Source organism: Streptomyces sp. NPDC058579 (assembly GCF_042718575.1).
Classification (GTDB): domain Bacteria; phylum Actinomycetota; class Actinomycetes; order Streptomycetales; family Streptomycetaceae; genus Streptomyces.
Map to the genome: position 1 here is coordinate 1 of NZ_JBHXPI010000053.1, position 43,565 is coordinate 43,565.

Here is a 43,565-nt window from a genome sequence, read left to right on the forward strand (position 1 = left end):
TTTACCCTTGACTAAAACGGTTCTGCAACACAAAATTCCCCCTGGCCCCCGCTAATCGACCCCCGCGCACTAACCGCCCCGGGGCCCCCGCGTGCTTACGCGTGGGCCCGGTGCCGTGACGACGATGAGCGGAGGCTACTTCTCCTGCTGCTTGCGCCAGCGGATGCCCGCTTCCAGGAAGCCGTCGATCTCGCCGTCCAGGACCGCCTGCGGGTTGCCGACCTCGAAGTCCGTGCGGAGGTCCTTGACCATCTGGTACGGGTGCAGGACGTACGAGCGCATCTGGTTGCCCCAGGAGCTGCCGCTGTCCTTGAGGGCGTCCATCCTGGCGCGCTCCTCCTGGCGCTGGCGCTCCAGGAGCTTGGCCTGGAGGACGTTCATGGCGCTCGCCTTGTTCTGGATCTGGGAGCGCTCGTTCTGGCAGGAGACCACGATGCCGGTCGGGATGTGCGTGATGCGCACCGCCGAGTCCGTCGTGTTGACGCCCTGGCCGCCCGGGCCCGACGCGCGGTAGACGTCCACGCGCAGCTCGGACTCGTCGATCTCGACGTGGTCCGAGGACTCGACGACCGGGAGGATCTCGACGCCCGCGAACGAGGTCTGGCGGCGGCCCTGGTTGTCGAAGGGGGAGATGCGCACCAGGCGGTGCGTGCCCTGCTCGACCGAGAGCGTGCCGTACGCGTACGGGGTCTTGACCACGAACGTGGTCGACTTGATGCCGGCCTCTTCCGCGTACGAGGTCTCGTAGACCTCCGTGCCGTAGCCGTGCCGCTCGGCCCAGCGCAGGTACATGCGCTGGAGCTGCTCCGCGAAGTCGGCGGCGTCGACGCCGCCCGCCTCGGCGCGGATGTTGACCAGTGCCTCACGCTCGTCGTACTCGCCGGAGAGGAGCGTACGGACTTCCATCTCGTCCAGCGCCTTGCGGACGGAGACCAGCTCCGTCTCCGCCTCGGCGCGGGTGTCCGAGTCGTCCATCTCCTCGGCGAGCTCGAAGAGCACCGCGAGGTCGTCGATCCGGCCGCGCAGGGCCTCGGTCTTGCGGACCTCGGCCAGGAGGTGCGAAAGCTTGCTGGTGATCTTCTGCGCCGCCTCCGGGTCGTCCCACAGGGACGGGGCCGCGGCCTGCTCTTCGAGCACGGCGATGTCGGCCCTCAGCTTTTCGAGGTCCAGGACGGCCTCGATCGACCCCATGGTCGAGGAGAGGGACTTCAGCTCTTCTGATACATCGACGACTGCCACGCGTCCAGCGTAACGGCTCCCCGCAAATGCCCGGCCCTTGCGATCAAGGCTGCGTCGACGTCTTGGAGTCCTGCGGGGGTACGTCCGACTCCTCCGCGGTCGCCAGGTAGCCGCCCACCCCCACCGCGCCCGCGACCAGGAGCGCCGCGATGGAGAGGGTGATCCGGCGCTTGCGGACCGTCTCCGCCTTGTGGCGGGCCGAGCCCGGGCGCCGGGCGCCCGACGAGCGCGGGGCGCGGGCCGTGCCCAGGGGGCCGCCCGCCAGCTCGTCGGGGGCGGGGACGCGCATGGAGGTGTGGGTGTCCCGGTTGGAGTCGGGGGACGCGCCCGGGACCAGGGGCACGGCGGCACGGCGCGGGGCGGCCGCTCCGCCGGCCGTGCCCGCCGGACCCGCGCCCGCAGCCCCGCCCGTCGGGTACGGGTCGTCCTCACGCAGGTCCCGCTCCTGCTGCTCCGCGTCGTCGGGCTCGTCCACGTCCAGCGGCGGCAGCCCCTTGAGCAGCGGCAGGCACTCCCGCAGCCGGCTGCCCAGCTCCGAGGCGCGCAGCCGGGACGCCGGGGCCTTGGCCAGGCACTGGACGATCAGCTGCCACAGCTCCTCGGGGATGCCCGGCAGCGGGACGACCGTCTCCGTGACGTGGCGGCGCAGCACCGCGCCCGGGTGGCCGCCGCCGAAGGGCGTGAAGCCGGCCAGGAGCTCGTACAGGACGGTCGCGAGGGCGTAGATGTCGACGGCGGCGCGCGGCGGCAGGCCCTCGACGATCTCCGGGGCGAGGTAGTCCGGCGTGCCGATGATCCGCGTGGCCTTGGTGCGGCCGGGCGTGTCGATGAGCTTGGCGACGCCGAAGTCGGTGAGGAGCGCCGGGTGGGCGCCGCCGGGGCCGAGCGGGCCCTCCATGTCGAGCAGGATGTTCTCGGGCTTGACGTCCCGGTGGACGACGCCGGCCTTGTGCGCGGCGGCGAGGCCGTCCGCGACGTCGGCGATGATCGCGACGGCCGCCTCGGGGGCGAGCCTGCGCTCGCGGTCGAGCCGGGTGCGCAGGTCCGTGCCGCGGACCAGGTCCATCACGAGCGCCAGGTCGTTGCCGTCGACGACGAGGTCGCGGACGGCGACCACCCGGGGGTGGTCGAGCCCGAGCAGGGCGGTGCGTTCCTGGACGAAGCGGCCGACGAGCTCCTGGTCCGAGGCCAGGTCCTCGCGCAGCAGCTTGATGGCGACGGGGCCCTCCGGGCCCTCTCCGAGCCACACCGTGCCGGCGCTGCCCCGACCGAGGATCTGGTGGGCCGTGTAGCGGCTGCCGATATTGCGTGCCAAGACTGCTCCCTCAGCGGCTGGCGGACGCGTCAAAGTTACGCGTCCGCAGCCGCTGGTCGTCACTTCCGAAGCGAAATCACCCCTCGGAAGTCGATAAATCGGCAGACTTACTGCCCCGTACCGCCGGTAGTAGTACCGCTGGTGCTGCCGCTCCCGGAGTCCGCGAGGCCGGAGACCCAGTCGGTGAAGGACGAGATTCCGTCGCCGATGGCCTGCCAGTAGCTCTTGCCCTCGGCGATCCAGCTCTGGAGCGGGGTCAGCTCCCAGATGAGCCAGCCCGCGACCACGAACATCAGGATCGAGAACAGACAGCCCTTCAGGCAGCCGAGGCCGGGGATCCGCATCGGGTTCGCGCCGCGCCGGCGCGGCGGACGCGGAGCCGGCGGCTGCGGAGCCTGCGGGGCGGGGTGCTGCGGCGGGTTGTACGCCTGCTGCTGGGGCGGGTGGTACGCCTGCTGCGGCGCGGGCGCGTACTGCTGCTGCGGAGGCTGCTGCTGGTACCGGGGCTGCTGCTGGGGCTGCTGGTACGGCTGCGGAGCCTGCCGCTGCTGGTGTTGCTGAGGCTGGTGCTGCGGCGGCTGCGGCTGGCGCTGCGGACGGCGGCGCAGCGGGTCCTCGCTCGGGTCCAGGTACTGGACCTGCGTCTGCTCGTTGCGGTCGCGGGCGGCGGCCAGCTGGCTCTGCCAGGGGTGCGGCTGCTCCTCGTTCGCCGCGACCTGCGGCGGCTGCGACGGTACGGGCGGCATGACCGCCGTCGGGTCGGCGCCGCCCATCGGACCGCCGCCCGGGCCGCTCGTCTGCATGACGCTGGTCGGGGCTGCGGGGTCGTACTGCCCGGCGTTGCTGGGCAGCACCTGGGTCGGGTCGGCGGCACCCGGCATCCCCGGGACCGGCGCGGGCGCCGGGTCGGGGGCGAGGAGCGCGCCGACGCCGTCGGCGGCCTCGATCTGCGCGGGCGTGGAGTGCACGCCGATCCCGGCGGCGACCGTACGCAGGCCACGGGCCAGGTTCTCGGCGCTCGGCCGGCGGTCGGGGTTCTTGCTCAGGCAGCGCTCTATGACCGTCCACAGCGGGGCGGGCACGGTCGAGGGGCGCCGCGGCTCCTCGCTCAGGTGCCGGTGCAGGACTTCGAGAGCGGTGCCGCCGGCGAACGGGGGACGGCCGGTGACCAGCTCGTAGAGCAGGATGCCCGCGCCGTAGATGTCGACGGCGGAGGTCTGCGGGCGGCCCTCGGCGGACTCGGGCGCGACGTACGCGGGCGTGCCGACGAACTCGTGCGTCCGGGTCAGGCCCGGGGAGTCGGCGAGGCGCGCGATGCCGAAGTCGGTCAGCATCGGGTGCATCTGGCCGTGCTGCTCGGCGAGCAGCACGTTGGCGGGCTTGAGGTCGCGGTGGACGACGCCGTCGGCGTGGCTGGCGGCCAGCGCGTCGGCGATCTGCGCGGTCAGGAGCGCGGCGGCGACCGGGGTGAGCGGGCCGTTCTCGCGGATGTACCGGTGCAGGTCGGGACCCTCGACGAGGTCCATGACCAGGGCGAGGACATCGCCCTCGACGACCAGGTCGCGGGTGCGCACGATGTTCGGGTGGGTGAGCCGGAGCAGCACGGACCGCTCGCGCAGGAAGCGCATCACGATGTCCGCGTCGTTGGCGAGCTCCTCCTTGAGGACCTTGATCGCCACGGTCTCGCCGGGCTGGCCCTGCACGGCCGCCTCGGCCCCTGCCACCTCACGCTGGCGGGCTCGCCAGACGGTGCCCGTGGCGCCGCGTCCGAGCGGCTCCTCGAGCAGGTACTTGCTGCCGATTGGCCGCACGTCACGCGCTCCCTGCTGATCGTGGTCCTGGGGTTCCCGGGTTCCTGTCCTGAGTTGTGACCCGTCCGGGTGTCCGACCCACTTTAGTGCCGCCGAACGGGTCAAGGGTCGACCCCTGGACGGCTGATTCCGGCATCCGACTTGTCCGAAAACAAGACGCGTGGGAGGTGCCGGTGGTTGCCGCGGACGTCCGAAGGCGTACTCAACCAGGCACTTTTAGGTCTACAGCCGACCATTCAAGATCACTTGGAGGCGACCCGCGGGCGGGTTGTCAGTGGCAGGTGCGAGGATGCACACAGCACGTCGCGTAACGGGTCGGGAGCCCCTCGCGCCGTGCCGACCTGTACCGGGCGACGCGTCCGTGCCGGGTGGGGGGAGGTACCGGGTGGTTCCCCTGCCGGGCACACGCGCAGAAGGGACCGCTGACGGCGATGCAGATCCGGTTGACCGTCCTCGCGCCGAACGCCGGGCACGGCGCCGGGCGCGCGTGCGACGTGCTCGTCACAGCCCCGGCGGGTACGGCCCTGGCCGCCGTGGCCTCCAATCTCGCCGCGGCCGTCTCCGGCCCGGACACCTCCCTGTCGGGCTCCACCGTGCTGTACGCGGGCCGGGAGCGGCTCGACGCGCGCCGGTGCTCGCTCGGAGAGCCCCCGCTGATCGACGGCGCGATCCTCACGCTCCACGTGCCCGGCGAGGACGACCTCCCGGCCGAGGACGCCTCGGCCCGGCTCCACGTGGTCGCGGGGCCCGACGCGGGGGGCGTGCACCTGCTGCACCGCGGACCGATCAGAATCGGCCGTTCCCTGGACGCGGACGTCCCGCTCGACGACCCGGACGTCTCCCGGGTCCACTGCACGGTGACGGTCGGGGACGACGGCCGGGTCACGGTCGCGGACCTCGGCTCCACGAACGGCACGACGCTGGACGGCGCGGAGGTCGGCGACCGCCCGGTCCGGCTCGCCCCGGGCGCGCTCCTGCGCCTCGGCGAGTCCGCCCTCCGCCTGACGGGCCCGGAGGACGGCGGTACGGCCTCCCTGCCCACGGCCCCGGACGGCGAGGGCCACCTGCGCGTGGAGCTCGCGACGCCGGGTGCCGGGTCGGGTACGGGTGCCCGTACGGCCCCCGGCGACGGCGTCGACGACGGCTCCGCCACCGGCTCGCCGCCGCACGCACGCGTGGCCGACTCCCTGGGCACGGGCGAGGACGGCGAGGGCGCGGGCGAGGGGCACAGCAGGATCCGGCAGACCGAGCGCGAGGCCCCGTCACCCCGCGGCAGGCGCGGGATAGGAGCATGGGCCCGCCGCTTCACCGGCGCCAGGGAGGACGTCCAGGCCCCGGGCGCGGGCGGTTCCGGTACGGACATGGACACCCACACCCGGCAGCCCGGCGGCGACCTGCTCGCCGGACCCGCCGCGCCGACCGCCGAGACCTGGCCGGACCCGGCGGCCGTCCTGCTCACGGCGCTCGGCCCCGGCCCCAGGCTCTGGGAGCGCGCGGCGGACCACCCCGAGGCGCTCGCCGTCCGGCTCGGCACGACCGACCGGGCCGAGCTGTCCGGGGTGCCCGTCACCGTCGGGCTGCGCGAGGCGGGCTCGCTCGGGCTCGCGGGCCCCGGCGCCCGCCTTGCCGGCCTGGCGCGCTCCGTGGTCGCGCAGCTCGCGGCCCTGCACTCCCCCGCCGACCTGGAGATCGTGCTGATCAGCGCGGACCGCGCCCGTCCCGTGGAGGAGCGGCGGAAGGCCTGGGGCTGGCTCGGCTGGCTCCCGCACCTGCGACCGGCGCACGGCCAGGACTGCCGTCTCCTCCTCGCGTACGACCGCGATCAGGCCCAGTCCCGTACGGCGGAGCTGACCCGGCGGCTCGACGACGGACCGCTCGGTCCCGGCTGGCCGAGCGCCGACCGCGCGACGGTCGCCGAGGCGGCGGCGCGGTACGAAGGGCCGGTGACGGTCGTGATCGTGGACGGCGACCCCGGTTCGGCGGCGCTGCGCGAGACCACCGCGCGGCTCGCGGGCGCGGGTGCGGCCGCCGGGATCCACCTGATCTGTCTGGCCGAGGCGCCGACCGCGTCGCCGGTCTCCCCGGTCGCCGCGACGTACGAGAGCGCCTGCGCGGCCTCGCTGGCGTTCCGCGAGTGCGGGGCGGTCGCCCTGCTGAGCGGTGACGTGGCGACGGCGCTGCGCCTGCTGCGTACGGCGGGGGGCCGGGCCGCGGGCCACGGGACCGTGGGCGTGGTGGACGCGGTGTCGGTGGCCTGGGCGGAGCGCTTCGGACGGGCGCTGGCCCCGTTGCGCACGGACGCCCCGGCCGCGCGGGGGCGGACGGCCGCGACGGCGCTGCCCGGGTCCGCGCGGCTCCTCGACGAGCTGGGGCTCGCCCGGGCGACGCCCGCCTCGCTGCTCGCGCGCTGGGCGGCGGCCGGGGACGGCACGGCCGTCCTGGGCGCCGGGCCGCGCGGGCCGGTCTCCGTCGACCTGACGGAGGAGGGGCCCCATCTGCTGATCGAGGGGCCCGCGGGCAGCGGGCGGACGGAGCTGTTGCGCTCGATCGCGGCGTCCCTGGCGGCCGGCGGCCGCCCGGACCGGCTGGGGCTGCTGCTTGTGGACGGCGCGGGCGGTGAGCGCGGCGAGGGGCTCGCGGCGTGCACGGAGCTGCCGCACGTCACCGAGCACCTGGTGGCATCCGACCCGGTCCGGATGCGGGAGTTCGCCCAGGCGCTGGGCGCGGAGCTGAAGCGCCGGGCGGAGATCCTGGGCGACGGGCACTTCGCGGACCGCCAGGCGGCGCGCATGATCGGCCAGCGCACGGCGAGCGCGGCGGAGTCCCTGCCCGCGGGCACCGCCCGCATCCCGGACGCCCGCAAGGGCGACCCGGCCGACCGCCCGATCGGCCGCACCCTCCGCACGGGCGAGGGCCCGGTCGGCGACCGCCCGGGCACCACGAACACCCCGACCGACGCCCACACCCCACGCCCGGGCTCCGACGACCTCACATACCGCCCGAGCAGCAGGACGCCCCACCCCGGCGCGGACGACCTCACGTACCTCCCCAGCGACCGGACGTCACACCCCGGCGCAGGTGCCGAAGACCTCCCGTACGACCCGAGCGACCGCACCCCCCGCCCGGGCGCGGACGACCTCACGTACCGCCCGAGCGACCGCATCCCCCGCCCCGGCGCGGACGACCTCACGTACCTCCCCAGCGGCCGGACCCACCGCCCCGGGGCCGAGGACCTCGCCGACCGCCAGAGCGGCCGGACGCCCCGCCCGGGCGCCGAAGACCTCACGTACCTCCCCAGCGACCGGACGCCACACCCCGGCGCGGGCGCCGAAGACCTCGCGTACCGCCCGAGCGGTCGCACACCCCACCCCGGCGCCGACTCCCTCGCGGACCGCCCGAGCGACCGCACCCCCCGCCCGGGAACCGACGCGCTCACGTACCTGCCCAGTGGCCACACGCCCCGCCCCGGGGCGGACGAGCTCGTGGCACCGGGGTCCGGGCGCGTGCCCCGGCCCGGTGGGGAGCCGGGCCCGCGTCGGGTGTGGGCCGGTGACGAGGCCGCCGCGCTCCCCCGGCTCGTCGTGCTGGTCGACGACTTCGACGCGCTCGTCGCGCCCGCGCTCGGTTCGCCCGGGCGGCCCGCCGCCGGGTCGGTCGTACGGGCCCTGGAAGCCGTCGCGCGCGGCGGGGCGCGTCTCGGGGTGCACCTGGTCGCGACCTCGGCGCGCCCCGACCGTACGGCGGACACGGAGCTGGCCCACGGCGCCCGGCTGCGGATCGTGCTTGACGCGGCCCCCGCCGCGCCCGGTCCCGACGACCCCGCGCCCGGCCGGGGCCGGCTCGGTCACCCGGACGGCCGGGTCACCCCGTTCCAGGCCGGACGGGTCACCGGCCGCATCCCGCGCACGGCCACGCTCCGGCCGACGGTCGTCCCGCTGGAGTGGGAGCGGATGGGCGACCCGCCCACCCGCAGACCCGTCCGCGAGCTGGGCAACGGCCCGACGGACCTGGCACTCCTCGCCAGCGCGCTCGACCGCGCCGCCCGCTCCCTCGACGCGACCCCGATCTCCCCGCTCACCCCCGCGACCCGCACCTGACAGCACCCGACGGGACCTGACAGGACCTGACAGGACGTCACGAGCCCATCACGATCCCCCACTTGCCACGGAAGGCGGTATTGCGGGCCCCGAGCCCCCGGCGTAGACCTGAGCGCAGGGGACACGCACCGCGCACAGGAGAGACGGGGCAGAAATGCGTACAACTCTTCGTACACGCAGGGCCGCACAGACCGTCGCCACGGTCACCGCGCTCACCCTCGGACTCGCCCTCGCAGGCTGCGGCAGCGAGGGCAAGGACAAGGGCACGAAGGAACCCGGCCCGCCGGCGACCTCCGCGAGCACCCTCACCCTGCCCTCCCTCAAGGGCGAGAAGATCGAGGTCGCGGCCGTCTGGACCGGCCCCGAGCAGGAGAACTTCACCAAGGTCCTGAAGGAGTTCGAGAAGCGCACCGGCGCCACCGTCACCTTCGTGCCCGCCCAGGACCCGATCGTGAACTTCCTCGGTACGAAGATCGCGGGCGGCTCCCCGCCCGACATCGCGATGCTCCCGCAGGTCGGCGCGATCCAGCAGGCCGCCGCCCAGAAGTGGCTCAAGCCGGTCGGCCCGGAGGCCGAGGCGCAGCTCGTCAAGAACTACTCCCAGGGCTGGCGGGACCTCGGCGCGGTCGACGGCAAGCAGTACGGCGTGTACTTCAAGGCCGCCAACAAGTCCCTGATCTGGTACAACAACGCGGCCTTCGAGAACGCGGGCGCCACCGAGCCGAAGACCTGGAAGGAGTTCCTGGCGACCGCCGAGACGATCTCCGCCTCCGGCGTCACCCCGGTCTCCGTCGGCGGGGCGGACGGCTGGACGCTCACCGACTGGTTCGAGAACATCTACCTCTCCCAGGCGGGCCCGGAGAAGTACGACCAGCTGGCCAAGCACCAGATCAAGTGGACGGACGCGTCCGTCACCAAGGCCCTCACCACCCTCGCCGAGCTGTTCGGCAAGCCGGAGCTGATCGCGGGCGGCGCCGACGGCGCGCTGCAGACGGAGTTCCCCGTCTCGGTCACCCAGACCTTCACCGGAGGCGACCAGCCCAAGGGCGCGATGGTCTTCGAGGGCGACTTCTCGGCCGTCAACATCGCGCAGACCAGCGCGAAGATCGGTACGGACGCGAAGGTGTTCCCGTTCCCGGCGGTGGGCGCGGCCTCCCCGGTCGTCACGGGCGGCGACGCGGCGGTGGCCCTGAAGGACACCAAGGGCGCCCAGGCCCTGCTGACCTTCCTCGCCTCCCCGGACGCGGCCGCGATCTGGGCGGGCGCGGGCGGCTTCCTCTCCCCCAACAAGAACCTGAACCTGACCGCGTACCCGAACGACGTCCAGCGCGAGATCGCCAAGGCGCTCCTGGAGGCCGGGGACGACTTCCGCTTCGACATGTCGGACCAGATGCCGCAGTCCTTCGGCGGCACCCCCGGCAAGGGCGAGTGGAAGGCGCTGCAGGACTTCCTGAAGAACCCGAAGGACATCACGGGGACGCAGGAACGGCTCGAAGCGGACGCCGCCAAGGCCTACAAGAGCTGACGCGCCGTGCCCTCCGCCTCGCCCCCGCGCACAGCCCCTAAGGCCGCCCGGCGGGTCAAAGCCCCCCGGCGGGTCACCGGCACGCGCAGGACGGTCGCGGTGGGGTTCCTCCTCCCCGCCCTGGTCCTGCTCGGCGCGCTCGTCGTCTACCCCATCGGGTACTCCGTCCACCGCTCGTTCTTCGACAAGGCCGGGGACTCCTTCGCGGGCCTCGACAACTACGTCGCCCTCTTCACCGACGACACGATCCTCACCGCCGTACGCAACAACGCCATCTGGGCGGTCGTCGCGCCGACCGTCGCGACCGCCCTCGGCCTGATCTTCGCGGTGCTCACCGAGCGGGTGCGCTGGGGCACGGCGTTCAAGCTGCTCGTCTTCATGCCCATGGCGATCTCGATGCTGGCGGCGGGCATCATCTTCCGGCTCGTGTACGAGCAGGACCCGGACCGCGGTGTGGCCAACGCCGTCTGGGTCGGCGTCCACGACACCTTCGCCGAGGCCTCCGTCTTCCCCCGGGCGCGCCCGTTGCCCGTCCATCCGCTGGAAGCGGCCGGCGGCGGCGCGTACGTCACCAAGAGCCCGGTCCGCGCGGGCGAGCCGGCGCGGCTCCCGCTGATCGGCGTCCCGCCCGCGCAGATACCGGAGGACGCCCGCCCGGCGCACGAGCCGGAAGCCGCCCAGGACGGCGGGATCACCGGCATCGCCTGGCTGGACTTCACCAAGGGCGGCGGCGGGAAGCCGAACGCCGTCGACCCGAAGGAGGTCGGCCTCAAGGGGCTGCGGATCGAGGCGGTCAAGGACGGGACGGTGGTGGCCACGACGCGGGCGGCGGCCGACGGTACGTTCAGCCTCCCGGCCTCCGCCGACGGCGCCCTGCTTCGACTGCCCGCGAGCAACTTCCGCGCGCAGTACAACGGGGTGGAGTGGCTGGGCCCCTCGCTCGTGACCCCGGCGATCATCGGCAGTTACGTGTGGATGTGGGCCGGGTTCGCGATGGTCCTGATCGCGGCCGGACTGGCCGGGATGCCCCGGGAACTCCTTGAGGCCGCCCGGGTGGACGGGGCGAACGAGTGGCAGGTCTTCCGCCGGATCACCGTGCCGCTCCTCGCGCCGGTCCTCGCCGTCGTCCTGGTGACCCTGATGATCAACGTCCTGAAGATCTTCGACCTGGTCTTCATCATCGCCCCGGGCTCGGCCCAGGACGACGCGAACGTGCTCGCGCTCCAGCTGTACCGCTCGTCGTTCGGGACGGACGCCGATCTCGGCGTGGGCTCGGCCATCGCCGTACTGCTGCTCCTGCTGGTGATCCCGGTGATGGCGTTCAACATCCGCCGGATGCGAAGGGAGGCCCGCAGGTGACAACCCCCACCACCAGGCCGGCCGCACCACGCGCCGCGCGCGAGGAGACGACCGCACGGCGGCCGTCCGCCGGGCTCGGCTCGCGGCTGGCCTCCCGGGCCGCCGGCGGCGCGATGCGGGTCTTCCTCCTCCTCATCGGCCTCTTCTGGCTGCTGCCGACGGTCGGCCTGCTGCTCTCCTCCCTCCGCAGCCCCACCGACATCAGCGAGAGCGGCTGGTGGCAGGTCTTCACCTCCCCCGCCCAGCTGACCGTCGAGAACTACTCGGCGCTGCTCTCCAACGAGACCATCACCGGCTCTCTCCTCAACACCGTCCTCATCACCGTCCCGGCCACGCTCCTGGTCCTGGTCATCGGCTCCTTCGCCGGGTACGCCTTCGCCTGGCTGGACTTCCCGGGCCGCGACTGGTGGTTCCTGGTGGTCGTGGGGCTGCTGGTGGTCCCGGTGCAGGTCGCGCTCATCCCGGTCTCGAAGCTGTTCGGGACGATCGGCATCTTCGAGACGACCCTCGGGGTCGTGCTCTTCCACACCGCCTTCGGACTGCCCTTCGCGATCTTCCTGCTACGGAACTTCTTCGCGGAGATCCCGAAGGAGCTGCTTGAGGCCGCCCGTCTGGACGGGGCCGGCGAGATCCGGCTCTTCACCCGGGTCGTCCTGCCGCTCGGCGGTCCTGCGATCGCCTCGCTCGGGATCTTCCAGTTCCTGTGGGTCTGGAACGACATGCTGGTCGCGCTGATCTTCGCGGACTCCGAGTCGCCGCCGATCACGGTGGCGCTGCAGCAGCAGGTCCGGCAGTTCGGGAACAACATCGACGTGCTCGCGCCCGGCGCGTTCCTGTCGATGCTGATCCCGCTGGCGGTCTTCTTCGCCTTCCAGCGCCAGTTCGTCTCGGGGGTGATGGCGGGCGCGGTGAAGTGAGGGGCGGTCCGCCGGTACGTCTACGCCTTGAGCGCCGCCACCGCCGAGCGCGCGAGCTCGTCGACGTACCCCTTCGGCAGCTCGCCGCGCACCACCACGAGCCGCCAGTAGAGCGGCCCCACGATCAGGTCGAGGGCCCGGTCCGGGTCCGCGCCCTCCGGCAGCTCCCCGCGCGCCACGGCCTCGCGGACGATCTGCGCCACCACGCCCTGCTGGCTGTCGAGCAGCGCGGCCTTGATCGCCTCGGCGATCTCGGGCTGCCGCGCGGCCTCCACCAGCAGGTCCGGGATGACCTGGGAGGCCACCGGGTGGCGCAGGGCGTGGGAGCCGACGACGAGGAGCGCGCGGACGTCCCCGTACAGCGAACCGGTCGCCGGGGCCGGCAGCCCCTGCGCCGCGAAGGCGCCGAGCAGGTCGAGGACGAGCGAGAGCTTGGACTTCCAGCGGCGGTAGACGGCGGTCTTGCCGACCCCCGCGCGGCGCGCGATGCCCTCGATGGACATCCGGGCGAAGCCGACGGCGGCCAGCTCGTCGAAGACGGCGGCGCGGATGGCCTCGGTCACGTCCTCCCGGAGCACGGCGGCTCCCGCGGGGGCGCGGCGGGGGGTTCCGGGAGGTGTCGTCATGAGCGGGATCCTAGCCAACAGCCACGCCGACGTCACGACGAAACGGTTGCGTTGCGACGTAACTCCGTCCTACTCTCGCCGTAGCGACGATACGGACCCGTTCCATCGTTGAGGACGCTCCACATCCATGCCCCACGCCCCACGCCACCCTCGTCGAAAGCGACCTCGTGACCACCGAGACGCTCACGAAACCCACGCCCGCCACCGGGACGACAGCCCCCACCACCACCGCCCCGGCGGACCTCCGCGCGCTGGCCCTGCGCCACGGCCTGTCGGTCAGCGGCGCCCGCCCGAGCCTCCCGGCGTACGTCCGGCAGCTCTGGTCCCGCCGCGCGTTCATCACCGCCTTCGCGACCGCCCGGCTCACGGCCCAGTACAGCAACGCGAAGCTCGGACAGCTCTGGCAGCTGATGACCCCGCTGCTCAACGCGGCGGTCTACTACCTGATCTTCGGCATCCTGATGAACGTCCAGGACGGCATTCCGGACTACGTCCCGTTCCTGATCACGGGCGTCTTCGTCTGGACCTTCACCTCCCAGTCGATCATGGCCGGAACCCGTGCCATCAGCGGCAACCTCGGCCTCGTCCGCGCCCTGCACTTCCCCCGCGCGAGCCTCCCGATCGCCCTCGCGCTGCAGCAGCTCCAGCAGCTGGTGCTCTCGCTCGCCGCGCTGATCGGCATCCTGTTCTGCTTCGGCGAGTTCCCCCGCTGGAGCTGGCTCCTCGCCGTCCCCGCGCTCCTCCTGCAGGCGTTCTTCAACACGGGCGTGGCGCTCGCGATGGCCCGACCGGCCGCCCGTACTCCGGACATCGCCCAGCTGATGCCCTTCCTGCTGCGCACCTGGATGTACGTCTCCGGTGTCATGTGGTCCCTCGACCACCTGGCGCGCAGCGGGCGGCTCCCGGAGCTGGTGGTCACGGCCCTGCAGGGCAATCCGGCGAGCGTCTACATCGACCTGATGCGCTTCGCCCTGATCGAGAGCTTCACCGCCGGCCAACTGCCGTCCCACGTCTGGGCGCTCGCCGCCGGGTGGGCGCTGGTGGCCTTCGCGGGCGGGTTCATCTACTTCTGGAAGGCAGAGGAGACGTACGGCCGTGGCTGAACAGACCCTGGCAGCACCCACCCGGACCAACACCCCGGAACGCGAACCCACCGTCGTCGCCGCCGACGTCCACATCACGTACACCGTCAACGGCGCCCGTACCGGCAAGGGCAGCGCCACCGCCGCGCTCAACCGGATCTTCGCGCGCCGCGCCACGCCCGGCGCGCGCAAGGTCCACGCGGTCAAGGGCGTCAGCTTCGCCGCGTACCGGGGTGAGGCGATCGGCCTGATCGGTTCGAACGGTTCGGGGAAGTCCACCCTCCTCAAGGCCGTCGCCGGCCTGCTCCCCGTCAACCAGGGCAGCATCTACACCCGCGGCCAGCCCTCCCTGCTCGGCGTGAACGCGGCGCTGATGAACGACCTGACCGGCGAGCGGAACGTGATCCTCGGCGGGCTCGCGATGGGCATGACGCGCGGCGAGGTCGAGGAGCGCTACGACGACATCGTGGATTTCTCCGGGATCAACGAGAAGGGCGACTTCATCTCGCTGCCCATGCGGACGTACTCCTCCGGCATGGGCGCCCGCCTCCGCTTCTCCATCGCGGCGGCCAAGAGCCACGACGTCCTGCTGATCGACGAGGCGCTGTCCACGGGCGACGCGCGGTTCCGCCGCCGCAGCCAGGAACGGATCGACGAGCTGCGGGCCGAGGCCGGCACCGTCTTCCTCGTCTCCCACTCCAATTCGACCATCACCGAGACCTGCGACCGGGCGCTGTGGCTGGAGGCGGGCACGCTGCGGATGGACGGTCCGGCGAAGGAAGTGGTGGCGGCGTACGAGGCGTTCACCAAGAAGGGCTGACAAAACCCAGTAAATCCACCCAGACCGCAATAGAGTGCGGTCTCGATGACGACGCATCGCGACCGCGCCCCGCAGCCCCCGCCCCCGTCCTCGCCTGACGACGACGGACTCGGGCGGCGGGCCTCCGACACATCGACCTGCGCCCCCGCGCCCCCCGCCCTCACCGGCTCGCCCTTCGAGTCGGACACCTTCACCGCCGCGACCTTCGTCAACGTCGGCCGCGGCCCCGCCCTCGCCCTGACCGTCGTCTGGGTCCTCACCCGCGCGAGCATGCTCCTGCTCCTGCTGCGCGACAGCCTGGGCATCGGCGGGGTCGGCCGCGAGGTGTACGTCCTCTACCAGATCTGGTACCGCCAGTTCGCCCAGGGCACCTTCCCCGTGGACGACGTCACCTGGCAGTACCCGCCCGGCGCCGGCCTGGTCATCATGTCCCCCGGCGTCCTCCCCTGGCTCACGTACTTCGAGGCCTTCGTCGCCCTCACCCTCCTCGCCGACGCCGCCGTCGCCCTGGCACTCGCCCGCGCCGACAGCAGCCGCGCCACGCACGGCACCTGGGTCTGGGTCGCCGGGCTCCCCCTCCTCCTGCACATCCCCCTCGCCCGGTACGACGTCCAGGTCACCGCCCTCGCCGTGCTCGCCCTGCTCGCGGTGGCGTCCCGCTCGACCGCAGGACACCGGATCGGCGGGGCCCTCGCCGGGCTCGGCGCGCTGGTCAAGGTGTGGCCGATTCTGACCCTGCTCGGCACGCCCCGGGGACGTACCAGCCGCGACGCCTGGATCGCGGCCGCGACCACCGTCGTCGCGCTCCTCGCAGTCCTGGCGCTCTGCTTCTCCGACTCGCTCGCCTTCCTGCGCCAGCAAGGCAGCCGGGGCATCCAGATCGAGTCGCTCGGCGGCACCGCGCTCTCGCTCGCGCGGGCGGCCGACATCTGGCCGGGCGGCGTCGAGTACCGCTACGGCGCCTTCGAGTACGTCGGCCCGTACGTCTCCAGCATCGGCCGGTTCGCGCTGCTCCTGACCGCCCTCGCCTTCGTCTGGCTGCTGATCTGGCGGCTGCGGGCGCGCACCTGGACCGAGGCGACCCCGCTGGACGCGGCACTCGCGGCGGTCCTGCTCTTCACGGTCACCAGCCGGGTGATCAGCCCGCAGTACATGATCTGGCTGCTCGGCCTCGCCGCCGTCTGCCTGACCTCGCGCCGGACCGTGATGCGGCCGGTGGCACTGCTGCTCCTGCCGGCGGCCGGGCTCAGCTCACTGGCGTACCCGGTCCTCTACGAGGAGGTGGTGGCCGGCTCCTGGGAGGGCGTGACGGTCATGGTGTTCCGCAACGCGCTACTGCTCGCGGCGGCGCTGCTGGCGGCGCGCCGCTTGTGGACGTCGACGACCCGGAAGTGACGTCAGGACTCACAGTCCGGCCTCCACAACGGAAGGGGCCCCGCCGGAAATCCGACGGGGCCCCTTCCGTATGTCACTGACTAGCCGTGCGACCGCAGCAGCTGCCGCATCGTCCGCATAGCCACCGAGAGGTTCGCCAGGTCGAAGGTCTCCGAGCCCTGGATCTCCTCCAGCGTGGTGCGCGCGCGGCCGAGGATCGCCGCGTTCTTGTGCTCCCAGGCCCCGAACCGCTCCTCCGGCGTCGAGGTCCCGTTGCCCGCTGACAGCACGTCCGCCGTGAGGGCGGAGTGCGCGGCGAAGAGGTCCTCGCGGATGGAGGCGCGGGCCATCGACTGCCACCGGTCGTTGCGCGGCAGTTCGATGATGCGGTCCATGAGCTGGGTGATCCGCAGCCGGTCGGCCAGGTCGTAGTAGACCTCGGCGACCGCCATCGGGTCCTTGGCCGTACGGTCCGCGATCGCGACGATGTCGAGCGTCGGGAAGGCGGAGGAGAAGCCGGCGACCCGCAGGGCGAGCTCCTCCGGCACGCCGAGCCCGGTCAGCTCGTCCAGGATCGACTTGTACCAGTCCAGGTCCGCGCCGCGCAGCAGCTCCGGCAGCTTGGCCCAGACGCTCTCGACCCGCTCGGAGAAGAACTCGATGGTCTCGGCGAGCTGGAGCGGCTGCGGGCGGTTGCCGAGCAGCCAGCGCGTACCGCGCTCGACCAGCCGACGGGAGTGCAGCCGCATCCGGGTCTGGACGTCGGCCGGGACCTGGTTGTCGAGCGCCTCGACGGCGTCCCAGACCTCGCCGAGCCGGAAGATGACCCGGGCGGCGGTCTGCGCGCGGACGATCTCCTCGATCGACGCGCCGGTCTCCTCACGGAGGCGGTGCAGGAAGGTCGAGCCACCGGTGTTGACGGTGTCGTTGACCAGGACCGTGGTGACGATCTCGCGGCGCAGCGGGTGGCTGTCGACCGCGTCGGCGAACTGGTCGCGCAGGTGCGTCGGGAAGTACGCGTGGAGCAGCCCGCGCAGGTACGGGTCGTCCGGCAGCTCGGTGTGGATCAGCTCGTCGGCCACCGTGATCTTGGTGTACGCGAGGAGCACGGCGAGCTCCGGCTGGCTCAGGCCCTTGCCGTTGTTGAGCAGCTCGCGGATCTGCCGGTCGTTGGGCAGGAACTCGAGCGAGCGGTCCAGGGCCCCGTCGCGGCCGAGCCGGCGCATGAAGCGCTGGTGGGCGTGGAGCAGGGACGGCGACTGGGTGACGGCGTTGGCCAGGGCGGTGTTCTGCGCGTAGTTGTTGCGCAGGACGAGCGCGCCGACCTCGTCGGTCATCATGGCGAGGATCTGGTTGCGCTGCTTGACGGTCATGTCGCCCTCGGCGACGAGCCCGTTGAGCAGGATCTTGATGTTGACCTCGTGGTCGGAGGTGTCCACGCCTGCGCTGTTGTCGATGGCGTCGGTGTTGATCTTGCCGCCCTCGCCCTCGGGGCCGCCCTTGCGGGCGAACTCGATGCGGCCGAGCTGGGTCAGACCGAGGTTGCCGCCCTCGCCGACGACCTTGACGCGCAGCTCCTCGCCGTTGACGCGGATGGCGTCGTTGGCCTTGTCGCCGACGTCCGGGTTCGACTCGGTGGACGCCTTGACGTACGTACCGATGCCGCCGTTCCACAGCAGGTCGACGGGCGAGTGGAGGATCGCCTGCATCAGCTCGGCCGGGGTCATCTTGCTGACGCCGGCCTCGATGCCGAGGGCCGCGCGCATCTGCGCGTTGACCGGGATCGACTTGGCGGTACGGGGGTGGATGCCGCCGCCCGCCGAGAGCAGCTCGGTGTTGTAGTCGGCCCAGGAGCTGCGGGGCAGCTCGAAGAGACGGCGCCGCTCGGCGTACGAGACGGCCGCGTCCGGGTTGGGGTCGATGAAGATGTGGCGGTGGTCGAAGGCCGCGACGAGCCTGATGTGCTCGCTCAGGAGCATGCCGTTGCCGAAGACGTCACCGGACATGTCGCCGACGCCGACGACGGTGAAGTCCTGGGTCTGGGTGTCGTGGCCGAGCTCGCGGAAGTGCCGCTTGACGGACTCCCAGGCGCCGCGGGCGGTGATGCCCATGCCCTTGTGGTCGTAACCGGCGGAGCCGCCGGAGGCGAAGGCGTCGCCGAGCCAGAAGCCGTAGGAGACGGCGACCTCGTTGGCGATGTCGGAGAAGGTCGCGGTGCCCTTGTCGGCGGCGACGACGAGGTAGGTGTCGTCCTCGTCGTGGCGGACCACGTCGGCCGGCGGGACGACCTCGCCCGCGACCAGGTTGTCGGTGATGTCGAGCAGCGCCGAGATGAAGGTCTTGTAGCTGGCGATGCCCTCGGCCAGCCAGGCGTCGCGGTCCACGGACGGGTCCGGGAGCTGCTTGGCGACGAAGCCGCCCTTGGCGCCGACGGGCACGATGACGGTGTTCTTCACCATCTGCGCCTTGACCAGGCCGAGGATCTCGGTACGGAAGTCCTCACGCCGGTCGGACCAGCGCAGGCCGCCTCGGGCGACCTTGCCGAAGCGCAGGTGGACGCCCTCGACGCGCGGCGAGTACACCCAGATCTCGAACGCCGGGCGGGGCGCCGGGAGGTCGGGGATGGCCTGCGGGTCGAACTTCATCGAGACGTAGGCGTGCGGGACGCCGTCCGCGGTGTTCTGGAAGAAGTTGGTCCGCAGCGTCGCCTTGATGACGGTGAGGAAGGAGCGCAGGATGCGGTCCTCGTCCAGGCTGGCGACCTGGTCGAGGGCGGCGTCCAGCTCTTCGAGGAGCGCGTCGATCAGCTCGACGCCGGCCCGCTGGCGCTCGGGGGCCATCCGGGCCTCGAAGAGGGAGACGAGCAGCCGGGTGGTGTGGACGTTGCTACGGAGGGTGTCCTCCATGTAGTCCTGGCTGAACGTCGCACCGGCCTGGCGCAGGTACTTGGCGTAGGCGCGCAGCACCATGGCCTGCCGCCAGGTCAGCCCGGCGGAGAGCACCAGCGAGTTGAAGCCGTCGTTCTCGGCCTCGCCGGTCCAGGTCGCGGCGAACGCCTCCTGGAACCGCTCGCGGGCGTCGTCGGAGAACGACTGGCCGTTGGCGGTGGGGGCGGGCATCCGCATGCCGAAGTCGTAGACCCAGGCGTGCGTACGGTCCGAGCAGCGCAGCTCGTACGGACGCTCGTCGATGACCTCGACGCCGAGCCGGTTCAGCACCGGGAGCACGGCGGAGAGGGAGATCTGGTCACCGGACTTGTAGATCTTGAAGCGGCGCTCGCCGGGGCCGGCACCGACCGGCTCGTACAGCGAGAGCGCGAACTCCTTGCCGCTGCGGCTCAGCTGCTCCAGGTGGACCAGGTCGGCGACGGCGGCGCGCGGCGAGTGGTCGGCCTTGTAGCCCTCTTGGAAGGCGTTGCCGTACTTGCGCAGCAGCTCGGCGGCGCGCTCCTCGCCGAACTCGGCGTTGAGCGCCTCGGCGAAGCCGTCGGCCCAGGAGCGGGCGGCTTCGACGAGCCGGGCCTCGAGGCGGTCCTTGTCGGCTTCGGTGAGGTGGGTCAGCTCGGTGCCGGGGGCGACGCGGACGACGAAGTGGAGCCGGGTGAGCACGGACTCGGTGCTCATCAGCGTGAAGTCGACGCTCGTCCCGTCCAGCTCCTCCTTGAGGATGTCGGTGAGCCGCTCGCGGACGGTGGTGTTGAACCGGTCGCGGGGCAGGTAGACGAGGGCCGAGTAGAAGCGGCCGTACTCCTCCTGGCGCAGGTAGAGCCGGAGCCGGCGCCGTTCCTGCAGGTAGAGGACGCTGGTGACGACCTCGCGCAGCTCGTCGGGCGGGGTCTGGAAGAGCTCGTCGCGGGGGTACGTCTCCAGGATCTGGAGCAGGTCGCGCCCGTCGTGACTGTTGGGCGAGAACCCGGCGCCGTCCAGAACCTCCTGGACCTTGCGGCTGATGACAGGAACACGCCGAACGGACTCGGTGTAGGCGGCGGACGAGAACAGCCCGAGGAACCGCCGCTCGCCGACCACGTTCCCCGACTGGTCGAACTTCTTGACGCCGACGTAGTCGAGGTAGGAGGGCCGGTGCACGGTGGAGCGGCTGTTGGCCTTGGTGAGGATCAGCAGCTTGTGCTCGCGCGCCTTGGCGCGGGCGTCGGAGGGCAGCCGGCTGAAGGAGGGCGAGACGGGGTGGGCGTGGTTCTCGTCCTCGCCGCTGTGGTGCGGGTCGGAGCGCAGGACGCCGAGTCCGGTGCCGGGGACGGCGGCCAGCGCGTCCCCGTTGACCAGCTCGTACTCGCGGTAGCCGAGGAAGGTGAAGTGGTCGGCGGCGAGCCAGCGCAGCAGCTCGCGGGCCTCGTCGACCTCGGTGGGCCGCAGGTCGTCGGCCATGGGCTCGCCCGGCAGCTCGTCGGCGATGCGCAGCGCGGCGTCGCGCATCTTCTCCCAGTCCTCGACGGTCTCGCGGACGTCGGAGAGGACGCGGAGCAGGTCGGTGGTGATCTGCTTGAGGTCGGCGCGGTCGGTCTCGCGGTCGACCTCGACGTGGATCCAGGACTCGACGAGGGCGTCGTGCGGCAGCTCGCCCTGGGCGTCGTCGCCGCTCATGACCTCGATGAGCTTGCCGGTGAGATCGCGGCGCACGAGGACCTGCGGGTGGATGACGACGTGGATGCCGCGCCCCTGGCGCGACAGCTCGTTCGTCACGGAGTCGACGAGGAAGGGCATGTCGTCGGTGACGACCTCGACGACGGAGTGGCTGCAGGTCCAGCCGTTCTCCTCGACCGTCGGGGTGTGGACGCGAACGCTCGCGGTGCCCTGGGGGCGGTTCTCCGCGAGCCGGTAGTGCGAGAGAGCGGCGCCGAAGACGTCCACCGGGTCACGGTCGGTGAGGTCCTCGGGCGCGGTGTGCAGGTAGTAGCGCTGGAGGTAGTCGAGCACGGTGCCCCTGTCCGGGCGCTTACCGTTCTCGGGCCCCGTCGGAAGTTGCCCCCCGACCGGGCCGGTCTCAGCTACCCGGGCAGCCCGTGCGAGCAGCTCGGCCTTGGCTTCGTCCAGCTTGGTCTGCATGTCCTCTGGCTCCTGTCGCGCGCCATTGCGTGACGTCGGTTGGAAGAAAGGACACAACGCCACGACGCGGTGATACCGGTCGATGTCGACGTTATGCCGCAATGGGAGATGCCCGAGCGGATATCAGCCATTTCTGGCGCCGCGCCCGGGACGTGAGATTCAGCGAACGCCATGTCGGCCCGGCCGCGTAGGCGCTCCGGGCGATGGCCGGGGGCTTCGCTGCCCCCTCGGCGTATCGCGCTGATCACGGGAAAAGCCTATCGCTCCCTCCCCCCTGATCGTCATGGTCCGTATGTGTACAAAAGAGGGGGTGGAAGTTTGACGATATGGACAGCGACACAGTGTCCTGGGGCAGGAACCGAGATCCGAGAGCCGGGAGTGACCATGGCAAAGATCTTGATCGTGACCGGGGACGCGGCGGAGTCGCTGGAGGTGATGTACCCCTACCAGCGCCTGCTTGAGGAGGGGTACGAGGTCCACATCGCGGCCCCGGCACGCAAGCAGCTCCGCTTCGTCGTGCACGACTTCGAGCCGGGCTACGACACGTACACGGAGAAGCCGGGCTACTCCTGGCCCGCTGACCTGGCGTTCTCGGAGGTGGACCCGGGTGACTACGTGGCGGTGGTGATCCCGGGCGGCCGGGCACCGGAGTACCTCCGCAACGACCCGGAGCTCCGCAAGATCCTGAAATCCTTCTTCGACGCGGACAAGCCGGTGGCCCAGATCTGCCACGGCCCGCTCCTGACGGCGGCGATCGGCGGCCTGGAGGGCCGCAGGGTCACGGCGTACCCGGCCCTGGAACTGGACATGCAGGCGGCGGGCGCGACCTTCCAGGACACGGAGGCGGTGGTCGACGGCACCCTGGTCTCCTCCAGGGCCTGGCCGGACCACCCGACGTGGATGCGCGAATTCCTGAAGGTGCTGCGGGCGGCGGGCTGACAGGGAGAAGACGGAGGGGATGGGCGCGGAGGGGAGGGCCCGGCGGACGGGCGCGGGCGAGACCCGCGCCCACACCTCCCCATCACTTCCCCACCGGCCCGCAGCCGCCGACGCGGCCACGCCACCCACAGGAAACCCCGCACCTCTGCCATCCCAGTCGCACGGGTGGTGCGGGTGGGAACAACAAGCCCGGCCGAAGGCCGGGCGCACCCCACCGGGGCGGCACCCGCCCCGCCCCTTAGACCAGCTCCTCCGCGACCGCCACCGCCTCCGCGAGCGAGTCGACGACCGGCACCCCCGCCGCCTCCAACGAGGCTCGACTGTGCGACCCCCCGGTGTACAGCACCGCCCGCGCCCCCACATGCGCCGCCGCCCGCGCGTCATCAGCCGCGTCGCCGATGACGACCACCCGCTCAACGACCACGCCACCCCCCAGCGCCGCCAGCGCCTCCAGATGCCGCACCATGTGCGCCGACTTCCCCTCCGCCGAGGACCCGACCCGCCCGTCCACCCGGACGAACCGCTCCTCGATCCCGTGCCGCCGCACGAGCGGCACCAGCTCCGCGTGCGGTGCCAGCGACAGCAGCGACTGCGTGAACCCGGACGCCTGCCGCGCGGCCAGCAGCTCCGCCGCCCCGGCCGTCAGCCCGCAGTCCTCGGCCCGCTGCCAGTAGTGCCGATGGAAGGCGTCGTCCATGACCACCCACTCGGCATCCGTCGGCAGCCGCCCCATCAGCCGCTCGTAGAACTTCGGCACCGGCACCGTGTACAGCTCCCGGTACCGCGCGAGCGTGATCGGCTCGAGCCCCAGCTCGGCGAAGGCGGCGTTCGTCGCCCCGATGACCGCCTCGATGTCGTCGAGCAGCGTGCCGTTCCAGTCCCAGACCAGGTGCTTCCCGTGCTTCCCCATGCAAAGACGGTACCGGCCCGCACCGACACACAAGGAGTCAGCCGAGCAGCCCGGGAATCTCCTGCACCCCGAACCACAGCAGCTCGTGGTCCTCCGCCCCGTCCACCGTGAACTGGGCGTCGTCGTCCCCCAGGTCCGCCGCGCCCAGCGCGTCCGCCGCCGCCGAGACGTCCGCCTCGGCGTCGTCCGCGTCGGCGTGCACGGCGGCCGCCTTGGCCAGCGGTACGGCTCCGGCGATACGGACCTCGCCCAGCGAGCCGGCGTCGAGCCCCCGGTCGGGGTCGGCGACGGCCTCCTTGTCGGGCACGTCGACGGCGACGACGATCCGGCGCCGCGCGGCCGAGGGGTCCCCCGCGAGCATCCGCAGCGACGCGGCCGCGGCACGGCTGAGCGCCGCGTACTCGAGTTCCTCGATGTCGTCGGAGACGTACCACTCGCGCAGCGCGGGGGTGACGGCGTAGGCGGTCAGCGGACCGGGCCCCAGCTCGCCCGCCTTGTGCGCCTGTGCGAGACCGGGAAGGGTCAGGGGGACGTACACGCGCATGGCTGGCCGCTTTCGTAGTCGGAAACGCCCTCAGGATACGTGCGGAGTACCCCATCGGGGTCTTCGGGCGACGCTCTCGCCGGTCCACCCGAGGGATCCCCCACCCCACGCCGACAGACCCGGAGTACGGGCCTCGTCACCCTGATAGGTGAACCCGCCGACCCCCCACCAGCCGCTCCCCACCGCCTTGCGACGCCCTGAACGCCCCCCGTACAAGATCCCCAACAGAAGTTACCGCCCGGTAGACCACCGGCCAGGAAACGGGGACCACACATGACCGGCACCACCACCCACACCCCCACCGCCAAGGCCCGCCCCCGCGGCCCCGCCGGCATCGGCCCCCGCGGAGGCGCCGGCGCCCGCCCCGGAGCGGCGGTCCCACGCGCCCGTACGGCTCCCCGCACGGCCGCCCGAGCCCTTCCCACCCACGCCTACTTCGCCGAGCGCCTGCTCCTCGTCCTGAGCGGTCAGCGGCCCGTCCACTGGATGCTGGGCCAGACCGTGGGCGAGGCGTACGAGCAGCTGGTCCAGCTCGCCCCCACGACCCCCTTCGGGGGTCACGGCATCCGCCCCGTACTCCGCCGCTGCCACGCCCAGCCCACCACCACCGGCCTGGAGGCCTTCGCCAGCGTCACCACGGGCCGGGGCGTACGGGCCATGGCGTTCCGTCTCGAACTCGGCGCCGACCGCCGCTGGCGCTGCGCGGCCGTAGAGCTGGACGACCTCCACGCGCGCGTGCCACCCCAGCCCACCTCCCCTTGAGGCCACCCAAGCCGCGCCCGATGCGCACCCAGGACAGCAGAGGGGCCGGACACCCACCAGGTGTCCGGCCCCTCCTCCCCCCACCGGGGGTTACCCCAGGGGGCTACTTCTTGCGGCGACGCCCGCCCGTGCTCTTCTGCGCCTTGCGCCGCTCCGCGCGCGTCAGACCGTCACCACCGGCCGACGCGTCCTCGCTGACGAAGTCGCCCTCGACGACGCTGCCGTCGCCGTCCACCTTCGGCGCGGTGAAGTGCAGCCGGTCCGGACGCTGCGGGGCCTCCAGGCCCTTCGCGCGGATCTCCGGGCGGCCCGCCGGCACCGCGTCCTTGGTGAGGGACGGGGACGCGTCCTGCACCGGGACCTCCTCGACCTGCTGCTCGACCTGGACCTCCAGGTTGAACAGGTAGCCGACGGACTCCTCCTTGATGCCCTCCATCATGGCGGTGAACATGTCGAAGCCCTCGCGCTGGTACTCGACCAGCGGGTCCTTCTGGGCCATCGCGCGCAGGCCGATGCCCTCCTGCAGGTAGTCCATCTCGTAGAGGTGCTCGCGCCACTTGCGGTCGAGCACGGAGAGGACCACGCGGCGCTCCAGCTCGCGCATGATGTCCGAGCCGAGCGACTTCTCACGGGCGTCGTACTGCTCGTGGATGTCGTCCTTGACGGACTCGGCGATGAACTCGGCCGTGATGCCCGCGCGGTCGCCGGCCGCGTCCTCCAGCTCGTCCACGGTGGCCTTCACCGGGTAGAGCTGCTTGAACGCGTTCCAGAGCCGGTCGAGGTCCCACTCCTCCGCGAAGCCCTCGGCGGTCTCCTGGCGGATGTAGTCGTCGATCGTGTCGTCCATGAAGTGCTGGATCTGCTCGTGCAGGTCCTCGCCCTCCAGGACGCGGCGGCGCTCGCCGTAGATGACCTCGCGCTGCCGGTTGAGGACCTCGTCGTACTTGAGGACGTTCTTACGCGTCTCGAAGTTCTGGGTCTCGACCTGGGACTGCGCGGAGGCGATGGCGCGCGTGACCATCTTGTTCTCGATCGGCACGTCGTCCGGCACGTTGGCCATGGCCATGACGCGCTCGACCATCTGGGCCTTGAACAGGCGCATCAGGTCGTCGCCGAGGGAGAGGTAGAAGCGGGACTCGCCCGGGTCGCCCTGACGGCCGGAACGGCCGCGCAGCTGGTTGTCGATCCGGCGCGACTCGTGGCGCTCGGTGCCCAGCACGTACAGCCCGCCGAGCGCCTTGACCTCCTCGAACTCCGCCTTCACGGCCTTCTCGGCACGCTCGAGGGCGGCGGGGAGGGCCGCGGCCCACTCCTCGACGTGCTCGACCGGGTCGAGGCCCTGCTGGCGCAGCTCGGCCTCCGCGAGGTCGTCCGGGTTGCCGCCGAGCTTGATGTCGGTGCCTCGGCCGGCCATGTTCGTGGCGACGGTGACGGCGCCCTTGCGGCCCGCCTGCGCGACAATCGTGGCCTCACGGTCGTGCTGCTTGGCGTTGAGCACCTCGTGCTGGATGCCGCGCTTGGAGAGCTGCTGCGAGAGGTACTCGGACTTCTCGACCGACGTCGTACCGACGAGGATCGGCTGGCCCTTCTCGTGCTTCTCCGCGATGTCGTCGACGACGGCGGCGAACTTGGCGACCTCGGTCCGGTAGATCAGGTCCGACTGGTCCATGCGGATCATCGGCCGGTTCGTCGGGATCGGGACGACGCCGAGCTTGTAGATCTGGTGGAACTCGGCGGCCTCGGTCATGGCCGTACCGGTCATGCCGGAGAGCTTGTCGTAGAGGCGGAAGAAGTTCTGCAGGGTGATCGTGGCGAGAGTCTGGTTCTCGTCCTTGATGTCCACCCCTTCCTTCGCCTCGATCGCCTGGTGCATGCCCTCGTTGTAGCGGCGGCCGGCGAGGATACGGCCGGTGTGCTCGTCGACGATCATGACTTCGCCGTCCATGACGACGTAGTCCTTGTCCTTCTTGAACAGTTCCTTGGCCTTGATGGCGTTGTTCAGGTACCCGACGAGGGGGGTGTTCACCGACTCGTAGAGGTTGTCGATGCCCAGCCAGTCCTCGACCTTGGCGACGCCGGACTCGTGGATGCCGACGGTCCGCTTCTTCTCGTCGACCTCGTAGTCGCCGGTCTCCTCGATGCCCTTGAGCGGCACTCCGGCCTCACCCCTGGTGAGACGGGTGACCAGCTTGGCGAAGTCGCCGTACCACTTCGTGGCCTGGTCGGCCGGGCCGGAGATGATCAGCGGCGTACGGGCCTCGTCGACCAGGATCGAGTCGACCTCGTCGACACAGGCGAAGTTGTGGCCGCGCTGGACGAGCTCGTCCTTCGACCACGCCATGTTGTCGCGGAGGTAGTCGAAGCCGAACTCGTTGTTCGTGCCGTACGTGATGTCGCAGCCGTACTGCTCGCGACGCTGGGCCGGCGTCATGTTGGCCAGGATGCAGCCGACCTCCAGGCCCAGGAACTTGTGGACGCGGCCCATCATCTCGGAGTCGCGCTCGGCCAGGTAGTCGTTCACCGTGATCAGGTGGACGCCCTTGCCGGACAGCGCGTTCAGATAAGCCGGGAGCGTACCGACGAGGGTCTTGCCCTCACCGGTCTTCATCTCGGCGACATAGCCGAGGTGGAGGGCGGCGCCACCCATGAGCTGCACGTCGTAGTGGCGCTGGCCGAGAACGCGCTTGGCGGCCTCGCGGACGGTCGCGAAGGCTTCGGGGAGCAGGTCGTCGAGGCTCTCACCGTCGACGTACCGCTGCTTGTACTCATCGGTGAGCGCCCGCAACTCGGCGTCGGAGAGGTTGACGAAGTCCTCTTCGATGGAGTTGACCTGGTCCGCGATGCGGTGCAGTTTGCGCAGGATCTTGCCTTCGCCTGCACGCATGAGCTTGTTGAAGACGGACACTGAGGCTGGTCTCCTTGCCGGTCGGGCCTGGCACTGGGTCGTGTGATGGACTCGGGCGCGGGCACGGCAGGTGGTCCCCACCGCAACGGCCATCGTAAGCGAGACCGCCGCCGCGTCGGGAGGCCCGAGGGGCCGGAGCGTCACCGCCGCCCGGAATGAGAACGCACGAGAAGCGCCGAAGGTGCCGCGCCACCCGAAAAGTGTTCGCCTCCCCGGGACACGAAAACCGCTCGCCGTCGCCCTCCGCACTGACCAGAATTCCGCCATGGAGCCGACGACACTGACCACGGACCGCCTGACCCTGAACACCTTCAGGCCCGAGGACCTCGACGAGGTCCTCGCCCACTGCCAGGACCCCGACATCCAGCGCTGGACGACGGTGCCCTCGCCCTATGTGCGTCAGGACGCCGAGTTCTTCCTCAACCGGATCGTCCCGGACGGCTGGCGCAACGACACCGAGTACTCCTTCGCCGTACGGCTCCACGAGGGCGGCCCGCTCCTCGCCGCCGCCGCGCTCCACCACCCGCGCTCGGGCAGCTGGGAGGTCGGCTTCTGGACGGCCAAGGAGCACCGGGGCCGCGGCTACATGACGGAGACCGTCCTCGCCCTCGCCCGCTGGGCCTTCAGGGACCTGGCCTGCACGCGCCTGGAGTGGCGGGCCGAGGTCGGCAACGTGGGCTCGCTGGCCACGGCCGAGAAGGCCGGTTTCCGGATCGAGGGCGTGCTGCGCGCCGCGCTGCCGAACAAGGGCGTCCTGCGTGACTCCTGGGTGGGCTCGCTGCTCCCGACGGACCTGGGCCTTCCGGGCCCGCTCCCGTACCTGCCGGCTCCCCAGGCCGCGCCGCCGTCGGTTCCGTAGCCCGTCCAGCAGTGCGGTGCATGGCCGGTCCGTGGCCCGGTCCCCAGCCCGTTCCGCCGTCCGGGGCCTGAGTGTCAGTGCCGCCGTCTAGGGTGCGGATCATGACCACTGTGCCGCCGCCCGTCGCCGAACTGTCCGCGGACGAAGCCCGCCGGATCGCCCTGCGGGCCCAGGGTTTCCTGGGCGCGCCCGACCGCCGCGCGGGCGTCCGGGGCGTCCTGCGCCACCTGGGACAGGTCCAGCTCGACACGATCTCCGTCCTCGCCCGCTCGCACGAGCTGATCCCGTACGCGCGCCTGGGCGCCGTGGGCCGTACGACGGTGGAGGACGCGTACTGGACCGACAGCCACGCCTTCGAGTACTGGTCGCACGCGGCCTGCATCCTGCCGGTCGAGGAGTGGCCGCTCTTCGCCTTCCGGCGCCGCGCCTACCGCACGAGCCCGCAGTGGCACCACGACCTGCCCGACGGCGCGTACGACGCGGTGATCAAGCAGCTGCGCTCCGAGGGCCCGCAGACGGCGACGGAGCTCGGCGGCGCGAAGAACAAGGGCGAGTGGTGGGACTGGTCGGAGTCGAAGATCGCCGTCGAGCGGGCGCTGATGCACGGCGAGGTGGTGTGCACCGAGCGGCGCGGCTGGAAGCGCGTCTACGACCTGGCCGAGCGGGCGATCCCGGAAGCCGTGCTCCACGACGACCTGGACGACACCGAGTGCCTCCGGCGCCTGGTCCGGCAGGCGGGCGAGGCGCTGGGCGTGGGCACGCGCGCGGACATCGCGGACTACCACCGGCTGAAGAGCGAGCAGTTCGACGCGGTCGTCGAGGCCTCGGGTCTGGTCCCGGTCACGGTGGCGGGGTGGTCCAAGCAGGCCTGGGCGGACCCGGCTGCGGTGGCGAGCGAGCCGCGCGGCCGGCACCGTACGACGCTGCTGTCGCCGTTCGACTCGCTGATCTGGGAGCGGGCGCGGACGGAGCGGATCTTCGGCTTCACGCACCGCCTGGAGGCGTACGTGCCGAAGCAGAAGCGTGTGCACGGCTACTTCGCGATGCCGCTGCTCGCGGGCGGCAAGCTGCTCGGCCGGGTGGACCCGGCCCGTGAGGGCCGCACGCTGGTGGCCCGGCAGGTGTCCCTGGAGTCCGCCAAGGCGGTCGCGCCGATGGCTCAGGCGCTGCGCGAGGCGGCCGAGTGGGTGGGCTGCGACGCGGTACGGATCGAGCGCACGGACACCCCGGCCGTCGCCGAGGCCCTGACCGCGGCCCTCACCTGATCTCGAGGATCTTCTCCCGCATCGCGTACACCACGGCCTCCATCCTGGAGTGCAGCTGAAGCTTCTCCAGGATGTTCCGGACGTGGTTCTTCACCGTGTTCTCGGAAATGAAGAGTTCCTTCGCGATGTCCCGGTTGTTCATCCCGGTCGCGACGAGCTTCAGCACCTCGAGCTCGCGGTCGGTCAGCCGGGGCGCGGGCACGAGCCGGCGCTCGTCGGTCCGCTGGATCATCGACTTGAACTCGGTGAGGAGCTTGGACGCCATCGAGGGGGAGATCTGCGACTGGCCGTCGGCCACCGCGCGAATCGCCGTGGCGACCTCGTCCGTGGAGATCTCCTTCAGGAGGTAGCCGGTCGCGCCCGCCTTGATCGCGTCGTAGAGATCGGCCTCCTCGTCGCTGATCGTCAGCATGATGATCTTCGCGCTGGGGGCCACCTCCTTGATGGACGTACAGGCCTCGATGCCACCGCGTTTCGGCATCCGCACATCCATCAGCACGATGTCGGGCAGCAGATCCGCGGCTTTGTCGACCGCCTCGGCCCCGTCACCGGCCTCTCCGACGACCTGGATGTCCTCCTCCTGGGCGAGGACGATCTCCAGACCCCGGCGAAAGAGGGCGTGGTCGTCCACCACAAGGACCCGGATCGGCTCTTTGCGGGAGTCCCCGCTGGCCGAATCCGAACCCCCGGGGAAGGCCGCGCCATCGGACTCTCGCCCGCTGTGCACCGGCCCGAAGCTGTCCGCCATCGTTCCTCCCCCTGAGTTCATGGCCTGAATTCGTGTTCGGTCCTCCAACCTCTGCTCTTGGAGCACCGGTTGGCGTGCACGCCATGATTTCATGCCCGGGCGACAACGCGGCGATCCCGTGGTCGCACGGGGGTGCCCCTGGGGGCGCACGGGGCGCTCCAGGGGCACCGAGACGGACAGTTGTAGGTGTGGGGTGGGGTGCCTGCGGGCTGTGGGTCAGCCGCCGAGGGCACCGCCGGCGCCGCCACCTTCGGCGAGCGGGTCGCTCTCCAGGTGAATGACGCCGTAGTCGTAGGCGTGCCGCCGGTAGACGACACTCGGCTGCTTCGTGTCGGAGTCGACGAACAGATAGAAGTCGTGTCCGACGAGTTCCATCTCGTAGAGCGCCTGGTCGAGGGTCATCGGGGCGGCCGCGTGCGTCTTCTCGCGGACCACCAGGGGGCCTTCGCCCTGCACTTCGATGGAGCCCATCATCGTGGTGGGCACGGCGCCGGACTCCTCGACGACCAGTTGGCCGTTGCCGTTGAGCTGGGCGACACCCGGCACCACGTCGGCGACCTCCGCGGCCGACAGACGGCCGTTGCCGCGGCGGGTGTACCGCTTGTCGTGCTGCTTACGCAGTCGGGCCTCGAGCTTGCCGTGGGCGAGGTCGAGCGCTGCGTACGGGTCGCCTGCCGCAGCTTCCGCCCGGATCACCGGGCCTCGGGAATGGACGGTGATCTCCACCCGGTCCGACCTGTCGGCCTGACGCGGGTTGAGCTCCTTGGACACCTCGACGTCGAGGCTGATCACCTTGCCGTCGAGCTTCTGGATCTTCTCCAGCTTCAGCTTCTCGGCCACGTGCTTGCGGAACCGCTCGGGCACCTCGGTCTTGCGGCCCTTGACGACGATGTCCACGCAGAACTCCGTTCCCGGATCGCTCAGATCGGCTCCTACGCCACTGAGCATCTCCCTTTGCACCAGACTCCGGTGAATGCCGGAGCCTCGGACTTGGCGACTTTCACCTCCTCCTCCCCAGTCGGCAAGATCCCCACCCCACCAACCTGAGGTTAATTCGCCCTGAACTCCTGTCCTGTAGGCGCACCCGTGCATTCGGTGAGGCGTAGCCTTCGCCACTCCTCACAACCGAACATAGCTCGTTCGGTCGGGTGTCGGCACCCGCTGCGGCCACATACCTCCGTACGGGTGCATTCACCTCTCACCACCTGCAACGATGCACGTCCCCGGGCAGTTCCGGTTTATATCGAACGTATGTCGAACGACGACGGAGAACAGGCGACCACCGCCGCCGTCGTCCGTACGGATCCACTATCCACATCGCCTCCGTTCAACCCCGGAATGAACGACGGGTGTACGGCACTCAGTGCCCGCGCCGCCTCTGCCAGCGAGGCGCCCGTGGTCATCAGATCGTCGACCAGGACCACCCGTCCGTGCCCGATGAGCCGCGCGCCGCCCGCGACGACCTCCAGCGCCCCGGCCAGATTGGCGAAACGCCCGGCGGCGCCCAGCCCCGACTGGTCCGCGACGGCACGGCGCTGGCGCAGTACCGGAATCACCCGTGCGGCCCGCCCCCGACGGCGCAGCCGCCCGGCCGCGGCCAGCGCGAGGCGCCGGGTCGGATCGTGGCCACGCGCCCGCACCGAGCTCCGGGAGGAGGGCACCGGTACGAGGAGAAGGGGGCCGGCCCCCGGGCCGTCACAGCGCCCGGCAGCCGCCTCCACGGCACCCGCGAGCGCGCGGCCGAGGGGTTCGGCCAGCCAGAGCGCGCCGCGTTCCTTGTGGGCGAGCAGCACGGACCGTACGGCGTCGGCGTACGGCGCGGCGGCATGCACCACCGGCAGTCCGGCCGGCTCGGGCAGGGGCCTGACCCGGCGCGGCTCCGGACCGCTCAGCTCGTCGTGGCACGGCGGGCACAACTCCGTACGGGGCCTGCCGCAGCCTCCGCAGGCGACCGGCAGCACCAGCCCGGCGATCTCGCGCCACCACCCCCGCATGGCTCCACTGTCCTCCCGCGCGACCCACCCGGCCACCCCTGTGGACAACCGCCGGACAAACGCCCGGACAGAGCGCCGGACAACGCCGGACAGCGTTCTGAGGACGCCGGGAGGACGCGCAGAGGACTCCCCCGGCGCGGCGGGCTACCCCGGGTAGACCGGCGACGTACCCGCGATCTTGACGAGCCGCTGCCAGTTCGCGCCCGGCACCAACCGCACGATCCCGTCGTTGCCGGAGTCGGCGACGACCGGCGCCTTGTCGTCGTTGGGGGCGGCGACCGCAGTCACCCCGTTGAGGCCCGGCAGCACCGAGGCCGTCGATGTCGCGCCGTCGGTCTGGATGTACCGGACCTGCTGGACGCCACCCGACTCCTTGCCGACCACCACGAGTCGGCTCGGGCCGGCCCAGGACACGGCCGTGACCGTCTCCATGCGCGGCGCCACGGCCTGCAGGTCCACGACCGAGACCGTCGGCCGCGTCGCGTCGCCCTCGCGCTCGACCCGCCCGATCTTCAGGGTCGTCCGGCCGTCCTTCTCCTTCAGGAGCAGGGCGATCCGCACGCCGTCCGCGGAGACGCGCAGCGACTCCACGCGCGCGCCGCCGGTCAGCCAGGGCGCCCGTACCTCGACGGGTGTGCCCTCCCCGTCCGGAACCGTCCACAGCTTCGGGTCGGCCGGGTCGCGGTCCGCGACCCACAGGTCGCCGCGGCCGTCCCAGCTCGGCGCGGACAGCCGGTCCTCGGGGCGGGCCGCGGTGCTCGACAGCAGCGGGGGCCGCAGCTCGTGGTCGGAGAGGATCGACGCCACGCGCAGGTCCCGCCCGTCCTTGCCGACGCCGGCCGCCCGGCTCTCGTCCCGGTCGACGGCGACCGACCGCAGCGGCGTCGCGCCCTTGCCGAACGGCCCGAGCGTCGCGTCGGCCTTCGCGTCCTCCTTGCCGCCGATCGGCAGCGTCTTGAGCGTGCCGTCCTCGTCGACGAAGAACGGGTTCTCCGCCCGTCCCGAGTCGCGCACCGGGGCGAACTCCTCGGCCTGCGCCTTGGACAGCACGCACAGCCGACCGCCGTCGGAACCCCGCTGCAGCTCCACCTGTTCGACCCGTACGGACGTCAGATCGCCCAGGGTGAACAGCAGCTGGGCCGCCATCTCCCGGCAGACCTCCCCGCCCACCCGGTCGGCCTTGGAGTTGAGCGGCACCTTCAGCGTGGACTGGTCGTCCGTCGCCAGCGTGGTGACGCCCTCCTTCAGCCGCGTACCGGACGGGAAACGCGAATCGACGGCCGGCTGCAGCCAGTTCGTCGGCCCCTCAAGGAGCGCCTTGACGGTCTGTGTCACCGGATCCATCCGGGTCACCGGGTCCTGCCGCTGCCGGATGTACACCGGGTCGGCGACGACCCAGTCCTCACCGGACGCGAAGTAGTACGTATTGACGGAGCGGTAGTTCCGCTGGAAGTCGGCCTCGCTGAGCACCAGTCCGGGGGGCAGGTGGTCGATGCGCCACTCCTTGCCCTTGCCGTCGGCGGCGGGCTGCTGCACGACGTGGATGAAGTCCCGGTACTCGGTGGGCTTCCTCGGCTGGTAGGCGTGCCGGGCGTCCACGGTCGCGACCTGCCGGCCGCGGATCGGATAGGACCGCCCCTGGGTCTCGGGGTCGGGAAGCCGGTCGGCCTGCTCACGGTCCGGCGCGGTCGTGAGCACGTTGATGCTCTGCTCCGGCTTCCAGTTCTTCGCCGCCTGCTTCGTCAGGTACTTCTTGGCCGTCGCGAACCCCGGATCGTCACTGGTCATGGCCTCCAGGAAGCCGTCGACGATCTCGTCGGGCTCGGCGTTCTCGCGCGGCTGCACCGCGTAGACGCGGACCTGCGAGTCGCCCGGGTTGGACGCCTTCACCTGCCGTACGTCCCCGGTGTCGGGCATCGTCGCGCACCCGGCCACCAGCAGCCCGCCGCACGCGAGCAGCACGCTCGACCTGGCCGTCTTCCGCCCTCCTCGGAAGTCAGCGCCCACGTGTACCGTCCTCCCCCTCGGCGTGCGTCGACGCCATCGCCTCACCACTGTCGGCCGCCGCCCGCGCGACCACCCGGGCACCACTGCCCGGCAACGCCGTCGGATCCACCGTCGCCCGCGCCGCCGGCGGCACACGCGGCGGTACGGGCAGCGCCGGACGGTCTCCCGCAGGCTGCACCGGCAGCGACACCTGGCTCTGGTTCGCCCCGCTCACCCGTGTCTCCCTCTGGGGCTGCCCCGGGCCACCGGGGCGGGCCTTGGCCTGCTCCCGGTTGCGCCGGGAGTCCTCCGGCTCCAGCGGGATCGGGGAGCCGCGCAGCGGCTCGTCCGCGGTGCGCGGCAGCGTGAGCCGGAACTGCGAGCCGCCACCGGGCTCGCCCCAGGCCTGCAGCCAGCCGCCGTGCAGCCGCGCGTCCTCGACCGCGATGGACAGGCCGAGGCCCGTCCCGCCGGTGGTACGCGCGCGTGCCGGGTCGGCCCGCCAGAACCGGTTGAACACCCGGGTCGCCTCGCCTGGCTTGAGGCCCACGCCGTAGTCCCGTACGGCGATCGCGACGGCGCCGCCGGCGGCGGCCAGCTTGACGACGACGTCCCGGCCCTCGCCGTGCTCGACCGCGTTGACCACCAGGTTGCGCAGCACCCGCTCGACCCGGCGGGCGTCCGCCTCGGCCACGACCGGCTGCTCGTCGCCAACGACGACGATCCGGCCGCCCTTGCGCTCGGCGAGCGGCTCGGCGCCGCCGATCACCCGCCGTACGACCTGGCGCAGGTCTATCGGCTCGGCCTCCAGGGCCGCCGCGCCCGCGTCGAAGCGGCTGATCTCCAGCAGATCGGAGAGCAGCGACTCGAAGCGGTCGAGCTGGTCGCCGAGCAGCTCGGCGGAGCGCGCGGTGATCGGATCGAAGTCCACGCGCGCCTCGTGGATGACGTCGGCCGCCATCCGTACCGTCGTCAGCGGGGTCCGCAGCTCGTGCGACACGTCCGAGACGAACCGCCGCTGCATCCGCGAGAGCTCCTCCAGCTGCTGGATCTTCAGCTGGAGGTTCTGCGCCATCTTGTTGAAGGCCTCACCGAGGCGCGCGATGTCGTCCTCGCCGGTGACCTTCATCCGCTCCTGCAGACGCCCGGCCGACAGCCGCTCGGCGACCCCGGCCGCCATCCGCACGGGCGTGACGATCTGGCGCACCACGAGCCAGGCGATGGCCCCGAGCAGGACCACCACGAACAGTCCGGCCGTCGCCAGCGTGCCCTTGACCAGGGTGAGGGAGTCCTCCTCCTGCGTGAGCGGGAAGAGGTAGTACAGCTCGTACTGGGTGCCCTCGGCGTCGTTGAGCCGCTTGCCGACCACGAGCCCCGGCTCGGAGCCCTTGCCGTTGGTGTAGTGGATCCGGGCGTACGTCTGGAAGGTGCCCGCGCCCTGGGCGACGGAGTGCCGCAGGTCGGTGGGGATGCTCGTGGCGGGATCGACCTCGCCGGAGGCGCGGGCGCCCCGGCTCGCGGGCCCGTCGGAGTCCTCCAGGGAGAGCGCGACCACGTTGAACGCGCTCTGGCCACCGCTGGCGAGCTGCTCGACCAGCGTGGAGCGCCAGGTGAGCGAGGAACCGGCCCGGCCGCCCTCCTGCCCGCCCGGTCCCGACGGCGTGGTCGCCGCCTTGTCCTGGGCGGCGGAGAACCCACCGGCGGCCTGGCTCTGGGCGGCCTTCTCCTTGGCGTCGAGGAGACCGTTGCGGACCTGGCCGATGACGACCAGGCCGAGCAGCAGCACCACGCCGAGCGACATCAGCAGGGTGCCCGCGACCACCCGCAGCTGGATGTTCCGCCGCCACAGCCGTACGGCGGGCAGCAGCGGACGACGTACCCAGCGCGCGAGGAGCCGGAGCGCCGAGCCACCCGGCGCCCCGTCCTGGAGCAGACGGCCGAAACGCGAGCCCCCCCGCCCCGGTCCGGCAGCCCGCCCCGACCGGACTCCTCGGTCCCCGGCCTCAGGAGCAGAACTGCCCATACTCATGTCAGCTCGGCCCCGCCTTGTAGCCGACACCGCGGACGGTCACCACGATCTCCGGGCGCTCGGGGTCCTTCTCGACCTTCGAGCGCAGCCGCTGGACGTGCACGTTCACCAGCCGGGTGTCGGCCGCGTGGCGGTAGCCCCAGACCTGCTCGAGCAGGACCTCGCGGGTGAACACCTGCCACGGCTTGCGCGCCAGCGCGACGAGCAGGTCGAACTCGAGCGGCGTCAGGGCGATGGACTGCCCGTCCCGCTTCACCGAGTGCCCTGCCACGTCGATGACCAGATCGCCGATGGCGAGCTGCTCCGGCGCGGGCTCCTCCGACCTCCGCAGCCGCGCCCGGATGCGGGCGACGAGCTCCTTCGGCTTGAACGGCTTGACGATGTAGTCGTCGGCCCCGGACTCGAGCCCCACGACGACGTCGACGGTGTCACTCTTGGCCGTCAGCATGACGATGGGCACGCCGGACTCGGCCCTGATGAGCCGGCACACCTCGATGCCGTCCCTTCCGGGCAGCATCAGGTCCAGCAGCACCAGGTCCGGCTTGACCTCGCGGAAGACAGCGAGCGCCTTGTCACCGTCCGCTACGAACGACGGCTCGAACCCTTCACCCCGCAGCACGATGCCGAGCATCTCGGCCAGTGCGGTGTCGTCGTCGACGACGAGAACGCGTCCCTTCATATCGACATCATCCCATTTCCGTATCAGTCTCAAGGCGGCTGGTGAGATACCTCACTGACCTGCGGTGACGTCCGCGGTTGCGCACCGTTGACGGTCGGTGTCTGTGGGTGTCGATTTCAGACATGGATGTCATCCCCGTAGCCCCCGTCAGCCGTGCTGAACCGTACCCCGAGCGGCCCCACTCGGCCCACGGGAACGACTCCGCCCGCACCACGGCCCGCCCCGCCACAGCCGGACCCCGCCCGCCGGCCACCGCGGTTTGTACCCACTGAGCAGACATCCGCCCGGTCTGCGCCCGGTCCGCCCCGAGCGGCGCCGACGATGGGCGTACGAACGTGATACAGGCCCCCGCCCACCGGCGGGCCCCTCGTGGCACGATGGCTCACGGCCCGCCGCCCCGCGAGGGGAACGGCCACTGTGACCGTGCCGGCTCGCCGAGCCGGCCGCCCCGCGACCCTTCCTCGAGGTGGACGACCGTGAACGACACTCCGGGCTGGACCTCGCCCGGATCCGCTCCCTCCGACGGCCAGGACGGTTCCGGGGTCCCCCGGCCCACCACGCCCGGTGACGTGAACGACTCCGCCCCCCAGTGGTCCAAGGACCAGCCGCCCGCAGGACAGTGGTCCCCGCCGACCGCCCCGGTCCCCGGCCAGGCCTCCGGCCCCCAGCCGGGCCCGGGCTACGGCGGCCGACCGCCGTACGGCAACTGGGGCAGGCCCCCGGCCGCAAAGCCCGGTGCGATCCCGCTGCGCCCCCTGGGCATGGGCGAGATCCTCGACGGCGCGGTGTCGACGATGCGTACCTACTGGCGCACCGTCCTCACGATCACGGTCACGGTCGCGGTGATCTCCCAGACCGCCGACATACTCGTCCAGCGCTTCCTCGCCCCGACGCCGCCCGAGCTGAACTCGGACGCGACCCCGGACGAGGCCCTGGCCCAGCTCGGCGACTCCCTGCAGACGAGCCTGATCGCCTCGATCCCGGCGCTCCTGATCCTCATCATGGCCACCCTGGTCAGCGCCGCGCTGCTCACCGTGGTCATCAGCCGCGCGGTCCTCGGCCGCCCGGTCTCCCTCGGCGACGCCTGGGGTGAGGCCCGGCCGCGGCTCCTCCAGCTCTGCGGGCTGACCCTGCTCCTGCCGCTGATGAGCGCGGGCATCATGTTCGTCGCCCTGCTGCCCGGGCTCCTCGTCGGCTCCGTGGCCGGAGGGCTGCTCGTCGGCCTGGGCGCGCTGGGCGGCCTGGCGGTCGTCATCTGGCTGATGGTCCGCTTCAGCCTGGCCTCCCCCGCCCTGATGCTGGAACGCCAGGGCGTCATCACCTCGCTGAAGCGCTCGGCCAAGCTGGTCCAGGGCTCCTGGTGGCGGATCTTCGGCATCACGCTGCTGACGCAGCTGATCCTCTTCCTCGTGGCGCTGATCGTCGCCGTCCCGTTCGCGATCATCGCGTACGCCGTGGACGGCGGCGGCTTCGACAGTCTGCTCTCCGGCTCCACCCCCGAGTTCGGCTGGCCGTTCCTGATCGTCAACGGCATCGGTGGCGTCATCATCAGCGCGATCACGTACCCCATCTCGGCGGGCGTGACCGTCCTCCTCTACGTCGACCAGCGCATCCGCCGCGAAGCCCTGGACCTCGAACTCGCCCGAGCCGCCGGGCTCCCCGGCTACGGACCCGCCCCCGGCGAACCGGCCACCGGGAGCTGACGGGGTGATCGGAACGGGGGGCACGATCACGGCGCGGCGGCCGCTCCTGGCCGCCGACGACGTACCGGTGGACGTTCCCCGCGTCCCCGCCCGGGAGGCGGCGGAGCGGGAACTGTCCAAACCGATGTACCACGAGAACGACCCCAGCCTCCTCGAACGCGGCCTCAACCGCTTCTGGGAATGGGTCGGCGGCCTCTTCGAGGCGGCCGCGGGCGCGACCCCGGGCGGCCTGCTCGGACTCGTCGCGATCGTCGTGGTCGTGCTCGCCCTGGTCGGCGCGCTCTGGTGGCGGCTCGGCACCCCCCGACGCACCCCCGCCACCGGGGACTCCCTCTTCGAGGACGGCCCCCGCACCGCCGACGACCACCGGGCAGCCGCCGCCCTGCACGCCGCCGCCGGCCACTGGAACCAGGCCGTCCAGGAACGGATGCGGGCCATCGTCCGCTCCCTGGAGGAGCGCACCCTGCTCGACCCCCGCCCGGGCCGCACCGCCGACGAGGCCGCCGCCGAGGCCGCCCGCACCCTGCCCTCCCACACCGACGAACTCCGCGCCGCGGCCCGCTCGTTCGACGACGTCACATACGGCGGCCGCACCGCCGACGAGCCCGCGTACCGCCGCATCGAGGACCTGGACACCTCCCTGGAGCGGACCAGGCCGACCCTCGACACCGCCACCGCGGGGGCGCCCGCGTGAGCCGGCCCCGCACCAGCACCACGTCGACCTCGCTCGCGCCCCGCCAGATATGGACCCGGGCCCGCGGCGTGCTCCTCATCCTCGCCCTGGTCCTCATCGGCGGCATCGTCCTGGCGACCGTCCGCTCCACCGACCACCACGGCCACCTCGACCCGCGCTCCGCCGATCCCAACGGCAGCCGCGCCGTCGCCGAGATCCTCAAGGCCCAGGGCGTCACCCTCCAGGTGGTCACCACCCTCGACGAGGCCACCAGCGCCGCCGGAGCCGACAGCACCCTCCTGGTCGCCACACCGGACCTCCTGACCGGCCATCAGCAGTCCACCCTGCACCGGACCATGACCACCTCCGGCGGCCGCACCGTCCTCGTCGGCGCCGGAGCCGCCTCCCTCGACGCCCTCGCCCCCGGCGTCACCACGGCCCCCAGCACCTCGGTGAGGGTCCGCGAACCGGACTGCGCCCTGCCCGCAGCCGTCGCGCCGGCAGCGTCGACCTCGGCGGCGAGCGCTACTCCACCGACGTCGACGGCGCGACCACGTGCTACCCCGTCGACGACCGGCCCACCCTCGTCGCCCTGCCGACCTCCGGAGGCGGTGACACCGTCCTCCTCGGCTCCGCCGACATCCTCTACAACGAACGTCTCGACAAGCAGGGCAACGCCTCGCTCGCCCTTCAACTCCTCGGCTCCCGCCCGCATCTCCTCTGGTACCTCCCCTCCCTCTCCGACCCTTCCGTCACCGACGGCACCCCCGAGGGCGAGACCCCCGACAGCACCACCGACAGCTTCTTCTCGCTCGTCCCCTCGGGCTGGCTCTGGGGCGCGCTCCAACTCGCCCTGGCCGCCGTCCTCGCCGCCGTCTGGCGAGGCCGCCGCCTCGGCCCCCTGGTGACCGAACCCCTCCCGGTCGCCATCCGCGCCTCCGAAGCCACCGAGGGCCGCGCCCGCCTCTACCGCAAGGCCGACGCGCGCGACCGCGCCGCCGCCGTCCTGCGCACCGCGACCCGCACCCGGCTCGCCCCGCTCCTGGGCGTCGCCGCCCAGGACGCCCACTCCCCCGAGACCCTGCTCCCCGCGCTCTCCACCAGGCTCCCCGGAACCGGCGCGGACCCCAGGGACCTGCTCTTCGGCCCGGCTCCCGCCGACGACGCCGCACTCATCCGCCTGGCTGACCAACTCGACGCCCTCGAAAGAGAGGTACGCACCTCATGAGCGCCCCGACCCCCGAGACCCCTACGACCTCGGACAGCGCCCGCGCCTCCCTGGAGGCCCTGCGCACCGAGATCGGGAAGGCTGTGGTCGGCCAGGACCCCGCCGTCACCGGACTCGTCGTCGCCCTCCTGTGCCGAGGCCACGTCCTCCTCGAAGGAGTCCCCGGCGTCGCCAAGACGCTGCTGGTCCGCGCGCTCGCGGCCACGCTCGAACTCGACACCAAGCGCGTCCAGTTCACCCCCGATCTGATGCCGAGCGACGTCACCGGCTCACTCGTCTACGACTCCCGCAGCGCCGAGTTCTCCTTCCAGCCGGGCCCGGTCTTCACCAATCTGCTGCTCGCCGACGAGATCAACCGCACGCCCCCCAAGACCCAGTCCTCCCTCCTGGAGGCCATGGAGGAGCGTCAGGTCACCGTCGACGGAACACCCCGTCCGCTCCCGGACCCGTTCCTCGTCGCCGCGACCCAGAACCCGGTCGAGTACGAGGGCACCTACCCCCTCCCCGAGGCCCAACTCGACCGTTTCCTGCTGAAGCTGACGGTCCCGCTGCCCTCCCGGGACGACGAGATCAACGTCCTGACCCGGCACGCGAACGGCTTCGACCCCCGCGACCTACGGGCCGCCGGAGTCCGCCCGGTCGCCGGCCCCGCCGAACTCGAGGCCGCCCGCGATGCCGTCGCCAAGACCTCGGTCAGCCCCGAGATCGCCGGCTATGTCGTCGATATCTGTCGTGCCACGCGTGAATCCCCCTCGCTCACCCTCGGCGTCTCCCCCCGAGGTGCCACCGCCCTGCTCTCCACCGCCCGCGCCTGGGCCTGGCTCACCGGCCGGGACTACGTCACCCCGGACGATGTGAAGGCCCTCGCGCTGCCCACGCTCCGCCACCGGGTCCAACTGCGCCCGGAGGCCGAGATGGAGGGCGTCACCGCCGACTCCGTCATCAACTCGATCCTCGCCCACGTCCCCGTACCCCGCTGAGAACGGCGCCCCATGGCCCTCACCGGACGAACCGCACTGCTCGCCGCCCTCGGATCACTCCCCGTGGGCCTCCTCGCCCCCAGTTGGGCGGGGATGCTCGCGGTGAACGCGCCCCTCACACTCGCAATTCTGTGCGACTACGCGATGGCCGCGCCAGTGCGAACGCTGCGGTTCACCCGAAGTGGTGACACAACAGTTCGACTGGGTGACGCCGCCGAGGTCCAGCTCACCGTCACCAACCCCTCCCGCCGACGCCTCCGCGCCCAACTCCGCGACGCCTGGCCCCCCAGCAGCTGGCTCCCCGGCACCGAACAGGCCGCCTCACGCCAGAAGTTGACCGTCCCCGCAGGCGAACGCCGCCGCCTCACGACGTCGTTGCGCCCCACCCGCCGAGGCGACCGCCACGCGGCCCGCGTCACCGTCCGCTCCTACGGCCCCCTCGGCCTGGCCGCCCGCCAGGGCAACCACACCGTGCCGTGGACGCTCCGCGTCCTGCCCCCGTTCACCAGCCGCAAGCACCTGCCGTCCCGACTGGCCCGCCTCCGCGAGCTCGACGGCCGCACCAGCGTCCTCACCCGCGGCGAGGGCACGGAGTTCGACAGCCTCCGCGAGTACGTCCCCGGCGACGACACCCGCTCCATCGACTGGCGGGCCACCGCACGCCAGACCACCGTCGCCGTCCGCACCTGGCGCCCGGAGCGCGACCGCCACATCCTGATCGTCCTCGACACCGGCCGCACCTCGGCCGGCCGCGTCGGTGACGTCCCCCGCCTCGACGCCGCGATGGACGCCGCCCTGCTCCTCACCGCCCTCGCCTCACGCGCCGGCGACCGCGTCGACCTCCTGGCCCACGACCGCCGCCTCCGCGCCCAGGTCCAGGGCCGCTCCGCCGGCGACGTCCTGCCCGCCGTGGTCAACGCCCTGGCCCCCCTGGAGCCGGAACTCGTGGAGACGGACGCCCGCGCCCTCGCGGCGACGGCCCTGTCCCGAGCCCCACGCCGCTCGCTCCTCGTCCTCCTCACCAGCCTCGACGCGGCCCCGATCGAGGAGGGCCTCCTCCCGGTGCTGCCTCAGCTCACCCAGCGACACACGGTCCTCCTGGCCTCGGTCGCGGACCCGCGCACCGACGAGATGACCACCCACCGCGGCACGATCGACGGCGTCTACGAAGCCGCGGCCGCCACCCAGGCCCAGGCCCAGCGCCACCGCACGGCGGACCAGCTCCGCCGCCACGGCGTCACGGTCGTCGACGCCACCCCCGAGAACCTGGCCCCGGCCCTGGCCGACGCCTACCTGGCCCTGAAGGCCGCCGGCCGCCTCTGACCCCACACGGACCGGTGGCCGGCGCGGAGAGAATCCCGCACCGGCCACCGATCAAGCTCGGTTCAACTGGCTGGATCAACGAAACGCGACGGAGGCCTCCCCGGCCGCGGCACTGAAGGACCCCGGGCACAGGAACGAGCCCGAGACCTTGCTGGCCGTGAACGGCGTGTTCAGGTACTTCCGGGTCGCCCCGTCACGGTTCCAGACGATGTTCGTCGCCTTGTAGCGACAGGAGACGAACGACTGCTGCCCGGTGATGTCGATGACGTCGGTCCGCGCGGTACCGGCGGCGTCATCGAAGGTGAAGGCCGGGTTGTTGTTGAGGGAGGCGGAGATACCCCCGCCGCAGGTCAGATTGCCACCGGGCTTGTTGATCGTGGCCCGGTCGACGGTGAGCGCGCTCGGCGGATTGGCACTGGCACTGGCGTTGGTCCAGCTGCAGGTGTTCCCCGAGACGACGATGACTCCGTCGACCTTGAGGTCGGCGGTGTCGGCATACGCCGTCGTGGAAGCCCCGATGCCGGCCGCGATCACCAGCGCGGCCAGGCCAGACAGTAGGGGGGTGTACTTCATGACGCTCCTCCTTGCCACAGCGTTGTGGGTGGGGGGAACCCGAGCCGCTGGGTGAGCCACCCGGGTTCGGAGTTGCGCCACGAGGGTGACACAGCCAGCCTGACATGTCATGGCCACATCAGTCATTGGCCGAAAACAGCCCAACGCAGAAAAGCCCCGCACCATAAGGTGCGGGGCTTTCCCACAATGATTGTTCGGCGGCGTCCTACTCTCCCACAGGGTCCCCCCTGCAGTACC

At 71.9% G+C, this 43,565-nt stretch carries 31 protein-coding genes and 2 pseudogenes; 18 read left to right on the forward strand and 15 right to left on the reverse strand.

Going from position 1 to position 43,565, the window contains the following annotated elements; all coding sequences use genetic code 11:
* Window positions 1–135: 135 nt before the first annotated feature.
* The 3 genes from prfB to ACFWRO_RS33390 all read right to left on the reverse strand — a co-directional run bounded on the left by prfB (window position 136) and on the right by ACFWRO_RS33390 (window position 4,365).
* Window positions 136–1,239 (reverse strand): peptide chain release factor 2, encoded by a 1,104-nt coding sequence (prfB, locus tag ACFWRO_RS33380; protein WP_384517227.1) that lies wholly within the window; start codon window positions 1,237–1,239, stop codon window positions 136–138.
* Between the two features lie 43 nt (window positions 1,240–1,282).
* The gene (locus tag ACFWRO_RS33385) at window positions 1,283–2,554 is read right to left on the reverse strand and encodes a serine/threonine-protein kinase (RefSeq protein WP_384517230.1); all 1,272 of its coding nucleotides are present in this window, start codon (window positions 2,552–2,554) and stop codon (window positions 1,283–1,285) included.
* Between the two features lie 107 nt (window positions 2,555–2,661).
* Complete coding sequence (locus ACFWRO_RS33390) at window positions 2,662–4,365, reverse strand: serine/threonine-protein kinase (protein ID WP_384517233.1); 1,704 nt, start codon at window positions 4,363–4,365, stop codon at window positions 2,662–2,664.
* Between the two features lie 431 nt (window positions 4,366–4,796).
* Between ACFWRO_RS33390 and ACFWRO_RS33395 the strand changes: the two genes are divergently transcribed.
* The 4 genes from ACFWRO_RS33395 (at window position 4,797) to ACFWRO_RS33410 (ending at window position 12,263) form a co-directional block, all read left to right on the forward strand.
* Window positions 4,797–8,462, forward strand: a complete 3,666-nt coding sequence (locus ACFWRO_RS33395) for an FHA domain-containing protein (protein WP_384517235.1) — start codon at window positions 4,797–4,799, stop codon at window positions 8,460–8,462.
* Between the two features lie 154 nt (window positions 8,463–8,616).
* Window positions 8,617–9,987 carry an ABC transporter substrate-binding protein gene (locus ACFWRO_RS33400; protein WP_384517238.1) on the forward strand — a complete coding sequence of 457 codons (1,371 nt, stop codon included), beginning with the start codon at window positions 8,617–8,619 and terminating at the stop codon, window positions 9,985–9,987.
* Between the two features lie 6 nt (window positions 9,988–9,993).
* Window positions 9,994–11,346: a carbohydrate ABC transporter permease gene (locus ACFWRO_RS33405; RefSeq protein ID WP_384517240.1), complete on the forward strand. Its 1,353-nt coding sequence runs from the start codon at window positions 9,994–9,996 to the stop codon at window positions 11,344–11,346.
* A gap of 113 nt (window positions 11,347–11,459) precedes the next feature.
* Entirely contained in the window at window positions 11,460–12,263 is an 804-nt protein-coding gene (locus ACFWRO_RS33410; RefSeq protein ID WP_384517297.1) for a carbohydrate ABC transporter permease, read from the forward strand.
* Between the two features lie 20 nt (window positions 12,264–12,283).
* Here ACFWRO_RS33410 and ACFWRO_RS33415 read toward each other — a convergent pair whose 3' ends face one another.
* Entirely contained in the window at window positions 12,284–12,889 is a 606-nt protein-coding gene (locus ACFWRO_RS33415) for a TetR/AcrR family transcriptional regulator (RefSeq protein WP_384517242.1), read from the reverse strand.
* Window positions 12,890–13,056: 167 nt separating this feature from the next.
* On the opposite strand from ACFWRO_RS33415, the gene ACFWRO_RS33420 reads away from it, so the two are divergent.
* The 3 genes from ACFWRO_RS33420 to ACFWRO_RS33430 are packed head-to-tail and all read left to right on the forward strand — an operon-like array spanning window position 13,057 to window position 16,186.
* The gene (locus ACFWRO_RS33420; protein ID WP_384517245.1) at window positions 13,057–13,992 is read left to right on the forward strand and encodes an ABC transporter permease; all 936 of its coding nucleotides are present in this window, start codon (window positions 13,057–13,059) and stop codon (window positions 13,990–13,992) included.
* A complete protein-coding gene (locus tag ACFWRO_RS33425; protein WP_384517248.1) occupies window positions 13,985–14,791 on the forward strand; it encodes an ABC transporter ATP-binding protein in 807 nt (268 codons plus the stop codon). The genes ACFWRO_RS33420 and ACFWRO_RS33425 overlap by 8 nt, the downstream gene beginning before the upstream one ends.
* A 45-nt stretch (window positions 14,792–14,836) precedes the next feature.
* Window positions 14,837–16,186, forward strand: coding sequence for a glycosyltransferase 87 family protein (locus tag ACFWRO_RS33430; protein ID WP_384517250.1), 1,350 nt, complete (start codon window positions 14,837–14,839; stop codon window positions 16,184–16,186).
* Between the two features lie 80 nt (window positions 16,187–16,266).
* Here ACFWRO_RS33430 and ACFWRO_RS33435 read toward each other — a convergent pair whose 3' ends face one another.
* A complete protein-coding gene (locus tag ACFWRO_RS33435) occupies window positions 16,267–21,228 on the reverse strand; it encodes an NAD-glutamate dehydrogenase (protein ID WP_384517252.1) in 4,962 nt (1,653 codons plus the stop codon).
* Window positions 21,229–21,612: 384 nt separating this feature from the next.
* Here ACFWRO_RS33435 and ACFWRO_RS33440 point away from each other — a divergent pair, with 384 nt between their 5' ends.
* On the forward strand, window positions 21,613–22,167 hold the full coding sequence (locus ACFWRO_RS33440; protein ID WP_384517255.1) for a DJ-1/PfpI family protein: 555 nt from the start codon (window positions 21,613–21,615) through the stop codon (window positions 22,165–22,167).
* Window positions 22,168–22,405: 238 nt separating this feature from the next.
* On the opposite strand, the gene ACFWRO_RS33445 is transcribed toward ACFWRO_RS33440, so the two are convergent.
* Together ACFWRO_RS33445 and ACFWRO_RS33450 are read right to left on the reverse strand one after the other, a co-directional pair.
* Window positions 22,406–23,077, reverse strand: coding sequence for an HAD family hydrolase (locus ACFWRO_RS33445; protein ID WP_384517257.1), 672 nt, complete (start codon window positions 23,075–23,077; stop codon window positions 22,406–22,408).
* Window positions 23,078–23,114: 37 nt separating this feature from the next.
* Window positions 23,115–23,621 carry a DUF6912 family protein gene (locus tag ACFWRO_RS33450; RefSeq protein WP_384517260.1) on the reverse strand — a complete coding sequence of 169 codons (507 nt, stop codon included), beginning with the start codon at window positions 23,619–23,621 and terminating at the stop codon, window positions 23,115–23,117.
* Window positions 23,622–23,894: 273 nt separating this feature from the next.
* Between ACFWRO_RS33450 and ACFWRO_RS33455 the strand changes: the two genes are divergently transcribed.
* A complete protein-coding gene (locus ACFWRO_RS33455; protein ID WP_384517263.1) occupies window positions 23,895–24,383 on the forward strand; it encodes an Rv3235 family protein in 489 nt (162 codons plus the stop codon).
* Window positions 24,384–24,486: 103 nt separating this feature from the next.
* On the opposite strand, the gene secA is transcribed toward ACFWRO_RS33455, so the two are convergent.
* Complete coding sequence (secA, locus tag ACFWRO_RS33460) at window positions 24,487–27,288, reverse strand: preprotein translocase subunit SecA (protein ID WP_384517265.1); 2,802 nt, start codon at window positions 27,286–27,288, stop codon at window positions 24,487–24,489.
* A gap of 265 nt (window positions 27,289–27,553) precedes the next feature.
* Between secA and ACFWRO_RS33465 the strand changes: the two genes are divergently transcribed.
* Together ACFWRO_RS33465 and ACFWRO_RS33470 are read left to right on the forward strand one after the other, a co-directional pair.
* Complete coding sequence (locus ACFWRO_RS33465; RefSeq protein ID WP_384517268.1) at window positions 27,554–28,147, forward strand: GNAT family N-acetyltransferase; 594 nt, start codon at window positions 27,554–27,556, stop codon at window positions 28,145–28,147.
* A gap of 101 nt (window positions 28,148–28,248) precedes the next feature.
* On the forward strand, window positions 28,249–29,412 hold the full coding sequence (locus tag ACFWRO_RS33470) for a winged helix-turn-helix domain-containing protein (RefSeq protein WP_384517270.1): 1,164 nt from the start codon (window positions 28,249–28,251) through the stop codon (window positions 29,410–29,412).
* Here the strand turns inward: ACFWRO_RS33470 and ACFWRO_RS33475 are convergent.
* The 6 genes from ACFWRO_RS33475 to mtrA form a co-directional block, all read right to left on the reverse strand.
* Window positions 29,405–30,160: a response regulator gene (locus ACFWRO_RS33475; RefSeq protein ID WP_384517273.1), complete on the reverse strand. Its 756-nt coding sequence runs from the start codon at window positions 30,158–30,160 to the stop codon at window positions 29,405–29,407. The genes ACFWRO_RS33470 and ACFWRO_RS33475 overlap by 8 nt on opposite strands.
* Before the next feature lie 216 nt (window positions 30,161–30,376).
* Window positions 30,377–31,057, reverse strand: coding sequence for a ribosome hibernation-promoting factor, HPF/YfiA family (gene hpf, locus ACFWRO_RS33480; RefSeq protein WP_384517299.1), 681 nt, complete (start codon window positions 31,055–31,057; stop codon window positions 30,377–30,379).
* A 341-nt stretch (window positions 31,058–31,398) separates the two neighbouring features.
* A complete protein-coding gene (locus ACFWRO_RS33485) occupies window positions 31,399–32,154 on the reverse strand; it encodes a ComF family protein (RefSeq protein ID WP_384517275.1) in 756 nt (251 codons plus the stop codon).
* 144 nt (window positions 32,155–32,298) lie between these two features.
* Window positions 32,299–34,161, reverse strand: a complete 1,863-nt coding sequence (locus ACFWRO_RS33490; protein WP_384517278.1) for an LpqB family beta-propeller domain-containing protein — start codon at window positions 34,159–34,161, stop codon at window positions 32,299–32,301.
* The gene (gene mtrB, locus ACFWRO_RS33495) at window positions 34,151–36,169 is read right to left on the reverse strand and encodes an MtrAB system histidine kinase MtrB (protein WP_384517281.1); all 2,019 of its coding nucleotides are present in this window, start codon (window positions 36,167–36,169) and stop codon (window positions 34,151–34,153) included. The genes ACFWRO_RS33490 and mtrB overlap by 11 nt, the downstream gene beginning before the upstream one ends.
* 1 nt (window position 36,170) lies before the next feature.
* The gene (mtrA, locus tag ACFWRO_RS33500; RefSeq protein WP_362011954.1) at window positions 36,171–36,848 is read right to left on the reverse strand and encodes a two-component system response regulator MtrA; all 678 of its coding nucleotides are present in this window, start codon (window positions 36,846–36,848) and stop codon (window positions 36,171–36,173) included.
* A gap of 476 nt (window positions 36,849–37,324) precedes the next feature.
* Between mtrA and ACFWRO_RS33505 the strand changes: the two genes are divergently transcribed.
* From ACFWRO_RS33505 to ACFWRO_RS33535, 7 genes and pseudogenes are all read left to right on the forward strand, one after another.
* The gene (locus tag ACFWRO_RS33505) at window positions 37,325–38,551 is read left to right on the forward strand and encodes a hypothetical protein (RefSeq protein ID WP_384517284.1); all 1,227 of its coding nucleotides are present in this window, start codon (window positions 37,325–37,327) and stop codon (window positions 38,549–38,551) included.
* 4 nt (window positions 38,552–38,555) lie between these two features.
* A complete protein-coding gene (locus tag ACFWRO_RS33510; protein WP_384517286.1) occupies window positions 38,556–39,245 on the forward strand; it encodes a DUF4129 domain-containing protein in 690 nt (229 codons plus the stop codon).
* Between the two features lie 68 nt (window positions 39,246–39,313).
* Window positions 39,314–39,565 (forward strand): annotated as a pseudogene (locus ACFWRO_RS33515) (DUF4350 domain-containing protein); the annotation flags it as partial.
* Between the two features lie 128 nt (window positions 39,566–39,693).
* A pseudogene (locus tag ACFWRO_RS33520) lies at window positions 39,694–39,864 on the forward strand (hypothetical protein); the annotation flags it as partial.
* Window positions 39,865–40,128: 264 nt separating this feature from the next.
* A complete protein-coding gene (locus ACFWRO_RS33525) occupies window positions 40,129–40,452 on the forward strand; it encodes a hypothetical protein (protein ID WP_384517302.1) in 324 nt (107 codons plus the stop codon).
* Window positions 40,449–41,432 (forward strand): AAA family ATPase, encoded by a 984-nt coding sequence (locus ACFWRO_RS33530; RefSeq protein WP_384517289.1) that lies wholly within the window; start codon window positions 40,449–40,451, stop codon window positions 41,430–41,432. Before ACFWRO_RS33525 ends, ACFWRO_RS33530 begins: the two co-directional genes overlap by 4 nt.
* Before the next feature lie 12 nt (window positions 41,433–41,444).
* Window positions 41,445–42,755: a DUF58 domain-containing protein gene (locus ACFWRO_RS33535; RefSeq protein ID WP_384517292.1), complete on the forward strand. Its 1,311-nt coding sequence runs from the start codon at window positions 41,445–41,447 to the stop codon at window positions 42,753–42,755.
* A 75-nt stretch (window positions 42,756–42,830) separates the two neighbouring features.
* On the opposite strand, the gene ACFWRO_RS33540 is transcribed toward ACFWRO_RS33535, so the two are convergent.
* Window positions 42,831–43,328: a hypothetical protein gene (locus tag ACFWRO_RS33540; protein ID WP_384517295.1), complete on the reverse strand. Its 498-nt coding sequence runs from the start codon at window positions 43,326–43,328 to the stop codon at window positions 42,831–42,833.
* Window positions 43,329–43,565: the final 237 nt, after the last annotated feature.

Coding starts and splice junctions, on each gene's coding strand:
- ACFWRO_RS33395 (WP_384517235.1), top strand. CDS start 4,797: ATGCAGATCCGGTTGACCGTCCTCGCGCCGAACGCCGGGCACGGCGCC.
- ACFWRO_RS33400 (WP_384517238.1), top strand. CDS start 8,617: ATGCGTACAACTCTTCGTACACGCAGGGCCGCACAGACCGTCGCCACG.
- ACFWRO_RS33410 (WP_384517297.1), top strand. CDS start 11,460: ATGCGGGTCTTCCTCCTCCTCATCGGCCTCTTCTGGCTGCTGCCGACG.
- ACFWRO_RS33415 (WP_384517242.1), bottom strand. CDS start 12,889: ATGACGACACCTCCCGGAACCCCCCGCCGCGCCCCCGCGGGAGCCGCC.
- ACFWRO_RS33430 (WP_384517250.1), top strand. CDS start 14,837: ATGACGACGCATCGCGACCGCGCCCCGCAGCCCCCGCCCCCGTCCTCG.
- ACFWRO_RS33435 (WP_384517252.1), bottom strand. CDS start 21,228: ATGCAGACCAAGCTGGACGAAGCCAAGGCCGAGCTGCTCGCACGGGCT.
- ACFWRO_RS33440 (WP_384517255.1), top strand. CDS start 21,613: ATGGCAAAGATCTTGATCGTGACCGGGGACGCGGCGGAGTCGCTGGAG.
- ACFWRO_RS33445 (WP_384517257.1), bottom strand. CDS start 23,077: ATGGGGAAGCACGGGAAGCACCTGGTCTGGGACTGGAACGGCACGCTG.
- ACFWRO_RS33450 (WP_384517260.1), bottom strand. CDS start 23,621: ATGCGCGTGTACGTCCCCCTGACCCTTCCCGGTCTCGCACAGGCGCAC.
- ACFWRO_RS33455 (WP_384517263.1), top strand. CDS start 23,895: ATGACCGGCACCACCACCCACACCCCCACCGCCAAGGCCCGCCCCCGC.
- ACFWRO_RS33465 (WP_384517268.1), top strand. CDS start 27,554: ATGGAGCCGACGACACTGACCACGGACCGCCTGACCCTGAACACCTTC.
- ACFWRO_RS33470 (WP_384517270.1), top strand. CDS start 28,249: ATGACCACTGTGCCGCCGCCCGTCGCCGAACTGTCCGCGGACGAAGCC.
- ACFWRO_RS33475 (WP_384517273.1), bottom strand. CDS start 30,160: ATGGCGGACAGCTTCGGGCCGGTGCACAGCGGGCGAGAGTCCGATGGC.
- ACFWRO_RS33485 (WP_384517275.1), bottom strand. CDS start 32,154: ATGCGGGGGTGGTGGCGCGAGATCGCCGGGCTGGTGCTGCCGGTCGCC.
- mtrB (WP_384517281.1), bottom strand. CDS start 36,169: ATGAGTATGGGCAGTTCTGCTCCTGAGGCCGGGGACCGAGGAGTCCGG.
- mtrA (WP_362011954.1), bottom strand. CDS start 36,848: ATGAAGGGACGCGTTCTCGTCGTCGACGACGACACCGCACTGGCCGAG.
- ACFWRO_RS33530 (WP_384517289.1), top strand. CDS start 40,449: ATGAGCGCCCCGACCCCCGAGACCCCTACGACCTCGGACAGCGCCCGC.
- ACFWRO_RS33535 (WP_384517292.1), top strand. CDS start 41,445: ATGGCCCTCACCGGACGAACCGCACTGCTCGCCGCCCTCGGATCACTC.
- ACFWRO_RS33540 (WP_384517295.1), bottom strand. CDS start 43,328: ATGAAGTACACCCCCCTACTGTCTGGCCTGGCCGCGCTGGTGATCGCG.